This window comes from Streptomyces sp. NPDC003943, from assembly GCF_053605265.1.
On the sequence record NZ_JBSGIW010000061.1, the window covers coordinates 1 to 49,946 of the forward strand.

Consider the following 49,946-nt stretch of genomic DNA (forward strand, 5'->3'; position numbering starts at 1 on the left):
GATCGCCCGAGTCCGGCGCGCCGTCCGGGCCTGCCCGCGGGCCTGAGCCTGAGCGCGGCGCGCCGCCCGGGCCCGGCGGCGGGCCTGGGCCCGGTCGCTCGGACGCCGGCCCGTCGGGGGCCGACGCCGGTGGTGCTCCGCCCGTATCGGAGTCCGGCTCCGGGGCCGGCCGGTCGCCCGAGGCCGGTCCCCCGGACGGGGCCGACGCCGACGGCGTGCCCGTCCTGGCCGACGTGCCGGGGCCGCCCGTGCGCCGGTTCTGGTCGGTGCGCCGCATCCCTGCCGCCGTGCTCGCCGCCGTTCTGCTCGGCGGCGCCGGGCTGTTGCTGTACGACGTCGCCGCCGTACGCGCCGATCACACGGCCATGGCCTGGCGCCGTTCCCTCGCGAACGACCTCGCCAGCCGTCCGATGGACGACGACTGGGTGCTCGCCGGCGCGGCCCTCGCCGTGCTGCTCGGCCTCTGGCTGCTGCTGCTCGCGCTGACCCCGGGGCTGCGCGCCGTGCTTCCCATGCGCCGCCGGCACCCCGACGTGCGCGCCGGGCTCGACCGGGAGGCCGCCGCGCAAGCGCTGCGCGACCGCGCCATGGAGGTGTCCGGCGTGCAGTCCGTACGGGTCAAGGCGGGCCGCGCCAAGGTGGCCGTAAGGGCCGTGGCGCACTTCCGCGAGGTCGAGCAGGTACGCGCCGACCTGGCAGCCGTGCTCGCCACCGGCGTCGAAGAGCTCGCCCTCGCCCATCCGCCTGCCGTGACGCTACGGGTGGCCCGGCCGCCCAGGAAGGGGTGACGCCGTGACCCGCGTACTCCGGCGCGTCAACCGGATCGTGCTCGCCCTCGTCGGACTGATCCTGGTCGTGGGCGGCGGGGCCGCGCTCGTGGCCGGATTCGGCGTGTCCCTGCCCTCCTGGTGGCCCTGGTCGGGCCCCCACGACGTGGTGCTCAGCCGTGCCGAGCGCCAGCACTGGCGTGCCGAGAGCTGGTGGTGGCCGGTGGTCATCGCCGTGCTCGGCCTCGTCGTGCTGCTGGCCCTGTGGTGGCTGATCGCCCAGTTCCGGCGGGCCCGGCTCCGCGAGGTCGTCGTCGACACCGGCGACGGCGAGGGGGCCGTGGTGCACGGCCGGACCCTGCAGGACGTCCTGGAGGCGGACGCGGCGGCCCAGGAGGGCGTCGCCCGGGCCCACGTCGCGCTCACCGGCAGACGCAGCGCCCCGCGCACCCGGGTCGCCCTGCTCCTGGAGCCGTACGCCTCCCCGGCCGCCGCGCTGACCGCGCTCGCCGACAAGGCGCTCGGCGACGCCCGCACGTCGACGGGCCTGCCCGCCCTGCCGACCGAGGCCCGCCTGCGAGCGGTCAAACACCGGGCCCGCCGCGTGGCGTAGAAGCCTGCCCGGCGGCCGGAGACCCGGCGACCGGGCGCCTGGCGACGGGGCGGCTCGGCGACCCGGTGGCCTGGTGACCCGGTGGACCGGCGACCCGGTGGCCTGCCGACCCGGTGGACCGGCGACCCGGTGGCCTGCCGACCCGGCGACCCGGTGGCCCGGCAGCGCGGCGCCCCGGCGGCCGGAGACCCAGCGGCGCGGGAGCGTGGCGGCCCCGCGGCCTGGCGGCCGGAGACCCGGCTGGCGCGGGAGCTTGGCGGCCCAGCCGTCCCGCAGCCCCGGGGCGCGGCGACCCCGCGGCCCCGTGGCCCCGTGGCCCCGCGGCTCGGCGGCCCGGTGGCGCGGGAGCTCGGCGGCCCCGCGGCCCCGCGGCTCGGCGGCCCTGCAGCCCCGCGGCACCGCGACCCCCGGCGCGGCGGCGCGGCGCCCCCGCGGCCGGAGCTCGGCGCCCCGGCGGCCCGGCGAGTCAGTGTCGGGGCCGCGCCGCCGTCCGCCGCGCAGGCCCCACCTGCCGCACCGCCCTCGAACCGTCAGAAGCCGCTGCGCGCCCCGCCGTCCACCGGCAGCATCACGCCCGTGAGGTACGAGGCGGCGGGGGAGAGCAGGAACGCGGCCGTGCGGCCGAACTCCTCCGGTGTGCCGTAGCGGCGCAGCGGGATCGTCGCCTCGCTCGCCGCGCGGGCCGCGTCCGCGTCTCCGGACATCGCGTCGAGCGAGCGGACGCGGTCGGTGTCGATGCGGCTGGGCAGCAGGCCGACCACCCGGATGCCGCGCGGCCCCAGGTCGTTGGCGAGGGACTTGGCGAAGCCGGCCAGGCCCGGGCGCAGGCCGTTGGAGATGGCGAGGCCCGCGATGGGCTCGTGCACCGAGGCGGACAGGACGAAGCCGATGACGCCGCCCTCGGGCAGCGTCTCGGCCGCCGCGCGGGCGAGCCGCACCGCGCCCAGGAAGACGGTGTCGAAGGCGGCCGACCACTGCTCGTCGGTGTTGTCGGCGGCGAAGCCCGGCGCGGGGCCGCCCACGCTGATGAGGATGCCGTCGAACCGGCCGAAGCGGGCCCGCGCCTCCGCGATCAGCCGGGCCGGGGTCTCCGGGTCGGAGTTGTCCGCGGTGATGCCCGCCGCGTCCGGGCCGAGCGCGGCGGCCGCCTCGGCGACCGTCTTCTCCTCGCGCCCGGTGAGCAGCACCTTCGCGCCTTCCGCGAGCAGCGCCTCCGCCGAGGCCCGGCCGAGCCCTCGGGTCGCGCCGGTCACCACGTACACACGGTCCTTCAGCCCAAGATCCATGGCCCGATTCTAGGTTCATGGCCACCGGGTCCGGTGCGGGGCGTCCGGACACCCGTACGGTGTGCGCCATGAGTGACTTCACCGACTACTGGACCTCGCCGGCCGACCGCCCGGTGCACGGAGCGCTCGGCCGCTGCGACCTCACGGTCCTGCAGCCCCCGTTCGCCCGGGAGGCCGGCGACCTGGCGCCGAACGACCCCGCGCGCGCACGGGAGTTCGTGCTCTCCTTCGTTTCCGTGGAGGCGGTCCTCGCGGAGCTGGGGGAGCGGGCCGCGATAGAGACGCCGCACTTTCCGGCCGAGCGGAGGGACCTGGAGGTGGTCCTGGCCGGGGCGTGGGGGAACGTGCTCGGCATCAGCGACCCCTCGCTCGCCGACGACGGCAACGACGAGCCGCTGTGGCACGAGGCCGCGCGGCTGCGCGAGCGGTTCCCGGACGCGCGGATCTTCGGCCGGGTGTCGTTCGACCACGGCGACTCCCACACCGAGGACCTCGTGTGGCTGCCGGACGGCACGATGTTCCACGCCTCCGGCTGGCCCGGCATGGAGCCGTGGGAGCTGGCCGGGGATCCGTACGAGGTGGCCGCCGCTCTGGGGATCACGGACGCGATGCTGGCGGAGGCCGATCTCGACCTGGACGACGAGCCGGAGCAGGTGGAGTGGGCCGACCTCGTCTCGCTGGCGCTGGGCGACGCCGATCCGTGGACCCGGCCGCGGCCCCGGGTGAGCGCCTTCCGGGTCCGGCACAACGAGGCATACACCCTCCGCATGGAGGAGCTGTTCCTTCCGGATGTGTGACACAACTCGCCTGTATCTCCGCTGAATTGACACGCCGATGCGGCATGGACCTGCCATGTCTGACGGTGTGCCGGTCTAGGGTGACTCGGGGCGGCGCTCACGTCACGGGGGCCTCACGCGCCGTCCCCGCACCCCCTCAATGCCCCCACAGCGAGGGAAGGCACGACATTTGAACAGGGCGATGAACAGGGAGATACGCATACCCGGGCGGTGGCGGCTGGTCGCGCGCTTCGCGGCCGCCCTCGGTCTGGCCGGGGCCGTCACCCTCACCGGACTGCCCGGCGTCCCGGTCGAGGACTCCGCCGCCGTTCCCACCTCGGCCAAGCTGCGCCCCGGGACCGGCCAGCGGTGCGACACCAAGCACCTGAACAAGACCTACGGCAGCACCCCGTCGAACTCCGGCTTCCCCACGACCGCCGGCACCAACTTCGACAAGTGGAACGGCGACCCGAAGAACTTCAACTACCCGCTGCCGGGCAAGGCGTTCGACGGACTGAAGGCACCGACGGCGGCCGAGAAGGCGAAGGCGCTCTCCAAGGACCCGGATCCGAGGAAGAACGTCGAGGCGTGGAAGAAGCAGGCCGCGACGAGCGGTGACCCCGCCGACAAGGCGATGGAGATCTACGCCCGCTATCTGGAGAAGCAGCGCTCGCAGAGCTTCGAGCGCTGGTTCGACAAGACGTACATCCGCAACGAGATCAACCTCAACAAGGGCGCCGGCTTCGAGGCGCGCCTGGTCCGGGACTTCCAGCTGGTCGGTCCGGACTGGCTGTGCGAGGTCTACGTCGACATCTTCGACGAGAACGGCAACAAGGTCGCGACGCGCAAGTACGACGCGTACAACCAGCGCACCAAGGAATTCAACGAGTTCAAGTCCAACAGCACGCTGACGAAGAAGCAGCTGGGCAACGACCGGGTCATCGCGAAGTCGATGCCCGACCACACCTTCCGCTACACCGGCGCCAAGAACTTCGACGCCAGGCAGCGCAAGCTGATCGACGACTTCAACCGTGACGTCGAGCAGATGCGGCCCGGCAAGACCAACCAGGTCCGCGGCTTCCAGCGGCAGTACAACGCCATCCCGCAGACCAAGCCCATCCGCGGCTACTCGCGTTACGACACCTGGTTCGCGCCCGGCTGCCAGGGCGGCCCGGCCGGCCGGCCGCAGCTCGCCGCCGCCGGCAACTGCGGCACCCGCGGCCCGCTCAACGACCGGGTCAACGGCTCCGGCCGCACCCTGAACGAGGCCCGGCAGATCCAGGCCGAGGCGCGCCGGCTCGACACCCGCGGCACCCTGCCGCGCGGCGGCCCGGGCGGCGTGGACTTCACCACCCTCGAACTGCGTTACGTCGGCGGCCTCGCCAAGGGCAAGGGCATGCAGTACTCGATGAAGGCCGACATGATGCCCGACCCGGACGAGAATCCGGGCTACGGCGGCCAGGCGAAGATGCAGCTCGCGTCCGACTCGCTGTTCACCTGGCTGGCGCTGACGCCGGACAAGTTCTGGGTCAACCTGAACCCGGACGAGCCCGACCGCGTCATGGACGCCAAGTTCGCCTCCACCGACGCCGGCCGCGTGCTGCTCGAGGCCGACCTCCAGATGAAGCACGACTTCTACGCGGCCATGGACCCCAAGACGGAGCTCGGCAAGCGCTACTGGGCGGCCCTGCCCAAGGCCAACGGCAACCCGTGCATGCCGGGCCTGCGGAACTGGATCGAGCCGAAGCCGGCTGTCGTGCGCGAGCAGGACGGCGGCGTCTACATCCTCGACGCGCCGCTGGCGCTGAAGTCCGTCGCGCAGAAGACCGTCACCCACGGGCCGGGCGCGCCGATCTGCGACCCCGACCCGGCGCAGATCAAGGCCGCGCAGAAGGTCATCGACTCGACGATCGTCCCCGAGGTCGAGAAGATCATCAACACCGCGCCGCAGTACGCCGACCTGCGCCGCGTCTACACCTCCCGCGTCGCCGCCGAGTGGATCCGCCAGCAGGACGCCAAGAAGGAGTCCGACTTCCGGCCGATCATCAACAGCAACGACGTCAAGCGCTGGCCGCTGCGCGCGCCCAACCAGAACTGGGACAAGGACGAGCTCTTCAAGCGCTACCGGAAGATCTTCACCGAGGGCGAGTTCACGTACGACGTCGACACCGACCACGGCGTCACGGTCTACATCGTCGGCGGCGTCGACTTCTCCCGGCAGCCCAAGAAGAACATCAGCAAGACGCGCTTCGACACCGAGAACCGCACCCTCGACACCACCACCCGGACGTCGATGCAGTCGGACGACACCTCGTACCGCGACACCGACACCCTCTACCTCGGCGGCGACTCCTCCGGCGACACCAGCGGCGGCACCCCGTCGCCGTCGCCGAAGCCGACCGAGCCGAAGCCGACCGGGCAGCCCACCCACCCGGGCACCCCGACGGCCCAGCCCTCGCACAGCCAGACCCCGGCGCCCAGCGAGACCCCGAACCGCCCGGGCGGCGACCTCGCCCACACCGGCTCCGACACGCCCGTCGGCGCCATCGCGGGCGTGGCCGCCGCGGTGATCGCCGTCGGCGCGGGCCTGGTGTGGTGGATGCGGAGGCGCAGGAACGCGGCCGGATGACCGAGCGGCCGACCGATCGGCACCTAGTGACCGAGTGACCCCCGGGGCCCGGTCCGCGCGCCACGCGGACCGGGCCCCGACTCCTTCACGAGCCCTCCTCCGCCTCCAGCGCCAGCGCCGCGCCCACCAGGCCGATGTGGCTGAACGCCTGCGGGAAGTTCCCCAGTTGCCGGCCCGCCACCGGGTCGTACTCCTCCGCGAGCAGCCCCACGTCGCTGCACAGCCCGACGAGCCGCTCGAACAGCTCCCGCGCCTCCTTCACCCGCCCGGTGAGCCGCAGTGCGTCCGCCAGCCAGAACGAGCACACCAGGAACGTGCCCTCCTCGCCCGGCAGACCGTCCACCGGCGTCCCAGACCCGGCCCCCGCGTCCGGCGCCGAGTAGCGGCGCACCAGACCGCCCTGCACGAGCTCCGCGCGCACCGCGTCGACCGTGCCCACCACCCGCGGGTCCTCCGGCGGCAGGAAGCCCACCCGGGGGATCAGCAGCGTCGCCGCGTCCAGCTCGCGCGAGCCGTACGCCTGGGTGAAGGTGTTGCGCTCCGGGTCGAAGCCCTTCACGCACACCTCCTCGTGGATCTCGTCCCGCATGGTCCGCCAGCGCGCCGCGTCGCCCGGCAGTGACGGGTCGGCCTCCAGGGTGCGCACCGCGCGGTCGGCCGCCACCCAGGCCATCACCTTGGAGTGCACGAAGTGACGGCGCGGCCCGCGCACCTCCCACAGTCCCTCGTCGGGCTCGCGCCAGGTCGACTCCAGGAAGCCGAGCAGGCTCAGCTGGAGGTTCCAGGCGTGCCGCCGGGGCGGGATGCCGGCCTCCCGCGCCCGGTACAGGGAGTCCATCACCTCCCCGTAGACGTCGATCTGGAGCTGGTCCACGGCGGCGTTCCCGGTCCGCACCGGGGCCGAGTCGGCGTAGCCGCGCAGCCAGGGCAGCACCGTCTCGGGCAGCCTGCGCTCGCCGGCCGGCCCGTACATGATCTGCAGGTCGGCCGGGTCGCCGGCCACCGCCCGCAGCAGCCAGTCGCGCCAGGCCGCCGCCTCGTCGACGTATCCGGTGGAGAGCAGCGCGTCGAGGGTGAAGGCGGAGTCGCGCAGCCAGCAGGCCCGGTAGTCCCAGTTGCGCACGCCGCCGAGATCCTCGGGCAGGGAGGTGGTGGGCGCGGCGACGATGCCGCCGGTGGGGGCGTAGGTGAGCGCCTTGAGGGTGATGAGCGAGCGGACCACGGCGTCCCGGTAGGGCCCCTCGTAGGTGCAGCGGGCGGCCCATTCGCGCCAGTCGGCGAGCGACTGCTCCAGGGACTCGAAGGGGTCGACGAGTTGGGGGCGCGGCTCGTGGGAGGGGTGCCAGGTGAGCACGAACGCCACCTTCTCGCCGGCGGCGACGGTGAAGCTGGAGCAGGTCGCGAACTGCTGCCCCCACGTCTTCACCGGCGGCTCGCTGCGCAGCCATACGGAGTCCGGCCCGGCTACCGCCACCCGGTGGCCGTCGGCGCGGCGCACCCACGGCACGATCGAGCCGTAGTCGAAGCGCAGCCGCAGCGCCGCGCTCATCTCCACGCGGCCGCTGACGCCCTCGACGATGCGGATGACGTCGGGTGCCCGGTCGCGTTGCGGCATGAAGTCGACGACCTTGACCTCGCCGGTACGGGTCTTCCAGGTGGTCTCCAGGACCAGGCTGTCCTCGGCGTAGCGGCGGCTCGTGCAGGTCGTGGCGCCCTTGGGGGCGAGCCGCCAGTGGCCGTTGTTCTCGTCGCCGAGGAGGGCGGCGAAGCAGGCGGCGGAGTCGAAGCGGGGCAGACACAGCCAGTCGATCGACCCGTCGCGGCCGACGAGCGCGGCGGTCTGGAGATCGCCGATGAGGGCGTAGTCGTCGATACGTTGCGTCACGCTTTGGGCTGTTCCCGGAAGCGGCGACGGTCAATCAGGAGGAAACGGGATCCCAGCGGGTCAGGCGCTCGCGGCGGCCGGTTCCGGTGTCCCCGCCGAGGTGTCGGCCTCGCCGGCCGCGGCCTCCCGGTCGCGCCGCTCGCGCCGCGCCAGGATCACCCAGCCCGCCGGCACGCCGGCGGCGAACAGCCACCACTGCACCGCATAGGCCATGTGCGGGCCGATCGAGTCGTGGTCGGGGCCGGGGATCAGCTCGGGGGAGCCGCCGGCCGGCTCGGGCGCGGCCTGCTCGATGTAACCGCCGAGGACCGTACGGCCGAGCAGCGCGGTCTGCTGCGCGCTGTTGATCAGCATGACCTGGCGGTCCGGCAGGCCCTTGAGGTCCTTGATGCCGCTGGCGCCGCTGGTCTCGTCGGCCATCAGGCGTCCGGTGACGGTGATCTCGCCCCTGGGCGCCGGCGGCACCTTCGGGAAGGACCGCTGGTCGTCGGCGGCCGGGATCCAGCCGCGGTTGACCATGACGACCTTGCCGTCCTTCAGGACGAGCGGGGTCAGGACGTGTACGCCGACGCGGTCGTCGGAGGAGGTGCGGCGGCGCACCACGACCTCGTGCGCGGTGTCGAAGGTGCCGGTGGCGGTGACCTGGCGCCAGAAGTCGCCGCGCGGGACGGTGTGCCCGGGAGAGGTCAGCCGCTCGACCGGCACGGGCGGCGCCTTGAGGTTGTCCGCGATCAGGGTGTTCTGGGCGACCCGGCTCTCGTGCCGGTGGAACTGCCAGAAGCCCAGCTTGATCATCACCGGGATGAGCACGAGGGCGATGAGGGTGAGGATCACCCACTGCCGGGACAACAGGAAGCGGTACACCCCACGACGGTACATCCGGCGTCATGGGGCGACCGCAGGGGGGTTCCGGTCGCGGGGCGGCGACCGGAAACAGAGGATCGTTTCGTCGGACCGATCGGACCGTTCGGACCGGTGTCGACGCTCATCCCACCTTGTCGACGATGCCCTCCCTCCCCTCGGCGCGGGCGCAGTGGCCCCCGCAGTACCAGTGGCCCTCCACCTCGACGCCCTGTCCGATGATCTGGACCCGGCAGTGCTCGCAGATGGGCGCCATGCGGTGGATGGCGCAGGAGAAGCAGTCGAAGACGTGCACCGCGCCCTGCGCGTGCACCTCGAACGACATGCCGTAATCGTTTCCGCAGACCTCACAACGTGCCATGCGCCACAGGGTGGCGCCGCGGACGGCGGAAGACCGGGCGGCACGCCCGGTTTCCGCCGGTCCGTCACTCATCCGCAGGCGTCACCCGCCCGTGTCGTCCGCGGGTGTCAGCCCTCGGCCGGGGCCACGTCCCGCAGCAGCTGGGTGTAGGCGGCCTCGTCGACGATCGGCGTGCCGAAGGACTTGGCCTTGACCGTCTTGGAGGTGGCCGCGTCCGGGTCGTTGGTCACGAGCAGACTGGTGAGCCGCGACACACTCGACGCCACGTGCAGCCCCGCCTCGACCGTGCGGTCCTCCAGGAGCTCGCGGTCGATGGAGGTGTCGCCGGAGAACGCCACACGCATGCCCTGTTTGAGTGGTTTGTCCGACTCGTAACGTCCGGGGTTCGGATACGGGCACGCCGGCCGCTTCCGCGAGGGCCGCCAGCCGTTCGTGCGGTACGACGCCTGGTACCCGATCCGCGGCTGCGCGGGCGCCGACGCCCACTCGGTCAGCGGACGGCATTCGAGCAGCGGCAGCCGTACGCCCCGCTCGGCGGCCGCGTGCAGGCTCGGCCGGAACGCCTCGGCGAGCACCCGGGCGTCGTCGAGCGCGTTGTGCGCCCGCTGCTGCACCACGCCGAAGTGCGCGGCCAGCGACTCCAGCTTGTGGTTGGGCAGCGGCAGCGACAGCTCCTTGGACAGCGCGATCGTGCACAGCCGCTGCCGCACCGGCGCGGTGGCCTCGGCGCGCGCGTACTCCCGGGCGATCATCTGCCAGTCGAACATCGCGTTGTGCGCGACGAGCACCCGGCCGTCGAGCCGGGCCGAGAACTCCTCGGCGATCTCCGGGAAGAGCGGCGCGCCGGCCAGCACGTCGCTGGTCAGCCCGTGGATCCACACCGGCCCCGGATCGCGCTCGGGGTTGACCAGGGTGTACCAGTGGTCCTCCACGTTCCCCTGTGCGTCCAGCCGGTAGACGGCAGCCGACACTATCCGGTCGTCGCGGGCGAGGCCGGTGGTCTCCACGTCGACGACCGCGTACCCCTGTGGGTAGGCGGCCGGCCACGTCGCTGCTGTCGTACGGTCGTCGAGCATGGTCACTGAGAATACGGGCCCGCACTGACAGCCCGGCCCCCGGTGTCCCTTTTGTGTCCGGAACCCGTCATCGGCGGCCGCGGCAGGAAGGGGCTCATCCGGCCGGCGGTGCGAGCAGTCCCGCCACCAGCGCCCGTACCGCGGTCGCGAACAGCGCCTCCGTGTCGATCGGCGCGGCGAGCGCGCGCGCCAGGCCGGGGTCGGCTTCCGCCGCTTCGGTGGTGGTCGCGTCGTCCGTCCACAGCTCGGTCTCGGCGGGGGACTGGGCGGGCGCGCGCTCGCGGTTGCGTTCGACGAGGACGTGGCCGACGACCTGGAACTGGACCGCGCGGACGAGTTCGGCGGCGCGCCGGCCGCGCAGACCGGCCGCGTGGGCCTCGTGGACGAGAGCGCGCTGGGCGGGCAGGAACATGCGTTCCGTGAGGCCGCGTTCGTGGACCAGGGCGACCAGGTGCGGGCGGTCGCGCAGGGCGCGGCGGAGCAGCAGGGCGACCGAGACGATCCGCTCGGCCGGACCGGCGCCGCGCGGGCGGAGGGTGCCGAGCTCGGCGACGGTGCGTTCGACGAGGGCGTCGAGGAGCGACTCGCGGTTGCCGACGTGCCAGTAGATCGAGGTGACGGCGGTGCCGAGTTCGGCGGCGAGGCGGCGCATGGTGAGGGCCGCCGGGCCGTGCTCCCTGACCAGGGCGGCGGCCGTGTCCAGCACCTCGTCACGGGTCAACGCGCTGCGTGCCATCCGATCAGCTCCCCCAACTCCCGTGTGTGTCACGCCTCTTTACCCGTCGGGGTGGCCGGTGTAACTGTGTTACAGGGCCGATACCTTCCCGCATTCCCGAAGGGTGGTACGTCATGGCACGAGTACGGTACGGGGCGCGCAGCGCGGCGGAGCTCGCCGCGACGCGCGAGAAGAGCGCCGGGCTCCCCGACATCTGGTCGACCGGGGTCGTCGCCGTCTGGGAGACCGACCCGGACGTGGTGGCGGCCGTCCTGCCGCCGCCGCTCAAGCCCACCGCGCGCCCGCTGGTCCGCGCCAACATCAGCAAGGTCGATCTGCCCGGCTATCCGCTCGGCGCCGGTTCGGTCGCCGTCGCCGCCGCCCACGGTGCCACCGAGGGCTGGTATCCGCTGGTCATGCCGATGACCCACGAGCGCGCCCTGACCGGCGGGCGCGAGGTGTTCGGCGAGCCGAAGAAGCTCGGCGAGGTCGTCGTCGAACGCGACGGACTGGTCGTCCACGCTTCCCTGGCCCGGCACGGCATCGCCTTCGTCGAGGTGCGCGGCGCGGTCTCCGGCGCGCTGCCGCTGCCCGAGCCCACCGAGAAGACCGACTTCTACTTCAAGTTCCTGCCCGCGGTCGACGGCTCGGGCTTCGACGGCGACCCCGTCCTCGTCCACTGCCTGCGCAACGAGAAGGTGCGGAAGCTGGAGCGGGTCACCGGCGACGTCGTCCTGCGCGAGTCCATGTTCGATCCGGTCGCCGACCTGCCGGTGCGCCGGCTCGTCGAGATCACCATCGGTGAGAAGACCACCGACCAGCGGGGCCGGGTCGTCGAACGGGTCAGCGCCGAGGCCCTGTTGCCGTACCTCCACCAGCGGTACGACGACCCGCAGCAGGCCCTGGACGCCCCGCCCGAGGGCTCCGTGCCCCGGGACTCCGTGTCCCAGGGCTCCGCGAGGGGGAGCGCCTGATGGAACTGCGCGAGGGACAGGTCGCCGTCGTCACCGGCGCCGCCAGTGGCATCGGCCTCGCCATGGCCCGCCGCTTCGCCGCCGAGGGCCTCGCGGTCGTCCTCGGCGACGTCGAGGAGGCGCCGCTGGCCAAGGCCGCCGAGGAGCTGATGCAGGGCGGGGCGCAGATCCTCGCCCGCACCGTCGACGTCAGCGACCCCGGCTCCGTACGGGCCTTCGCCGACGCCGCGTACGACACCTTCGGCGCCGTCCATGTGCTGTGCAACAACGCGGGCGTCGGCTCCGGCGCCGAGGGGCGCATGTGGGAGCACGAGCCGAACGACTGGAAGTGGGCCTTCGCGGTCAACGTGTGGGGCGTCTTCCACGGCATCCAGGCCTTCGTGCCGCGGATGCTCGCGGCCGGCGAGCCCGGTCACGTCGTCAACACCTCCTCCGGCGACGGCGGCATCGCCCCGCTGCCCACCGCCTCCGTCTACGCCGTCACCAAGTCCGCCGTCGTCACCATGACCGAGTCGCTCTACGCGCACCTGCGGGCGGAGCGGGCGCTGGTCGGCGCCTCCGTGCTCTTCCCCGGGCCGCACATGCTGCGCACCGGGCTGTGGGAGTCGCACCGCAACCGGCCCGAGCGGTACGCCAAGCAGCGGCCGCGCAGGACCCCGTACCGCAGCCTCGACCAGTGGGAGGCCGCCATGAAGGAGGCCGGGCACGAGGTCGCCTTCACGCCGGTGGAGGAGGTCGCCGGGCACGTCGTCGACGGGATCAGGGCCGACCGGTTCTGGATGCTCCCGGCGAGCGAGCACAGCGACCGGCAGATCAGGGCGCGTTCGCAGTCGATGCTCGACCGCGCCAACCCGTCGTACCTGGAGAGCTTCATCCTCGACTGAGGGGCTTCGCCATGAGCAACGAGCGCCATGAGGACCCGTATCTGATCATCTCGTCCGACTGTCACGCCGGGCTGCCGACCGAGCAGTACCGGCCCTATCTCGACTCCCGCTTCCACCGCGCCTTCGACGACTTCCTCGCCGGGCGGGACGCCCGCCGCGAGGCCATGACCCGGCTCGGGGTGCGCAACGAGGACTTCGCGAACAAGTGGTTCACCGACCACGAGGAGGGGCTGCGCGGCGGCTGGGACGCGGCGCAGCGGATGAAGGAGCTCGACGGCGACGGGGTGGCCGCCGAGGTCGTCTTCCCCGACGCGGACGCCGTCGACAGCCAGACCGCAGCGCCCTTCGGCGTCGGTCTGGGGCTCTCCGGCGACCAGGACCCGGAGCTCGGCATGGCGGGCGCGCAGGCGCACAACCGCTGGCTCGCCGACTTCGTCTCGCAGAACCCGGCCCGGCACTGCGGGGTGGCGCTGCTGCCCGTCACCGCCGAGCCGGCCGCGGTGGTCGCCGAGATCCACCGGGCCAGGGAGTCCGGGCTCGGCGCGCTGATGATCCCTTCCATGTGGGTGGACAAGCCGCCCTACCACGACCGGCGTTACGACCCGGTGTGGGCGGCCGCAGCCGAGACCGGGATGCCCGTGGTCACCCATTCGGGCGCGGCACCGCGCCAGGAGTACGGCGACCATCTCGGGATCTACGTCTCGGAGGTGACGTGGTGGCCGGCCCGGCCGCTGTGGTTCCTGCTCTGGTCCGGGGTGTTCGAGCGGCACCCGGGGCTGCGCTTCGGGATCGCCGAGTCCGGCTGCTGGTGGCTGCCGAACCTGCTGTGGTTCATGGACCGGCTGTATCTGGGCGCGCACGGCGGCAAGAAGCTGTCCCCGTTCGCGGAGCTGAAGCGGCCGCCGAGCGAGTACCTGGACCGGCAGGTGTTCATCTGCGCGACCAACACCAAGCGGCGGGAGCTGGCGCAGCGCTACGAGATCGGCGTCGACAACATCCTGTGGGGCTCGGACTTCCCGCACCCGGAGGGCACCTGGCCGAACACCCGGGCGTGGCTGCGGAACACCTTCCACGACATCCCGGTCGCGGAGACCCGGCGGATGCTGGGGCTCGCCGCCGCCGAGGTCTTCGGATTCGACGTCCCAACACTGGATCCGATAGCCAAGCGGATCGGCCCGACCCCCGCCGACCTCGGCCAGAGCGCCGACCAGGCCGCCGTCGAAGCCTCCTGGGCCCGCTCCCGCGAGGTCGGCCGGCACTGGCTCACCGACCACGACTTCCCGGTCCTGGGGGTGACGCCGTGACCCCCGGCGCCGCGGACCGCTACACCGTCATCTCCGCCGACTGCCACGCCGGCGCCGACCTCCTCGACTACAAGCCGTACCTGGAGAGGAGGCACCACGACGACTTCGACGCCTGGGCGGCGACCTACGTCAACCCGTACGAGGACCTGCTCGCCGACACCGCCGACCGCAACTGGAACTCGAAGCGCCGGCTGACCGAGCTGGAGGCGGACGGCGTCGTCGCCGAGGTCGTCTTTCCCAACACCATCCCGCCGTTCTTCCCCAAGGCCTCGCTGATGGCCCAGCCGCCCACCCGGGCCGAGTACGAGCGGCGCTGGGCCGGCCTCCAGGCGCACAACCGCTGGCTCGCCGACTTCTGCGCGGACGCGCCGGGGCGCCGGGCGGGCGTGGCGCAGATCCTGCTCAACGACGTGGACGCGGCCGTCGCCGAGATCCGCCGCACCCGCGAGGCCGGGCTCACCGGCGGCATCCTGCTGCCCGGCGTCCCGCCCGGCTCGACGGTCCCGGAGCTGTACTCCGAGGCGTACGACCCGATCTGGGCGGTCTGCGCCGAGCTCGGCGTCCCGGTCAACCACCACGGCGGCTCCGCGTCGCCGCCGCTCGGCGACGAACCCGCCGCCCGGGCGGTGTTCATGGTGGAGACCACCTGGTTCTCGCACCGGGCGCTGTGGCACCTGATCTTCGGCGGCGCGTTCCGGCGCCACCCCGGGCTCCGGCTGGTGCTCACCGAGCAGGGCTCGGGCTGGATCCCCGGCGTCCTGCGGATGCTGGACTACTACCACGACCGGCTCGTCGCGGCCGGGGCCACGGCCTCGACCGCGGAGTCCAAGTTCGGCGCCGGGCTCGCCGCGTCCATGGGCAAGGGCCCGAGCGAGGTGTGGCGCGACAACTGCTTCGTCGGCGCGAGCTTCATGCGCCCGCACGAGGTGCCGCTGCGCGAGCAGATCGGCCTCGACAAGATCATGTGGGGCACCGACTACCCGCACGACGAGGGCACCACCCCCTACTCCCGCGAGGGCCTGCGGATCGCCTACGCCGGCCTGCCCCGGGAGGAGGTCGCCGCGATGGTGGGCGGCAACGCGGCCCGCGTCTACGGCTTCGACCTCACGTACCTCGACACCCTCGCCGCCGTCCACGGCCCGACCGTCGAGGAGATCGCCGCACCGCTCACCGAGGTCCCGCCGGACGCCACCAGCCCGGCCTTCGCGAAGGGCGGGTCGGTCCGCGTCTGGTGACCCGCCGGGTGCGACCCTCCAGGGGTGACCGAAGCCCCCGCACCCGTCCCCGTACACGACGAGGCCCACGGCGGCGGCCTCGGCTCCCGGCTCAACTGGCTCCGGGCCGCCGTGCTCGGAGCCAACGACGGAGTCGTCTCCACCGCGGGCCTCGTCGTCGGCGTCGCCGGCGCCACCGGGTCCCGCGACGCCCTGCTCACCGCGGGCCTCGCGGGCCTGCTCGCCGGCTCCATGTCGATGGCGGCGGGGGAGTACGTCTCCGTCTCCACCCAGCGCGACTCCGAGAAGGCCGCCCTCGCCAAGGAGCGCCGCGAACTGCGCGAACAGCCCGAGGCCGAACTCGCCGAACTCACCGACCTGCTCACCCGCCGCGGCCTGACCGCCGACGTGGCCCGCGAGGCCGCCGTCCAGCTCACCGAACGCGACGCCCTGCGCGCGCACGCCCGCGTGGAGCTCGGCATCGATCCCGACGACCTCACCAACCCCTGGCACGCCGCCGGCGCCAGCTTCCTCGCCTTCACCGCCGGCGCCCTGCTCCCGCTCCTCGCGATCGTTCTGCCGCCGCCCGCCCATCGCCTCTGGGTCACGGTCGTCTCCGTCCTCGCCGCCCTCGCCCTCACCGGCTGGTGGTCCGCCCGCCTCGGCGCCGCCCCGACCGGCCGGGCCGTCGTGCGCAACGTCTGCGGCGGCGCGCTGGCGATGGCGGTGACCTACGCGGCGGGGTCACTGCTCGGCGCGGCGGGCGTCTAGCGCGTGCCTCCTCACGGACGGAACCCCGCGCGCGATGTACGGTGAACGTCGTACAACACTGGAAAGCACCACCAGCAGCACCTGAGGCAAGGAACGTCCGTCATGCGCGCCACCACCATCCACGCCCCCTTCGACATGCGCGTGGAGGAGGTGCCCGACCCCGCGATCCAGTACCCGACCGACGTCGTCGTCCGCGTGGTCCGCGCCTGCATCTGCGGCAGCGACCTGTGGGCCTACCGCGGCGAGTCCGCCCGGCAGCCCGGCCAGCGGATCGGCCACGAGTTCCTCGGGATCGTCGAGGAGGCGGGCGCCGACGTCAGGGGCTTCGCCAAGGGCGACCTCGTCGTCGCCCCGTTCGTCTGGTCCGACGGCAGCTGCGACTACTGCGCCGAGGGCCTCCAGACCTCCTGCCCCAACGGCGGCTTCTGGGGCTCGGTCGGCTCCGACGGCGGCCAGGGCGAGGCCGTCCGCGTCCCGCACGCCGACGGCACCCTCGTCAAGCTGCCCGCCGACGCCGCCTCCGACGACCACCTGCTCACCGCGCTCCTCGCGCTCTCCGACGTGCTGGGCACCGGCCACCACGCGGCCCTCGGCGCCGGCGTGCGCAAGGGCGCCACCGTCGCCGTCGTCGGCGACGGCGCGGTCGGCCTGTGCGGCGTGCTCGCCGCCAAGCGGCTCGGCGCCGAGCGGATCATCGCGCTCGGCCGGCACACCGCCCGCACCGACATCGCCCGCGCCTTCGGCGCCACCGACGTCGTCGCCGAGCGCGGCGAGGCCGCCGAGGCCGCCGTGCGCGAGCTCACCGGCGGCCAGGGCGCCCACGCCGTCATCGAGGCCGTCGGCACCGAGCAGTCCATGCGCACCGCCGTGAACATCACCCGCGACGGCGGCGCCGTCGGCTACGTCGGCGTCCCGCACGGCTCCGGCACCGGCCTCGACCTCTCCGTCATGTTCGACCGGAACATCGCCCTGCGCGGCGGCGTCGCCCCGGTCCGCGCCTACATCCCCGAGCTGCTCCCGGACGTCCTCGACGGCACCGTCGACCCGTCCCCGGTCTTCGACCTGACCGTCGACCTCGACGGCGTCCCCGCGGGCTACAAGGCGATGGACGAGCGCACCGCCCTGAAGGTCCTCGTCAAGCCGTAGCCCAGGCCGTGTCTCAGGCCGGCAGCCACACGGGGTCGTCGGCCCCCGCGACGCCAGGCGGGCGCGACCAGCCCGCCGGGCCGCCCTCGTACGAGACGGGCGACAGCGCGTGCCGCAGCCGCCCGAGCGGGCCGTCCGCCTCCGTGAGGTGATCCTCGGGCTCGTAGCGGGGCAGGGCGTGCGTCAGCCAGTGGCCGGTCTGCGCGAGCGCGAGCCGTACGAGCCGGGTGCCGCCCTGCTCGCGCTGCTCCGTCAGCGAGCGCAGCACGGCGGCGGCCAGCAGATAGCCGGTCCCGTGGTCCAGGGCCTGCGCCGGCAGCGTGCCCGGCTGGTCAGGCGAGCCCTCCACGGCGGCGATGCCCGTCGCCACCTGCACCAGGCTGTCGAAGCCGCGCCGTCCGCCCCAGGGCCCGTAGTCGCCCCAGGCGGAGAGCCGGGCCACCACCAGGCCCGGCCGGTGCAGGTCGAAGCGGTCGAGGGCGCCGGGGCGGTAGCCGGTCACCAGCACGTCCGCGGCGTCGAGGAGTTCGTCGAAGGTGCGCCGGTCGGACGGCCGGTCCAGGTCCAGGGCCGCGGTCCGCTTGCCGACGCCCGTGTCGGCGTGCTGGTCCGGCAGTTCGGGGTTGCCCGGCGGGTCGATCCGCAGCACGTCGGCGCCGAGCAGCGCGAGCGTCCGGGTCGCGACCGGGCCCGCGATCACCCGGGTCAGGTCGAGCACCCGCAGCGGGCGCCCGTCGGACCCTCCCGAACGCCGCCGCGGCGCCGCCTCGTCAAGGCGTGACCGGGTGAGCAGCGGGCGCGCGGCCACCTCCCGGCCCTGCTCGTGCGCGGCCCACTCCTCCGGTGTGCGCAGGGCGACCGCGAGGCCCCCGGCCGCGTACACCGCGCTCTCGACCTCGACGGCCTTCCGGGCGCCGATCGCGGCGGCCACATCCTCCACCGAGTCGGATCCTGGATCCAATGCCGTCAGCAACGCCGCCTTGTGATGCGGGTAGTTGGCATGCGTGCGCACCCAGCCGTCGGCCGCCCGCCAGAACCGGGACAGCGGCGCGAAGTTCACCGGCGCCCGCCCGTCCACCCGCAGATGCCGCTCGCTGACGAAGGCCGTGGCCACCGCCCCGTCGTCGACCCGCACCCGCCCCACGGCCCCCGCGTGCTCCACCGCCGCGAGCCCCGCCACCGCGACCGTCGCCCGGGCCAGGTCCATCACCGGCAGCCGGGCCCCGAGCAGCCCCGCGGGACCGCCGTACGCCACCCGGTCGAGCAGGGCGGGATCGCCGCCCAGGGCCGACCACAACAACTCCGTACCCGTGTGCACTGTGTTGTTCATGGACACACACTAGAACCGCCCGTGGCACTCAGTGCCACGGGCGGTTCACGGAAGGGCTAGGACGTCACTTGCGGACCGCGGCGAGCGCGTCCGCGATGCCGGCGCCGTAGAAGCCGTTCTTCTTGTCGGCGCCCACCTTGCACACCGCGTCGACGGTGCCGTTGCCGTCGATGTCGTACGGGTCGGTGCACGCGTGCTCGTCCGCCTGCGCGTACAGCAGCGCCTTCAGGGCCGCCGGGCTGGCGTTCGGGTGCGTCGACTTCAGCAGCGCGAGGACGCCCGCCACGTGCGGCGAGGCCATCGAGGTGCCGGCCTTGTAGTTGTAGCCGCCGTCGACCGTGGTCGACAGGATGCGGCCGTTGACCGCCGGGGCGTCCGGCGTCTGCCACTCGGTCTTGTCGCCGCCCGGCGCCGCCACGTCGATGACGTCGTAACCGTAGTTGGAGTAGGACGCCTTCAGGCCCTTGGCGCCGGTCGCGGAGACCGTCACCACACCCGGCAGCATCGACGGGTAGTCGAAGCACTCCTTCGGGTCGACGGTCCGGGTGGCCGCGGTGGTGTCGTTCGGGCTGGTGGTGTCGGTGATCGCGTCGGCCGCCAGGTCGAACTTCGAGTTGCCGGCCGCCGCCACGCTGACCGTGCCCCTGCGCTCCGCGTAACGGGTCGCGCGGGTGACCGCCTCGATGAGGGCCTTCTGGTCCTCGTCGTTCTTGCAGGCGAACATCCACGGGTCGGTGTAGTAGCTGTTGTTGGTGACGTCGATGCCGTGCTCGGCCGCCCACACGAAGCCGCAGACCACGGCCTCGGTGTAGAAGAAGCCGTCCGGCGTCGACACCTTGATGCCGGCGAGCTTCACGCCCGGCGCGACACCGGTGATGCCGATGCCGTTCTTGGCGGCGCCGATGGTGCCCGCCACGTGCGTGCCGTGGTCGCTCTCGCCCTTCCGGGGGCGCCACGAGCCGGGCGTCGTGTCGGCCTTGCCGCTCACGCAGTTGGCGGAGGCGGCGGCGTCGAAGTTCGGCGCCAGGTCCGGGTGGGTGTCGTCCACGCCGGTGTCGATGATGCCGACCGTCACGTCCCGGCTGCCGAGGGAGATCTGGTGGGCCTTGTCCGCCTTCATGGCCGGCATGTCCCACTGCAGCGGCTCGAACGGGTCCTGGCCGTCCGTGGCGGCGGCCTCGGCGGCCTTCATCTCGGCCGGGGTCAGCGCCTGGTCGGCCTCGTCGAGGGAGTCGTCGGCCGCGGCCTTCAGCGGGGCCGTACGGGTCGCGCCCGCCGACACCACGCCACGCACCTGGCGGATGGTCTTCGCGAACTCGGGGTTCTGCGAGTGGACGACTATGACGCCTATCTGGTCGTAGGACACGACCACCTCACCGCCGGCGGCGGCGATGGCCTTGCGCACCGAATCGGCCGACCAGTGGGCGTTGTCGACGTTCACGACGTACGACAGCATCGGGCCGTCCGTGGCCACGGCGGCCGTCGGCACGTCGCTCAGCTCCGCGGCGGAGGCGGCTCCGGAGGGCAGGAAGCCGAGCGAGGCCGTGAGCGCGAGACCGACCGGCAGAGCGAGTACTCGGCCGCGCCGCGATCCCAGATGAGCCATGGGTTCTCCACATCATCCGTATGTACTGCCCGGACGCCGATTGCGCGCGGGCAGGTGCATGACGAGTGAAGCTATCGCCGATCTTCCCCGGCCATCAATGAGTTGAGAAGACTTCATGAAGATCCGACGAAAGAAATCCACTCGCCTGAACCACTTCGCACCGCGCCCCGTGCCGTTGTGCAGGGGAGGGGTCCCGACCGGAACCCCCGTCTCCGCACCCCTGGTGAGGCCCCCTTGACCCAGCCGTCCGCCCCCGCGTCACGAGGAGAGTCCGTGGCTACCGAAGCACCGCCGCCGCCGAGTAACGGAACCGGGACCGACAGCGGTCCCGCCCAGCCCACCACGGAACAGTTCGTCGAGGTCCAGGAGAGCCAGGAGTTCGGCGAACTCCGCCGCACCTACCGATCCTTCGCCTTCCCCCTGACGATCGCCTTCATCGCCTGGTACCTGCTCTACGTGCTGCTCTCCAACTACGCGGGCGGCTTCATGGGCACCAAGCTCTTCGGCAACGTCAACGTGGCCCTGGTCCTCGGCCTCGGCCAGTTCGCCACCACGTTCCTCATCGCCTGGCTCTACTCGCGGCACGCCGCCGCCAAGCTCGACCCGAAGGCCGAGGCCATCAAGTCCCGCCTGGAATCGGGCCTGGAATCCCGTACGGAGGCCGACGCATGAGCCACCCGGCACCCGCTTCGCACGCCGTGCTCGCCGCCGCCTCCACCGAGCACCGGCCCCTGATCATCACCCTGTTCGCGGTGTTCGTCGCCGCGACCCTCGGCATCACCGTGTGGGCCGGCCGGCAGACCAGGAGCGCCTCCGACTTCTACGCGGGCGGACGGCAGTTCACCGCCTTCCAGAACGGCCTCGCCGTCTCCGGCGACTACATGTCCGCCGCCTCCTTCCTCGGCATCGCGGGCGCCATCGCCCTCTTCGGCTACGACGGCTTCCTGTACTCGATCGGCTTCCTCGTCGCCTGGCTGGTCGCACTGCTGCTCGTCGCCGAGCCGCTGCGCAACTCCGGCCGCTACACGATGGGAGACGTCCTCGCGTACCGGATGCGGCAGCGCCCCGTCCGCACCGCCGCCGGCACCTCCACCATCGTCGTGTCGATCTTCTACCTGCTCGCCCAGATGGCCGGCGCCGGCGTCCTGGTCTCGCTGCTCCTCGGCATCACCAGCGACGCCGGCAAGATCCTCATCGTGGCCCTGGTCGGCGTGCTCATGATCGTGTACGTGACCATCGGCGGCATGAAGGGCACCACCTGGGTCCAGATGGTCAAGGCGGTGCTCCTCATCGCGGGCGCGCTGCTCATGACCTTCCTGGTGCTGCTCAAGTTCCACTTCGACGTCTCCGACCTGCTCGGCACCGCGGCGGAGCAGAGCGGCAAGGGCTCGGCGTTCCTGGAGCCCGGCCTCAAGTACGGTGCCAGCGGCACCTCCAAGCTGGACTTCATCTCGCTCGGCATCGCGCTGGTGCTCGGCACGGCGGGCCTGCCGCACATCCTGATCCGCTTCTACACGGTGCCGACCGCCAAGGCCGCCCGGAAGTCGGTGAACTGGGCGATCGGCATCATCGGCGCCTTCTACCTGATGACGATCGCGCTCGGCTTCGGCGCCGCCGCCCTGGTCGGCCCGGCCGCGATCAAGGCCCAGAACCCGGCGGGCAACACCGCCGCCCCGCAGCTCGCCGAGTACCTCGGCGGCGGAGTCGGCACCACCGGCGGCGCGGTCCTGCTCGCCGTCATCTCGGCGGTCGCCTTCGCCACCATCCTCGCCGTCGTCGCGGGCCTGACCCTCGCCTCGTCGTCCTCCTTCGCGCACGACATCTACGCCAACGTCATCCGCAAGGGGAAGGCGACGGAGCAGGAGGAGATGCGGGCCGCCCGCTGGGCCACCGTGCTCATCGGCGCCGTCGCGATCGTCCTCGGAGCCTTCGCCCGCGACATGAACGTGGCCGGACTCGTCGCGCTCGCCTTCGCGGTCGCCGCCTCCGCCAACCTCCCGACGATCCTCTACAGCCTCTTCTGGAAGCGCTTCACGACCACCGGCGCCCTGTGGTCGATCTACGGCGGCCTGGCGAGCTCCGTGATCCTCGTGCTGTTCTCGCCGGTCGTCTCCGGCAACCCGAAGACGTCGATGTTCAAGGGCGTCGACTTCCACTGGTTCCCGCTGGAGAACCCCGGCCTGATCTCCATCCCGCTCGGCTTCCTGCTCGGCTGGCTCGGCACCGTGCTCTCCAAGGAGGAACCGGACCGCGGCAAGTACGCGGAACTCGAGGTCAAGTCCCTCACGGGCACCGGAGCGCACTGAGCCGTACACGCTCCGCTGCGCACCACCGGCCGCGTCGTAGGGTCCTACGACGCGGCCGGCCCTGTCCTTATGGCAAACAGCCCCTGCCCGATGTCCGAGCGGTCACGTAGGCTCGGGATCAAGCGAACCGGAAGAACCCGGACCGGAAGAGTCCGGGCCGGAGACCGGCGGACCGGAAGAAGGGGAGGGGCCCAGTGCTCATCGACACGTTCGGACGCGTCGCCACCGACCTGCGCGTCTCCCTGACCGACCGGTGCAACCTGCGCTGCACCTACTGCATGCCGGAAGAGGGCCTGCAGTGGCTGGCCAAGCCCGATCTGCTCACCGACGACGAGATCGTCCGGCTCGTCCGCATCGCCGTCACCGACCTCGGCGTCACCGAGGTCCGCTTCACCGGCGGCGAGCCGCTGCTCCGCCCCGGCCTCGTCGGCATCGTCGAGCGCTGCGCCGCCCTGGAGCCCCGCCCCAAGCTGTCCCTGACCACCAACGGCATCGGGCTGAAGCGCACCGCGACCGCCCTCAAGGCCGCCGGCCTCGACCGGGTCAACGTCTCGCTCGACACCCTGCGGCCCGAGGTCTTCAAGACCCTCACCCGCCGCGACCGCCACCACGACGTCCTCGACGGCATGGCCGCGGCCCGCGAGGCGGGCCTCACCCCGGTCAAGGTCAACGCCGTGCTGATGCCCGGGCTCAACGAGGACGAGGCCCCCGAGCTGCTCGCCTGGGCCGTGGAGCACGAGTACGAGCTCCGGTTCATCGAGCAGATGCCGCTGGACGCCCAGCACGGCTGGAAGCGCGACGGCATGATCACCGCCGGGGACATCCTGGAGTCGCTGCGCACCCGCTTCACGCTCACCCCCGAGGGCGCCGACGAGCGCGGCTCCGCCCCCGCCGAGCGCTGGGTCGTCGACGGCGGCCCGCACACCGTCGGCGTCATCGCCTCCGTCACCCGCCCCTTCTGCCGGGCCTGCGACCGCACCCGGCTCACCGCCGACGGCCAGGTGCGGACCTGTCTGTTCGCCACGGAGGAGACGGACCTGCGCGCCGCGCTGCGCTCGGACGCGCCGGACGCGGTCATCGCGGAGATCTGGCGCAAGGCGATGTGGGGCAAGAAGGCCGGTTCCGGCCTGGACGACCCGGGCTTCGCGCAGCCCGAGCGTCCGATGTCAGCGATCGGCGGCTGAGTCCCACTCGGCGAGCGGGACGACGTCCTTCAGGAAGCCCCGTACCCCGAGGAACTGGGAGAGGTGCTCGCGGTGCTCCTCGCACGCGAGCCACGTCTTGCGCCGCTCCGGCGTGTGCAGCTTGGGGTTGTTCCAGGCGAGAACCCAGACGGCGTCGGCCCGGCATCCCTTCGCGGAACAGATCGGCTTGTCTTCACTCACTGGACCCAGGATCACCTGATCATTGTCCAGCAAGGGCGATGCCGAGCAGCCACGGGGGGAGCTGCCCGGCATCGGTCCGTCGCTCCGACGGGGGATGCGGAGCGCGTAGGCAGTATGTCACGGCGCATGGGGTGCGGTGCACCGGAACTTCATGATTGATCTGAGCTTTTCTTGAGCTGTGCGCTCATCGGGTGTCACTGAGCGTGAGGGCTCTGGCCGTCCCGCCGTTCCGCTCCGGCTTCCGCCCGCGCCCGTACGAAGGACTCGCCCGGTTCCAGCGCCTCGCGCACCGGCCCGGCGACGAAGGTAGAGGGGAGCGACGGCGTGTTCTCCCGGCCCGCGTTGGCGATCACCACGGCAATGTAGGGGAGCACCGCGCCGAGCACCAGGGCCACGATGGCCACCGGCCGTTCCACGTTCCACAGCGCGGCGGCGAGGATCACGGACACCGTCCGGATCGACATCGACACGACGTAGCGGCGCTGCCGGCCGCGGACGTCCTCGGCGAGGCCCTGCCGGGCGCCGGTGATCCGGAAGACCTCGGTCCCGCCATGCTTCCGCATCACATTCCACCGCCCGAGTGCCGTGCCGGACCCTCCCCGGTCCGGACCTGCTTCCACGGTACGCCCGCCACGTCGGCCGGACGAGACCGGGGCACGCGCGGCGGAACACAGGGCGGCACGCGTGGTGGCACGTATGGCGTCGTCCGGCATGCGCCGTCCGGCCGACCGGCCGAGACTGGGCACACATGCGCACGCGAGGGCGCGCGAGGAGGCGATGATGGGCTGGTTGTGGGCGATCATTGTGGGCCTGGTCCTGGGCCTGATCGCGAAGGCGATCCTGCCGGGCAAACAGCAGATCCCGATCTGGCTGACGATCATCTTCGGCATGCTGGGCAGCGTGCTCGGCAACGCCGTCGCGACCTGGATCGGGGTCAACGACACCAAGGGCATCGACTGGACCCGCCATCTGCTGCAGCTCATCGGCGCGGTCGCCGTGGTCGGTCTCGGGGACATGCTGTGGGTCTCGGTCAAGGGCAACAGACAGCGCGCCTGACGCCGGCAGGAACGGGAGGAGGCCCGGGACATCGGTCCCGGGCCTCCTCGTGCACCCGTACGGTACGGGCTCAGCCCTGCGGTACGTACTCGATCGCCGCCAGGTTCTTCTTGCCCCGGCGCAGCACCAGCCAGCGCCCGTCAAGGAGATCGTCCGCCGACACCTCGGCGTCCTCGGCCGTCACCTTCGCGTTGTTGACGTAGGCGCCGCCCTCCTTCACCGTGCGGCGGGCCGCCGACTTGCTCGGCACCAGACCGACCTCGGCGAACAGGTCCACGACCAGGCCGAGCTCCGAGACCCGCGCGTGCGGCAGCTCGGAGAGCGCCGCGGCCAGCGTCGCCCCGTCGAGCTCGGTCAGCTCGCCCTGACCGAACAGCGCCTTGGAGGCGTCGATCACGGCCTGGCACTGGTCGGCGCCGTGCACCAGGGTGGTGAGCTCCTCGGCGAGCGCGCGCTGGGCCGCGCGGGCCTGCGGCCGCTCGGCGGTGAGCGCCTCCAGCTCCTCCAGCTCCTCGCGGGACTTGAAAGAGAGGATCCGCATGTACGTGGAGATGTCGCGGTCGTCCACGTTCAGCCAGAACTGGTAGAACGCGTACGGCGTGGTCATCTCCGGGTCCAGCCAGACGGCGCCGCTCTCGGTCTTGCCGAACTTGGTGCCGTCGGCCTTCACCATCAGCGGGGTCGCGAGCGCGTGGACCTCGGCGCCCGGCTCCAGCTTGTGGATCAGGTCGAGGCCGGCCACCAGGTTGCCCCACTGGTCGGAGCCGCCCTGCTGCAGCGTGCAGCCGTAGCGCCGGTACAGCTCCAGGAAGTCCATGCCCTGGAGCAGCTGGTAGCTGAACTCGGTGTAGCTGATGCCCTGCTCGGACTCCAGGCGCCGGGCGACGGAGTCCTTGGTCAGCATCTTGTTGACCCGGAAGTGCTTGCCGATGTCCCGCAGGAACTCGATCGCCGACAGGCCGGCGGTCCAGTCCAGGTTGTTCACCATGACCGCGGCGTTCTCGCCCTCGAAGGACAGGAACGGCTCGATCTGCGAACGCAGCCGGTTCACCCAGTTCGCGACCGTCTCGGGGTCGTTCAGGGTGCGCTCGGCCGTCGGCCGCGGGTCGCCGATCTGGCCGGTGGCCCCGCCGACCAGCGCCAGCGGCCGGTGCCCGGCCTGCTGGAGCCGGCGGACGGTGAGCACCTGGACCAGGTGGCCGACGTGGAGACTGGCCGCGGTCGGGTCGAAACCGCAATAGAACGTGACGGGACCGTCCGCGAGCGCCTTGCGCAGGGCGTCTTCGTCGGTGGACTGGGCGAAGAGCCCGCGCCACTTCAGCTCGTCGACGATGTCGGTCACGTCGTCCGTCTCCTCGGGGTGGTCATCGTGATGGTCACGGATGTAACCCGGCCAGTCTAGGTGGTGTCCGGGTCGGGTCCGGGCCGTTACCGGCCCGGTCTCACGGCTCGGAACGGCTCAGACGCCCTTGCTGACCGAGCTCATGTTGAAGTCCGGCACCCGCAGGGCGGGCATCGCGGCCCGGGTGAACCAGTCGCTCCACTCGCGCGGCAGCGTCTTCTCCGTCCGGCCCGCCTCGGTGGCCCGCGACAGCAGGTCGACCGGCGACTCGTTGAACCGGAAGTTGTTCACCTCGCCGACCACCTCGCCGTTCTCCACCAGGTAGACGCCGTCCCGGGTGAGGCCGGTGAGCAGCAGCGTCGCCGGGTCGACCTCGCGGATGTACCAGAGGCAGGTCAGCAGCAGACCGCGCTCGGTGGCGGCCACCATCTCCTCCAGGGACTTCTCGCCACCGCCGTCCAGGACCAGGTTCCCGGCCCCCGGCGCCACGGGCAGGTGAGTGAGTCCCGCGGTGTGCCGGGTGGTGATCAGGTGGGCGAGCTTGCCGTCCCGCACCCAGTCCACCGGCGCGATCGGCAGGCCGTTGTCGAAGACGGAGGAGTCGTCGCCGGAGGCGTGCGCGAGCACGAAGGGCGCGGACTCCAGGCCCGGCTCGTTCGGGTCGCTGCGCAGGGTCAGCGGCAGCGGCGAGAGCGTCTCGCCGACGCGGGTGCCGCCGCCCGGCTTGGAGAAGACCGTGCGGCCCTCCGCCGCGTCCCGGGCCGCCGAGGACCACAGCTGGTAGATCATCAGGTCGGCCACGGCGGTCGGCGGCAGCAGCGTCTCGTACCGCCCGGCCGGCAGCTCGATCCTCCGCTCCGCCCAGCCGAGCCGGGTGGCGAGCTCGGCGTCGAGCGCCGCCGGGTCGACGTCCTTGAAGTCCCGCGTGGAGCGCCCGGCCCACGCCGAGCGGGTGCGGTCCGGCGACTTGGCGTTGAGCTCCAGGGTGCCGTTCGGCTGGTCGTGCCGCAGCCGCAGCCCGGTCGACGTGCCGAGGTAGCTGGAGGTCAGCTCGTGGTTGGCGAAGCCGTACAGCTCGCGGCCGCCCGCCCGGGCCCGGGCGAAGGCCTCGCCGAGCGCCGGAGCGAAGGCGTCGAAGACGGCGGAGGAGGTCTCGGCCGGGGCGTCGGTGAAGTCGGGCGACGCGGCCACCCCCTCGACCAGCGGCTGGGCGTCCTCGGCCGGACCCGCCGTCCGCGCCGCCTCCTCGGCGGCCCGCACCAGCGGCTCCAGGTCCTCGGCGGTGACCGCCGAGCGCGACACGACCCCGGAGGCGGTGCCCTGGGCGCCGTCGACGGTGGCGATGACGGTGAGGGTACGGCCCCGGGTGACGCCGTTGGTGGTCAGCGCGTTGCCGGCCCAGCGCAGATTGGCGGAGGACTGCTCGTCGGCGATGACGACGCACCCGTCGGCGCGGGACAGCTCCAGGGCTCGCTCGACGATCTCGTACGGCTTGCTGACGCGGCTCATCGACCGGCCTCCTGCGTGGTGTTAAGGATGTTGACACCCCGGAACAGGGCGGACGGGCAGCCGTGCGACACCGCGGCGACCTGGCCCGGCTGGGCCTTGCCGCAGTTGAACGCGCCGCCGAGGACGTACGTCTGCGGGCCGCCGACCTGCTCCATGGAGCCCCAGAAGTCGGTGGTCGTCGCCTGGTACGCGACGTCCCGCAGCTGGCCGGCGAGCCGGCCGTTCTCGATGCGGAAGAAGCGCTGGCCGGTGAACTGGAAGTTGTAGCGCTGCATGTCGATCGACCAGGACCGGTCGCCGACCACGTAGATGCCCCGCTCCACGCCGCCGATCAGGTCCTCCGTGGACAGCCCGCCCGGGTCCGGCTGCAGCGACACGTTCGCCATCCGCTGCACCGGCACATGGGCGGGGGAGTCGGCGTAGGCGCAGCCGTTGGAGCGGCCGAGGCCGGTCAGCTTCGCGATCCGGCGGTCCAGCTGGTAGCCGACGAGCGTGCCGTCCTTCACCAGGTCCCAGCTCTGCCCCTCGACGCCCTCGTCGTCGTACCCGATGGTCGCGAGGCCGTGCTCGGCGGTCCGGTCACCCGTCACGTTCATGATCGAGGAGCCGTACGCCAGCTTGCCCAGCTGGTCGAAGGTGGCGAAGGAGGTACCCGCGTACGCCGCCTCGTAGCCGAGCGCCCGGTCCAGCTCGGTGGCGTGGCCGATCGACTCGTGGATGGTCAGCCACAGGTTGGACGGGTCGACCACCAGGTCGTAGCGGCCGGCCTCGACACTCGGCGCCCGCATCTTCTCGGCGAGCAGCGCCGGGATCTCGTCGAGCTCCTTGTCCCAGTCCCAGCCGGTCCCGGTCAGGTACTCCCAGCCCCGCCCGACCGGCGGCGCGAGCGTCCGCATCGAGTCGAACTCGCCGGTCGTCTCGTCCACGGCCACCGCGGTGAGCTGCGGGTGCAGCCGGACCCGCTGCTGGGTGGTGACGGTGCCGGCCGTGTCCGCGTAGAACTTGTTCTCGAAGACGGTCATCAGCGAGGCGTCGACGTGCGCCACGCCGTCCGCCCGCAGCAGCCGCGCGCTCCAGTCGGCGAGCAGCCCGCTCTTCTCCTCACCCGAGACCGTGAACGGATCGATCTCGTACGAGGACACCCACACCTTGTCGGCGTGCACCGGCTCGTCGGCCAGCTCCACGCGCTCGTCCGAGCCCGCCGCGGCGATCACCTTCGCCGACAGCCTGGCCATGGCCACCGCCTGCGAGGCCACCCGCGCGGCCCCGTCCATGGTCAGGTCCACCCCGGACGCGAACCCCCAGGCCCCGCCGTGCACGACCCGCACCGCGTAGCCCAGGTCCGTGGTGTCCGAGGAGCCCGCGGGCTTGGCGTCCCGCAGCCGCCAGGTGGCACTGCGCACCCGCTCCAGGCGGAAGTCGGCATGATCGGCGCCGAGCGCCCGCGCCCGCGCGAGGGCGGCGTCGGCGAGCGCCCGCAACGGAAGCTGGGTGAAGGCTTCGTCGAGGGAGTGCGTCCCAGATTGCACAGCTGTCTCCTGTCGTGTGAGACCGGTCGCCCCCGATCATGTCGCGCTTTCGGCTGGGATGCCCAGAGGTTTCTGTAGGGATCCGACAGTGCCGTCCGTACGCCACTGTCAGGCCCCGATTCTCCGTATCGCGGAAGGGACCGATAGGTTTTCGGCATACCAGACCGCTATCGAAAGGGTGATCCGTTGAGCCGCTCGGTTCTCGTCACCGGAGGCAACCGGGGCATCGGCCTCGCCATCGCCCGCGCGTTCGCCGAGGCCGGCGACAAGGTCGCGATCACGTACCGCTCGGGCGACCCGGCGGAGCTCGAGAAGGCCGGGTTCCTGGCCGTCAAGTGCGACATCACCGACTCCGAGCAGGTGGAGCAGGCGTACAAGGAGATCGAGGAGAAGCACGGTCCGGTCGAGGTCCTCGTGGCCAACGCCGGCGTGACGAAGGACCAGCTCCTCATGCGCATGTCCGAGGACGACTTCACGTCCGTCCTCGACACCAACCTCACCGGCACCTTCCGGGTCGTGAAGCGCGCCAACCGCGGCATGCTGCGCGCCAAGAAGGGCCGTGTCGTGCTGATCTCCTCGGTCGTCGGTCTGCTCGGCTCGGCGGGTCAGGCGAACTACGCCGCCTCGAAGGCCGGACTGGTCGGTTTCGCGCGCTCGCTGGCCCGGGAGCTCGGCTCGCGCAACATCACCTTCAACGTCGTCGCGCCCGGTTTCGTCGACACCGACATGACCGCCGTCCTCACGGACGAGCAGCGCGCCGGCATCGTGTCCCAGGTTCCGCTGGGCCGCTACGCGCAGCCCGAGGAGATCGCCGCCACCGTGCGCTTCCTCGCCTCGGACGACGCGTCGTACATCACTGGAGCCGTCATCCCGGTTGACGGCGGATTGGGCATGGGTCACTGATCACATGAGCGGAATTCTCGAGGGCAAGCGCATCCTGATCACGGGTGTGCTGATGGAGTCCTCCATCGCCTTCCACGCCGCGAAGCTGGCCCAGGAGCAGGGCGCGGAGATCATCCTCACCGCCTGGCCGCGGCCGACGCTGACCGAGCGCATCGCCAAGAAGCTGCCCCACCCGGACAAGGTCAAGGTCCTGGAGCTCGACGTCTCCAACGACGAGCACCTCGCCCGCCTGGAGGGCCAGGTCCGCGAGCACCTGGGCGACCGCCTCGACGGCGTCGTCCACTCCATCGGCTTCGCGCCGCAGGACGCGCTCGGCGGCAACTTCCTGAACACGCCGTTCGAGTCGGTCGCCACCGCCATGCACGTCTCGGCCTTCTCCCTGAAGTCCCTGACGATGGCGCTGCTGCCGCTGATGACCGAGGGCGGCTCCGTCGTCGGCCTCACCTTCGACGCGCAGTTCGCGTGGCCGCAGTACGACTGGATGGGCCCGGCCAAGGCCGCTCTGGAGGCCACCAGCCGCTACATGGCGCGTGACCTGGGCAAGCAGAACATCCGCTGCAACCTGGTCTCGGCCGGCCCGCTCGGCTCCATGGCCGCGAAGTCCATCCCGGGCTTCTCCGAGCTGGCGAGCGTCTGGGACACCCGCTCCCCGCTGGCCTGGGACCTGACCGACCCGGAGCCGGCCGGCCGCGGCATCGTCGCGCTGCTGTCCGACTGGTTCCCGAAGACGACGGGCGAGATCGTCCACGTCGACGGCGGTCTGCACGCGATCGGCGCCTGACCTCAGGCGATACGAGGGGCCGGGTGCCCGCCGGGAAGGCGGGCGCCCGGCCCCTCGTCGTCTCCCGAGTCGAAAAGTCGGGCGAGTCCCCGCAGACTGGACCAGAGCGTGACGTTCCGGCTACTGCGTGGGGAGGAGGTGCGGACATGCGTGCGCTGCATCGCGGGGCCGCCGCACTCGCCACGGCCGCCGCCCTCGTCACCGGGATCGCCGTCGCGGCCGAGGTGCGCGCCGCGCCCGCTCCGGTGGCCCCCGCGGACCGGACCCCCGCCGCCGCACGGCAGGACTCCGAGGACTTCGGCGCCTCCTGCCGCACCCTGGTCCAGGGCTCCGTCGTCACCGCCCACTGCCGCAACCCCTTCCCCCGCACCGACCACGTCCGCCTCCATGTGGAGTGCGCCCGCTGGTGGGACGTGGACACCGACAGCGCCCCCGTCGCCGTCGACCCCGCCGACTACGCCCAGGTCACCGGCCGCTGCTGGAAAGAGGTCCGTTCGGCCTGGATCACCCACGAACCGCCGGCCCAGGGCTCCTGAGGGGCGGGAGCCGGGGTTCCGGGCTCCAGGGGGCTCAGGACTCCCGGGGCTCCGCGCTGCGCAGGCACATGAAGGGGTAGCCGGCCGCCTCCGTGGCCGCCCGCTCGGCGTCGCCCTCGCGGATCGCCTCGACCAGCCGCGCGTGGTCCATGTGGTTCTCCGGCCGCAGCTCCCGGCCCACGTCCTCGCGCAGCCAGGCGCGCAGTACGTGCCCGAGGTCGGCGTAGAGCTCGGTCAGCACGTCGTTGTGCGAGGCGACCACCACCGCGTGGTGGAAGGCCGCGTCCGCCGTCACGAACTCCTCCGCGTCGCCCGACCGCCACGCCTCCTCGCGCCGGGCGAGCAGCGCGTCGATCTGCTTCAGGTCCCGGTCGGTGCGCCGCCGGGCGGCGAGGCGGGCGGCCGAGGACTCCAGGGTGGCGCGCAGTTCCGCCACGTGGCGCGGGTCGGAGTCCGCGAACCGGCGGTGCATCACCCCGGCCAGCTCGCTCGTCGCGACGACGTACGTGCCGGAGCCCTGCCGGATGTCGAGCAGCCCGTTGTGGGCGAGCGCCCGGACCGCCTCACGGACGGTGTTACGGGCCACCCCGAGCTGCTCGACCAGCTCGGGCTCCGTCGGGATGCGCGTGCCCACCGGCCACTCGCCCGAGGTGATCTGGTTCCGCAGCTGGGTGATCACCTGGTCGGAGAGACCGCTGCGACGGGGCTGGCCGAGCGCCATGGCCGCACCTTCCATTTTTGTTCGAGATTGGACAACCAATCATCCCATGATTCTATGATGACCCACATGCCTGACGAGCCCCAGACACTCGACCCCACCACCAGGAAGCAGACCGGAAGCAAGCAGACCGGAGCCGCCACGGGCGCCGATTCTCGCGCACCCGCCGCACCCGGAACCGCGCCCGCCCGCTGGGTCGGCCGGCTCGTCGTCGTCGGACTCGTCCTCGCCGCGCTCAACCTGCGCCCGGCGATCACCAGCCTCGGCGCCCTCCTCGAAGAGGTCAGCGACGACCTCCACATGAGCGGCAGCGTCGCCGGCGTCCTCACCTCCGTACCGCCGCTCTGCTTCGCCGTCTTCGGCATCGCCGCCCCGCGCCTCGCCCGCCGCTTCGGCCCCGCCGCCGTCGTCTGCGCCGGCATGGCCGCGATCCTCGCCGGCCTGGCCCTGCGCCCCTTCGCGGGCGGCACCGCGACCTTCCTCGCCGCGAGCGCCCTCGCCCTCATGGGCATCGCGCTCAGCAACGTCCTGATGCCGGTCATCGTCAAGACGTACTTCCCGGACCGCATCGGCAGCATGACCGGCCTCTACTCCATGGCCCTCGCCCTGGGCACCTCCCTGGCCGCCGCCGCGACCGTGCCCATGACCGAGGCCCTCGGCGGCGGTTGGCGGCTCGGCCTCGGCGTCTGGGCGGTCGTCGCCGCCCTCGCCGTCCTCCCGTGGCTCCCGCTGGTCCGCGGCCGCGCCGCCACCGTCCCGGCCGCAGCCGACGGGGGAGCGGCGCCGGCCTCCCGGGCGCCGTCCGCCACGGCCGCCGCCGAGGCCCCGGCCGCGCCGCGCATCACCCGCAGCCGCACCGCCTGGACGCTCGCCGTCTACTTCGGCCTCCAGGCCACCGGCGCGTACATCACCATGGGCTGGATGCCGCAGATCTTCCGTGACGCCGGCGTCCCCGCCTCCACCGCGGGCGTGCTCCTCGCCGTCACCATGGTCATGGGCGTGCCGCTCGCCTTCGTCATCCCCGGCCTCGCGACCCGGATGCGCCACCAGGGCCCCATCGTCGTGGGCCTCGGCCTGTGCGGCCTCGCCGGCTACACCGGCCTCTACCTGGCCCCGGCCGGCGGTGCCTGGGTCTGGGCCCTGCTCCTCGGCATATCCAACTGCTCCTTCCCGCTCGCCCTCACCATGATCGGCATGCGCTCGCGCACCGGCGCCGGCGTCGTGAAGCTCTCCGCCTTCGCCCAGAGCGTCGGCTACCTCATCTCCATCCCCGGCCCGCTCCTCGTCGGCGTCCTCTACCAGCACAGCGGCGGCTGGGGCCTGCCCGTCATGCTGATGGGCGGCCTGATGATCCCGCAGATGATCGTCGGCACTCTCGCCGGGCGGGACCGGACGGTCGAGGACGAATGCTGAGATGCGAGACTGGCCCCATGCCCGTACTTGAACCGAATCCCCCCAACGGTCAGAAGAAGCTGCTCGTCGTGCTCGGCGCGATGCTCGTCATCACGGCCGTGATCGCCGTCATCGCCTCCTTCGCCTCGCCGTCCTAGCCGGGGTGGGGGTAACCCCCCATCCCCTAGGGGGCGGGTCTCAGGGTCAAGTGGGTGGAACACCTGATGGGCCGGAGCCCCGGCGCTCCGTAGGTTGGAGACATCGCACAGATCCCGACCACGGAGGCGGCCATGACGGCGCGAACCCACACCGGAGTCCGGCCCGTTCGGAGCCTGCCGGGCAGCGTCGACACCCGGCTGCCCTGGTGGACGCTCGCCCTGTCCGCGGTCGCGTTCGTCGGCCTGTTCCTGCTGATAGCGGGGCCGGGCGAGGCGCCGGGGACGGCGGGCGACCCCGGGGTGGGGCGCATTCTGGAACAGATCCAGCAAACCCTGTCTCTCTGAGTCGAGCCGGTCCGATTCGTGCGAAGCTGAGGACCATGAGCGTCGACACACCCCGCAGGATCGTGCTGCTCCGCCACGCCAAGGCCGACTGGCCCCAGGTCCCCGACCACGATCGCCCGCTCGCCGACCGCGGCCGCAAGGACGCCCCCGTCGCCGGCCGCAAGCTCGCCGACACCGGCATCGAATTCGACCTGGCCCTCTGCTCCACCGCGGTGCGCACCCGCGAGACCTGGAAGCTCGCCGTCCAGGAGATGCCCCACCGCCCCAGGACCGTGTACGAGGAGCGGATCTACGAGGCGTCGCTCGGCGAGCTCATCGCCGTGATCAACGAGACGCCCGACGACGTCACCGACCTCCTGCTCGTCGGCCACAATCCCGGGATGCACGCGCTCGCCGACGCCCTCTCGGGCACCTCCGAGGGCGACGCCATGGCCCGGATGAACCGCAGCGGCTTCCCGACCGCCGCCTTCGCGGTGGTGGCCTTCGACGGCTCCTGGAAGAACGTCGAGCACGGCATGGACGGCACCCTGGTCGACTACTGGGCCCCGCACGACTGAGCGGTGGCGGTACTCCCGTGCGGGAAGGGGCCCGGCCGTCGCACGACAGCCGGGCCCCTTCCCGCACCGGCACGTACCGCCGGGTTCACGTGCCGGGTTCCCGTACGGACACGTCCCCTCGGGTCACTGGCGCGCACCGCACGTAGCGGAGCGCGTACGGCACTCAGTGCAGCAGCTCGCCCGTGCCGCCGTCGGCCGCCTCGACCTCCTCGCGGGTGATGCCGAGCAGATAGAGCACCGTGTCCAGGAACGGCACGTTCACCGCCGTGTCCGCCGCCCGGCGCACCACCGGCTTGGCGTTGAACGCCACGCCGAGGCCCGCCGCGTTCAGCATGTCCAGGTCGTTGGCGCCGTCGCCGATCGCGACCGTCTGCGCCAGCGGCACCCCGGCCTCCTCGGCGAAGCGGCGCAGCAGTCGCGCCTTGCCCGCCCGGTCCACGATCATCCCGGTGACCCGGCCGGTCAGCTTCCCGTCCTCGATCTCCAGGGTGTTGGCCTGGGCGAAGTCGAGCCCCAGCTTCTCCTTGAGGTCGTCGGTGACCTGCGTGAAGCCGCCGGAGACCACACCCACCTGGTAGCCGAGCCGCTTGAGCGTACGGATCAGGGTCCGCGCCCCGGGCGTGAGCCGCACCTCGGCGCGGACCTTGTCCACCACCGACGCGTCCAGGCCCGCGAGCAGCGCCACCCGCGCGTGCAGCGACTGCTCGAAGTCCAGCTCGCCGCGCATCGCCGCCGCCGTCACCTCGGCGACCTTGTCCTCGCAGCCGGCGTGGGCCGCGAACAGCTCGATGACCTCGTCCTGGATGAGCGTCGAGTCGACGTCCATCACGACGAGCCGCTGGGCCCGGCGGTGCAGCCCGGCGGAGACCACGGCGACGTCGACGCCGACCGCGTGCGCCTCGGTGGCGAGCGCGGTGCGCAGCGGCTCCGTCTCGCAGCCGGAGACGGCGAACTCGACGGCCGTCACCGGGTACTTGGCGAGCCGGAAGATGCGGTCGATGTTGCCGCCGGCCTCGGCGATCCTGGCCGCTATGGCCGCCGTCTGCTCGGCGGTCAGCGGGTGCCCGAGCACGGTGACGTGCGAGCGGCCCTCGCCGCGCGGCCGGTTGTCGCCGGTGCCCGAGATGATCTCGGCCTGCAGCTTCATGGACTCGGCCCAGCTGTGCACGGTCGCCCGCAGCTCGCCCTGGGTGGCGACGGTCGGCTCGGTGACGAGCGCGCACAGGACGAGCCGGCCGCGGGAGACGACCTGCTCGATGTCCACGACGTCGACGGAGTAGGCGGCGAGGGTGTCGAAGAGGCCGGCGGTGATCCCGGGACGGTCCTTCCCGAAGATCTTGACCAGGAGAGTGGGGACGTCCGCGTCGGGGACGCCGGGGACGTCGGGAACGTCTGAGGTCTGCGATGCGCTCATGGTGCTTCCACCGTATCGGGCACCGGGTGCCACCCGACCTCCCGTCCCGCCTGACGGACACCCGCGCGGCCGCAGAGTTGCCGTCGGACCGCACCCCGTGTTCGCCCCGGGACCGCCCGCCGCGCGCCCCGATCCGGGCCCCGCGCCCGCGTACGCAAGCTCTTCACGCTGCCCGACTTTCGGATCGGGGCCACGGCCTGAAATAGTTCCCACCGGATGTTCACCATCCCTGGGCTCCCGATGACGGGGGTGCATCGGGGGACAAGTAGTGGGGCATGGAGTGCCAGAACTCGTACTGGAATTGAATGGAAGGACCTGGACCCTCGATCCGTCCAGGTCGTACACCCTGGGCCGGGATCCTCAGGGTGACCTGGTGATCGACGACGCCAGGGTCTCGTGGCGACACGCCACCATCAGCTGGGGCGGCCGGAGTTGGGTCATCGAGGACCACGGCTCCACCAACGGCACGTTCGTGCAGGGCCAGCGGATCCACCAGGTGGAGATCGGCCCCGGCTCGGCCGTCCACCTCGGCAACGCCACCGACGGCCCGCGGCTCAACCTCGCCGCCGTCGGCGCACCGGCCCAGCCGCAGGCCCAGCAGGCCGCGCCGCAGGCCGTACCGCAGCAGCAGGCGCCGCACGCCGTGCAGCAGCCCGCGCACCTGCCCCACGGCCTGCACCAGGAGGTCACCCACCAGGGGCCGCCGCAGCAGCCCGGCTGGCAGCAGCAGGCCCCGCAGGCGGGCGGCCACCAGGTCCCGCCGCAGGTCCCGCACCAGCAGGCCGGTCACGGCGGGCCCCAGGGCGCGGCCCCGGTCCACGGCGACCGCAGCCCCACGACCTTCTACGAGATGACGCTCGGCCGCGTCATGCGCATCGGTCGTGCCCTCGAGAACGAGCTGGTCGTCTCCGACCTCCAGGTCTCGCGCAACCACGCCGAGTTCCACGCGACGCCCGACGGGCGCTTCGAGATCCGCGACCTCGGCTCGCACAACGGCACGTACGTCAACGGTCAGCCGATCCCGAAGGGCGGCACCGCCCTCCTCGGCCCGAACGACATCGTCGGCGTCGGCCACTCGACCTTCCGGATCGTCGGCAACCAGCTCGAGGAGTTCGTCGACACCGGTGACGTCTCCTTCTCGGCCCGTCACCTCACGGTGACCGTCGACGGCGGCAAGCAGATCCTCAAGGACGTCACCTTCGGCGTCCCGGAGAAGTCGCTCATCGGCGTCATCGGCCCCTCCGGCTCCGGCAAGTCGACCCTCCTCAAGGCGCTCACCGGCTACCGGCCCGCCGACCAGGGCGACGTCCTCTACGACAACCGCAGCCTCTACAAGCAGTTCGCCGAGCTGCGCCAGCGCATCGGTCTGGTCCCGCAGGACGACATCCTGCACAAGGAGCTGACCGTCCAGAAGGCGCTCAAGTACGCCGCCAAGCTCCGCTTCCCCGCGGACACCAGCGAGCAGGAGCGCGCCGAGCGCGTCGGCGAGGTGCTGCGCGAGCTCAAGCTCGACATCCACAAGGAGAAGAAGGTCACCTCCCTCTCCGGCGGCCAGCGCAAGCGCGTCTCGGTCGCCCTGGAGCTGCTGACCAAGCCCTCCCTGATCTTCCTGGACGAGCCGACCTCCGGTCTCGACCCGGGCATGGACCGCGATGTCATGCAGCTGCTGCGCGGCCTCGCCGACGACGGCCGCACGGTCCTCGTCGTCACCCACTCGGTGGCCGAGCTCGCCCTGTGCGACAAGCTGCTCGTGATGGCGCCCGGCGGCTCGGTGGCGTACTTCGGCCCGCCGGAGGAGGCGCTGAACTTCTTCGGCTACTCCACCTGGGCCGACGTCTTCTCCGCCTTCGAGAACTACCGCGACTACGACTGGGCGGGCCGCTGGAAGGGCTCGCAGCACTACCAGATGTACGCCGCGGAGATCGACGCCGTCGCCGCGCAGCCGGTGCAGATGCCGCACCAGGCCCAGCAGGCGATGACGAAGCCGCCCAAGCCGCAGGGCTGGGGCTCGCAGCTGTGGACCCTGATCCGCCGCTACGTGTCGGTGATCGCCTCCGACCGGGGCTTCCTGGCCCTGATGGTGATCCTGCCGGCCGTGCTCGGCGGCGTGTCCGTGGTCATCCCCGCCAAGTTCGGCCTGGCCCCGCCCGAGCTGCCGTCCCGGTTCAACGGAGCCGCCGGCACGATCATGCTGATCCTCACGGTCGGCATGTGCTTCTCCGGCGCCGCCAACTCGGTCCGTGAGCTGATCAAGGAACGGGTCATCTACGAACGGGAACGCGCCACCGGCCTGTCCCGCTCGGCGTACCTGATGTCCAAGGTGATCGTCCTCGGCCTGATCACCGCCTTCCAGGGCGTGATCATCTGCGGCATCGGCTTCACGCCGCGCAAGATGCCCACCGAGGGCCTGGTCCTGCCGCCGGCCGTCGAGATGTGCCTGGTGATCATCGCGCTCGGCCTCACCTCGATGATGGTGGGCCTGGTCATCTCCGCGCTGGTGAAGACCGCCGAGAAGACCATGCCGCTGCTGGTCATGTTCGCGATCGTCCAGGTCGTGTTCACCGGCGTCCTGTTCCAGGTGTACAGCTCGCCGGGCCTGGAGCAGTTCGCCTGGCTCATGCCGTCCCGATGGGGCATCGCCGGCGCCGCCACCACCCTGGACATGACGCACCTGATGGCGCCCTGGGACCCGAAGGACCCGACCAACCTGGACCCGCTGTGGGAGCACAGCGCCGGCCAGTGGGGCTTCAACATCACGGTGCTGCTGGTCATGACCGCCGTCCTCGGCGTCCTCGTGGCGCGGCTGCTGCGCCGCCACGAGCCCGAGGTCATGCGCAAGTGACGCCGCTGTAGAGACGCCCCGAAGGGCGGCACCCCGCACGGGGTGCCGCCCTTCGGCGTACGGAGAGAGGCTCAGTACGCGCTGTTGACGTTGTCGATCGAGCCGTAGCGGTCGGCCGCGTAGTTGCAGGCGGCGACGATGTTGGCGACCGGGTCGTACTGGTCGAACTTGGTACCGGCGATGTGGTACGTCTTGAAGGTCGGGTAGATGACCTGCAGCAGACCCTTGGACGGGACGCCGTTGATGGCGTTGATGTCCCAGTTGTTGATCGCGTACGGGTTGCCGCTGGACTCGCGCATCACGTTCCGGTAGATGCCGTTGTACGTGCCCGGAATGTTGTGCTTGTCCATGATGTACAGGGACTCGCGGATCCAGCCGTCGAGGTTGTTCGCGAAGACCGGCTTGCGGACCGTGGAACGGTTCGCGGCGGCCTTCTGCGCGGCGCGCTTCTTGGCGTCGGCCTCGGCCTTCTTCCTGGCCTCCGCCTTCCTCTTCGCCTCGGCGGCCTTGGCGGCGGCCTCGGCCTTGGCCTTGGCGGCCTTCGCCTTGGCGGCGGCAGCGGCCTTGGCGTCGGCCTCCTGCTTCGCCTTGAGGGCGAAGGTGGAGCTCTGCTGGTCGAGGCTGGCAGCGAGCGCCTTGGCCTGCGGGCTGTTGGCGTCGTAGGACCAGGCGACCTGCTGGGTGTTCGCGAGGGCCTGGGGCTCGGTCTCGATGGAGCCGTGGTTGCCCGGGACGAGGGTGAAGCCGAGCGCTGCGGCGCTCAGAGCGGCGACGCCGGCGATGGTGGCCTTGTGGGTCTTCTTCAGACCACGACTGTGGCCAGGGGTGTTCGCAGACATGCAGGAATACCTCTTCGAATCGCAGGGGGTCGCTCAGGCCGGGGGCGGCGCTGCGCCTCGCATCGGCGGCGACGGACGCAATTCTTAGCGGCAGCAAAATGCTGTGGCAAAGGTGTGACGTACGATCCCGGGTAGTGGATCAGGGGCCCCGCAGGAGTGCCCCCGGGCCGCTTCATGACCGGTTGGGGTGGCTTTAATCCGGCTTTTACGCGTCCACTAGGGGCATTCGTAAGTGACGTGCGTCCTATGCGCGGGCTCACATCGGCCACGTAACAGCCTTACCGGGCGTTGCGTGAGCAATGCGCACGGTGAGGTGTCGCCCCGGCCCCGGACCTAGGTCTCCGGACCCGGTCCGCCGCCGTCCGCGGACGGATACGGACTGTCACACCCCGCCGGTACGGTGAATCCCATGACCCACCGACCGAGCTCGGGCCTGGCCGCCGTGAGCAGCGCGCTCCTCGCGATGAACCGCCAGATGGAGGTCCGCGACGTCCTCAAGACGATCGTGGCCTCGGCCCGCGAGCTCCTCGACGCCGAGTACGCGGCGCTCGGCGTCCCCGACGACCACGGCGGTTTCGCCCAGTTCGTCGTCGACGGCATCAGTGACGACGTGTGGCGCGCCATCGGCCCGCTGCCCCGCCAGCACGGCATCCTCGCCGCCATGCTCCACAAGGCCGAGCCCGAGCGGCTCGCCGACGTCCGCAAGGACCCGCGCTTCGAGGGCTGGCCGACCGCCCACCCCGAGATGTCCGACTTCCTGGGCCTGCCCGTCCGCGACGGCGACGAGATCCTCGCCGCCCTCTTCCTCGCCAACAAGCGCTGCCCCAAGCCCGAGGGCAGCTGCGGCTTCACCGCCGAGGACGAGGAGCTGCTCACCCTCCTCGCCCAGCACGCCGCCATCGCCCTCACCAACGCGCGGCTGTACGAGCGCAGCCGCGAGCTGACCATCGCCGAGGAGCGCTCCCGCCTCGCACACGAGCTGCACGACGCCGTCAGCCAGAAGCTGTTCTCCCTGCGGCTCACCGCCCAGGCCGCCGCCGCCCTCGTCGACCGCGACCCCGCCCGCGCCAAGGGCGAGCTCCAGCAGGTCGCCGAGCTCGCCGCCGAGGCCGCCGACGAGCTGCGCGCCGCCGTCGTCGAGCTGCGCCCCGCCGCGCTCGACGAGGACGGCCTCGTCCATACCCTGCGCACCCAGATCCAGGTCCTCGACCGCGCCCACACCGCGCGTGTCACCTTCGAAGCCGCCGGGATACGGGCCCTGCCCGCCGCGCAGGAGGAGGCCCTGCTCCGCGTCGCCCAGGAGGCCCTGCACAACGCGCTGCGGCACTCCGGTGCCGGCCTGGTCACCGTCACCCTCGCCCGCAGCGGCCAGGGCGCGAGGCTCACCGTCACCGACGACGGCAAGGGCTTCGACCCCGCGACCGTCCGCAGCGCCGGCCGTCACCTCGGCCTGGTCTCCATGCGCGACCGGGCCGCCGGCGTCGGCGGCGGACTCAGCGTGACCTCGGCCCCGGGGCGCGGCACCACGATCGAGATGGAGGTCCCCGGTGGCTGACAAGACAATCCGCGTCCTTCTGGTCGACGACCACCAGGTCGTCCGCCGCGGCCTGCGCACCTTCCTGGAGGTACAGGACGACATAGAGGTGGTGGGGGAGGCGTCCGACGGCGCCGAGGGCGTCGCCCGCGCCGAGGAGCTGCGGCCGGACGTCGTCCTCATGGACGTCAAGATGCCCGGCACCGGCGGCATCGAGGCCCTGAAGCAGCTGCGCGAGCTCGGCAACCCGGCCCGGGTCCTCATCGTCACCAGCTTCACCGAGCAGCGCACGGTCGTCCCCGCGCTGCGCGCCGGAGCGAGCGGGTACGTCTACAAGGACATCGACCCCGACGCGCTCGCCGGCGCCATCCGCTCCGTCCACGCCGGGCACGTCCTGCTCCAGCCCGAGGTCGCCGACGCGCTCCTCAGCCAGGACGAGCAAGGCCAGGGCGGTGGCACGGGGCGCGGCTCCACGCTGACGGAGCGGGAGCGGGAGGTCCTGGGCCTGATCGCGGACGGGCGCTCCAACCGGGAGATCGCCCGCGCGCTCGTCCTCTCCGAGAAGACGGTCAAGACGCACGTCTCGAACATCCTCATGAAGCTGGACCTCGCCGACCGCACCCAGGCCGCGCTCTGGGCCGTACGGCACGGCCTGACCTCGTAACCGCGTTCCCCTCTTCATACTGTCGGGCGTATGTCCCCCACATGGCGCAACCGAACGGGGGCGGCGGCGTTCTTCAAGGCGTGCCGCGGCGGACCGGCCGCGGCGATGACCAGGAGGAACCTCTCGTGAACAACCTCAAGAAGGCCGCTGCCCTCACCATGGTCGCCGGCGGCATCCTCGCCGCCGGTGCCGGCGTCGCCTCCGCCCACAGCGGCGCCGACGCCCAGGGCCAGGCCCTCCACTCGCCGGGCGTCGCCTCCGGCAACCTGGTGCAGGTCCCGGTCCACGTCCCCGTGAACGTCTCCGGCAACACGATCAACGTGATCGGCCTGCTCAACCCGGCCTTCGGCAACACCGCCGCCAACTCCTGACGGCTGCCCCCGAAAACTCCCGGCCCCTGGACGATCCCCCAGGGGCCGGGCCCCGTTCCGGACCCGACGGCTTGACGCGCTCCGTGCGCCGCGGCCGTGGCCCAGACGCTGCCGGACAGGCCCTAGAAGCCCCGGTCCCGCTCCCTCTCCTCCACATACGAGTTGTACGCGGCGACCTGCGCCCGCCGCGCCACCCGCTCCACCGGCCGCAGCGCCGCACCCCGCGCCGCCATCTCCGACGCGCTCACCGCTCCGCCGTGGCCGTGGTCGTACGCCAGGTCGACGAGGAGGCCGATGCGCTGGGCCAGCTCAAGCACCCGGACCGCGCGGGGCGGGTAGCCGGGGGCGAGGATCTCGCGGCCTGCCTCGGCGCGGGCGCGGTAGGCGTCGCGGGCCGCGTCCGCGGCGGGGCCTGAGGCGGCGACGTCGAGGCGGGTGAGGACCGTCGTCGCCTCGCGCAGCGCCTCCGCCAGCTCCCGCTCGGCCTCGCCGAGCGAGGGGACGTCCGCCGGCGGCGCCTCCCGCACGGGCAGGCAGTGCCAGACGACCTCCACGTGCAGATCGCCCGCCGGCCCCGCCTCCGAGACCTGCGGCACCAGGCCGTACGGCGCGCCGAAGCCGACCACCGCCTCCTCCGCGTCCAGCGCCCGCGCGTTGAACTCCGGCGGACCGCTCAGCCCCAGCGGATGCCCCGGCGCCGGCAGCGCGACCCGCCACCCGGTCACCCCGAGCCGCCGCAGCCGCCCGAGCGCCAGCGTCAGGCCCACCGGCCCCGCCTCACCCGGCAGCCCCTCGACGCGGTGCACCGCGTCCTCCCCGACAATGGCGAGCGCCGCGTCGTCCGGCGACACCGCACCGGCCAGCAGGGCATTGCCCCAGGCGGCCAGACGTCCTGAGCGTGGTTCCGAAAGCATGCCCCCAGAGTAGGGACTACCGACGACCCCCAAAGCGCAAACCGGGCCACGACGGAGCCCCCAGGGCCAGCCGCGGCCCGCCAGTGGCGTAGGTTTTCCCTGGACGCCGCGCCCACCGGCGCAAGGCGACGACCGAACTCGACCACAAGGGGAGACAACGCGCTCATGAGCGATGTACTGGAGCTGGTGGACGTATCCGTGGTCCGCGACGGACGGGCTCTGGTGGACGAGGTCTCCTGGTCGGTCAAGGAGGGCGAGCGCTGGGTCATCCTCGGCCCCAACGGCGCCGGCAAGACGACCCTCCTCAACATCGCCTCCAGCTACCTCTTCCCCACCAAGGGCAACGCCACCATCCTCGGCGAGCGCCTCGGCGGCGTCGGCACCGACGTCTTCGACCTGCGCCCCCGCATCGGCGTGGCCGGCATCGCCATGGCGGAGAAGCTCCCCAAGCGCCAGACCGTCCTCCAGACCGTCCTCACCGCCGCGTACGGCATGACCGCCACCTGGCACGAGGACTACGACCCGGTCGACGAGCAGCGCGCCAAGGCCTTCCTCGACCGCCTCGGCATGAGCGACTACCTGGACCGCCGCTTCGGCACCCTCTCCGAGGGCGAGCGCAAGCGCACCCTCATCGCCCGCGCGATGATGACCGACCCCGAGCTGCTGCTCCTCGACGAGCCCGCCGCCGGTCTCGACCTCGGCGGCCGCGAGGACCTGGTCCGCCGCCTCGGCCGGCTCGCCCGCGACCCCATGGCCCCCTCGATGATCATGGTGACCCACCACGTCGAGGAGATCGCCCCCGGCTTCACCCACGTCCTGATGATCCGCCAGGGCAAGGTCCTCGCCGCGGGCCCCATGGAGACCGAGCTGACCTCCCGCAACCTCTCCCACTGCTTCGGCCTGCCGCTCGTCGTCGAGCGCAACGGCGACCGCTACACCGCCACGGGCCTGCCGCTCGCGTAGCCGTCGGGCAGACGTCAGGCAGTCGTCGCACAGTCGTCCAGGCGCCGGGTCCGCACAGCTGCGGCGCCCTGTCACGTACGACCCCACCGCCCTACCATGACCATGTGGACATCGACGCATGGATCTGGTGGCTGATCGGCGCGGTGGGGCTCGGCATCCCTCTCGTCCTCACCGCGATGCCGGAGTTCGGCATGCTCGCCGTCGGCGCGGTGGCCGGAGCGGTGACCGCCGCCCTCGGCTTCGGCGTCGTCTCCCAAGTGGTCGTCTTCGCCGTGGTCTCCGTCGCACTCATCGCCGTGGTCCGCCCCGTCGCGGCCCGCCACCGCGACGGCCGGCCCCAACTCGCCACCGGCATCGACGCCCTGAAAGGCCGTCAGGCCGTCGTCCTGGAACGGGTCGACGGCAGCGGAGGCCGCATCAAGCTGGCCGGCGAGGTCTGGTCCGCCCGCGCCCTCGACTCCGGGCAGAGCTTCGAACCCGGCGAACACGTCGACGTCGTCGACATCGACGGCGCGACCGCCGTCGTCATGTGACCCATGTGACCGAACATCACCCATGACCCCCCGCGGTCTGGGAAACTCGATCATCGAGATCATCATCTGGTCATCTACCCGGCAGCGAAGGGCACAGGGAACACGATGTCAGCCATCATCATCGTCCTGATCATTCTGGTGGTGCTTGTCTTCATCGCCCTGATCAAGACGATCCAGGTCATCCCACAGGCCAGCGCCGCCATCGTCGAGCGCTTCGGCCGCTACACCCGCACCCTCAACGCCGGCCTCAACATCGTCGTCCCGTTCATCGACCGCATCCGCAACCGGATCGACCTGCGCGAACAGGTCGTCCCGTTCCCGCCCCAGCCGGTGATCACCCAGGACAACCTGGTCGTCAACATCGACACCGTCATCTACTACCAGGTGACCGACGCCCGCGCCGCCACCTACGAGGTCGCCAGCTACATCCAGGCCATCGAGCAGCTCACCGTCACCACCCTCCGCAACATCATCGGCGGCATGGACCTGGAGCGGACCCTCACCTCCCGCGAGGAGATCAACGCGGCCCTGCGCGGCGTCCTCGACGAGGCCACCGGCAAGTGGGGCATCCGCGTCAACCGCGTCGAGCTCAAGGCCATCGAGCCGCCCACCTCCATCCAGGACTCGATGGAGAAGCAGATGCGCGCCGACCGTGACAAGCGCGCCGCCATCCTCACCGCCGAGGGCATCCGGCAGTCCCAGATCCTCACCGCCGAGGGCGAGAAGCAGTCCGCGATCCTGCGCGCCGAGGGCGAGGCCAAGGCCGCCGCGCTCAAGGCCGAGGGCGAGGCCCAGGCCGTACGCACGGTCTTCGAAGCCATCCACGCGGGCGACCCGGACCAGAAGCTGCTCTCCTACCAGTACCTCCAGATGCTCCCGAAGATCGCCGAAGGCGACGCCAACAAGCTCTGGATCGTGCCCAGCGAGATCGGCGACGCACTCAAGGGCCTGTCCGGCGCCTTCGGCAACGTCGCCCCCGGCGTCCCCGGCTTCAACACCAAGGGCGGAACGCCGAACGACGGCGGCGAGCGCCGCGAAGAGCCCACCGTCGACTGACGGTTCGGGTGTTGGCTGACACGTACACGTAATCCGCTTCCTGGTGCATGATCAGTGCGAGCCCCTCGACTCCGCCACAACGGAGCGGGGAGGCGACTCACTGACCCCGTAAGGAGATGGCGTTGTCCATCTGGGAAGCACTGGCAGTATTCGGCGCCGGCACCGCCGCCGGCGCCATCAACACGATCGTCGGATCGGGAACGCTCATCACGTTCCCCGTCCTGCTCGCCACCGGCCTGCCGCCGGTCACCGCGAACGTCTCCAACACCCTCGGCCTCGTCTCCGGCTCCATCAGCGGAGCCATCGGCTACCGCAGCGAACTCAAGGGCCAGACCGCCCGGGTCCTCCGCCTCGGCGGCGTGACCCTCGTCGGCGGACTCGTCGGCGCGATCCTGCTCCTCGCCCTGCCGTCCGACGCCTTCGACGCGATCGTCCCCGTCCTCATCGGACTCGCCCTGGTCCTCGTCATCCTCCAGCCCCGCATCGCCGCCGCCGTCCAGCGCCGCCGCGAGGCCAGCGGCACCGAGGCCCACCCGCACGGCGGCCCGGTCCTCCTCGTCGGACTCTTCTTCGCCAGCATGTACGGCGGCTACTTCGGCGCCGCCCAAGGCGTCCTCTACCTCTCCCTGATGGGCCTGCTGCTCCACGACAGCCTGCAGCGCATCAACGCCGTCAAGAACATCCTCGGCGCCGTCGTCAACGGCGTCGCCGCCGTCTTCTTCCTCTTCGTCGCCGACTTCGACTGGACCGCCGTCCTCCTCATCGCCGTCGGCTCCACCATCGGCGGCCAGATCGGCGCCAAGGTCGGCAAGCGGCTCTCGCCCACCGTCCTGCGCGGCGTCATCATCGCGGTCGGCATCGTCGCCATCCTCCAGCTCACCCTGAAGTAGCCCGCACCGAAGCAACCCGCACACGGCAGCGGGCCCGCCCCGGAAAGGGACGGGCCCGCACGTCGTACGGAAGCCGAAGGAGTTACGCCGCCGCCTGACCCGCCAGCCAGCCCGGCAGCTCCGACCGCTCCGCCGCCTTCAGCGCGAGCAGCATCGCGTCCTGGGGAGTCGGCACGAACGGCTGGTGCAGCAGCGGCATCCCCGCCTGCTCCGGCGTCCGGTCCGCCTTGCGGTGGTTGTCCTCCGCGCACGAGGCGACCGTGTTCAGCCAGTGATCCCCACCGCCCTGCGCCCGCGGCACCACATGGTCCACCGTCGTGGCCCGCTTCCCGCAGTACGCGCACCGGTGCTGGTCCCGGACCAGCACACCCCGCCGCGACCACGCGGCCTGTCTTCGGAACGGCACCCGCACGTACCGGCAGAGCCTGATCACCCGCGGCACCGGCATGTCCACGGCCGCGGCACGCACGCGCAGACCGGGGTGCTCCTGCTCCACGACGGCCTTGTCCTGCAGGACAAGCACCACCGCACGGTTGAGTGTGACCGTCGAAAGCGGCTCGAAGCTCGCGTTCAGTACCAGCGTGTCCCGCATTGTGCCCACCTCCCGTGTGCCGGCCCAGCCCCCCTTGTGGGCTCCGGGCTTGGATCAACTCTGGCCGGGCGCGCCGGGTAGGACAACGCAATATCCGCGCAAAGAAAGATGCCCGCTTCTGATCTCTCCAAGACCAGAAGCGGGCAAACAACAAACGAATCTTCAGCTGAGCGGATTCCTACGCGGGGTTCTCGTACTCACCCACGAGCTGCGCACGCCCGAGCGTGTGGAAGCGCAGATTGAACCCGACCGCGGCCGGCGAGGCGTCGGCGTCCGGACCCAGCTTCTCCTGGTCCACCGCGTACACCGTGAACACGTACCGGTGCGGCCCGTCCCCCTTCGGCGGGGCGGCCCCGCCGAAGTCCTTCGACCCGTAGTCGTTACGGGCGTGCACGGCACCCGCCGGCAGCCCCTCGAACGACCCCGAACCCGCACCCACGGGCAGCTCCGTCACCGACGCCGGGATGTCGAACAGCACCCAGTGCCAGAACCCGCTGCCGGTCGGCGCGTCCGGATCGAAGCACGTCACGGCGAAGCTCTTCGTCTCCGCCGGGAACCCCTCCCAGCGCAGCTGCGGCGAGGTGTTCCCCGCCGCGTACACCTGAGCGTCCTTCAGCACCCCACCTTCGACGACGTCGTCGCTCACCACGGTGAACGACGCCACCGGCGGGTGGAAGTCATGGGGAAGCGGTGCCCTCTTGCCCTCGGCCACGTCTGAACCTCCGTATCGCTGACCGGCCTTGCGAAGGCGAGCCTAGAACCAGTTGCGGCGCCCGCCGACCTCGGCGAGCCACTGGTTCAGGTACGCCGCCCAGTCGGTCGTGTGGAAATCGTGCAGCCCCACCTGGAAGGAGCGGTACGAGTCGCTGCCCTCGGTGAACAGACCCGGCTTCTTGTCCATCTCCAGAACGACGTCCATCGCCTGGTGGTCCGCGACGAAGCTGACCTCGACCTGGTTCAGACCCCGGTACTGCGACGGCGCGAAGAACTCGATCTCCTGGTAGAAGGGCAGCCGCTGCCGCGTACCCCGGATGTGGCCGCGCTCCATGTCCGCGTTCTTGAAGCGGAAGCCCAGCTGGATGAAGGCGTCCAGGATCGCCTGCTGCGCCGGCAGCGGGTGCACGTTGATCGGGTCCAGGTCACCGGAGTCCACCGCACGGGCGATCTCCAGCTCCGTCGTCACCCCGATGTGCATCCCGCGCAGCTGCTGCCCGGCGATCGCGGTGACCGGCGTCTCCCACGGGATCTCCAGACCGAACGGCACCACGTGCACCGCCCCGGCCTGCACCTCGAAGGCCCCGCCGAGCCGCACCTTCACGAACTCGATGTCCTGCTTGTACTCCGAGTCGCCGCTCTCGACCTCGACCCGCGCCTGCAGACCGACGGACAGCCCCTCGATCTGCTGGGCCACCGAACCGCCCTGGATCCGCACCTCACCCTGGACGACGCCACCCGGGACGACGTTCTCCTCGGTGAGCACCGTCTCCACCGAAGCCCCGCCGGCCCCCAGGCTCGCGAGCAGCTTCTTGAACCCCATGAACGACTCCTAGTCTCTTTACGTCTGTCAGCCCTGCGCTGTCCTGACCCCTACATACGCCCGACGACCGTAGCCGGTTCCCCACCGCTCCCCATTACGCTCGGACGCCATGAGCGAGAGCCCCGACCGTACGCCGCTCCCGCGGAGCTTCTTCGACCGCCCGGTCCTGGAGGTCGCCCCCGACCTCCTCGGCCGCACGCTCGTACGGAACTCCCCGGACGGCCGCATCGAGCTGCGCCTCACCGAGGTGGAGGCGTACGCCGGCGCGATCGACCCCGGCTCGCACGCCTTCCGCGGCCGCACCGCACGCAACGCCGTCATGTTCGGCCCGCCCGGACACGCCTACGTCTACTTCACCTACGGCATGTGGCACTGCCTCAACCTGGTCTGCGGCCCCGAGGGCGAGGCGAGCGGAGTGCTGCTGCGAGCGGGGGAGATCAGCACGGGCGCGGAACAGGCACGGAAGCGCCGGCTCTCCGCGCGGTACGACTCCGAGCTCGCGAAGGGCCCGGCCCGCCTCGCCACCGCCCTCGACGTCGGCCGCACCCTGAACGGCACCGACGCCTGCGCCGGCCCGGACGCCCCCCTCGCCGTGCTCCACGGCACCCCGCCCGCGCCCGACCTCATCCGCACCGGCCCCCGCACCGGCGTGGGCGGCGAAGGCGCCCCGCACCCCTGGCGCTTCTGGATCGACGGCGACCACACCGTGAGTCCCTACCGGGCCCACGCGCCACGAAAGCGCACGGCAGGAGCTCGGCTTGACTCGGCCCCGAGGGATGCGTAATGTAGCCCGAGCCGCTGGAGACGGGCAGTGCTTACTCAAGCCTCCCGGAGCGGCCACTCACTCACTTACAACGGATCCCGACGGGGCCTGTTTCGGCATACCGAAATTTGTTCCAATCGGCTCGATTATGAGTCGCCAGGGAAACCCGCTAAAGTAGTGGACACGCCGGAAGGCCCCGAAAGAACGACGAAAGTCAGGAAAGCGGGACCGGAAAGCACCGAGGAAATCGGATCGGAAAGATCTGATAGAGTCGGAAACGAAGGAAGCGCCCGGAGGAAAGCCCGCGAGGGTGAGTACA

Annotated in this window: 50 protein-coding genes; 30 read left to right on the forward strand and 20 right to left on the reverse strand. The window is 71.9% G+C overall.

Annotation, left to right across the window (positions count from 1 at the left end; genetic code table 11):
• Positions 1 to 215 precede the first annotated feature (215 nt).
• Positions 216 to 788 (forward strand): DUF6286 domain-containing protein, encoded by a 573-nt coding sequence (locus ACWEV0_RS23635; protein WP_453151400.1) that lies wholly within the window; start codon positions 216 to 218, stop codon positions 786 to 788.
• Positions 789 to 792: 4 nt separating this feature from the next.
• On the forward strand, positions 793 to 1,380 hold the full coding sequence (amaP, locus tag ACWEV0_RS23640; protein ID WP_453151401.1) for an alkaline shock response membrane anchor protein AmaP: 588 nt from the start codon (positions 793 to 795) through the stop codon (positions 1,378 to 1,380).
• A 530-nt stretch (positions 1,381 to 1,910) separates the two neighbouring features.
• Here the strand turns inward: amaP and ACWEV0_RS23645 are convergent.
• Positions 1,911 to 2,666 carry an SDR family oxidoreductase gene (locus tag ACWEV0_RS23645; protein ID WP_453151402.1) on the reverse strand — a complete coding sequence of 252 codons (756 nt, stop codon included), beginning with the start codon at positions 2,664 to 2,666 and terminating at the stop codon, positions 1,911 to 1,913.
• Positions 2,667 to 2,734: 68 nt separating this feature from the next.
• Between ACWEV0_RS23645 and ACWEV0_RS23650 the strand changes: the two genes are divergently transcribed.
• Both ACWEV0_RS23650 and ACWEV0_RS23655 read left to right on the forward strand, forming a co-directional pair.
• Complete coding sequence (locus ACWEV0_RS23650; protein WP_453151403.1) at positions 2,735 to 3,463, forward strand: DUF6333 family protein; 729 nt, start codon at positions 2,735 to 2,737, stop codon at positions 3,461 to 3,463.
• A 181-nt stretch (positions 3,464 to 3,644) separates the two neighbouring features.
• Positions 3,645 to 6,071, forward strand: coding sequence for an LAETG motif-containing sortase-dependent surface protein (locus tag ACWEV0_RS23655; RefSeq protein WP_453151404.1), 2,427 nt, complete (start codon positions 3,645 to 3,647; stop codon positions 6,069 to 6,071).
• A gap of 85 nt (positions 6,072 to 6,156) precedes the next feature.
• Here ACWEV0_RS23655 and ACWEV0_RS23660 read toward each other — a convergent pair whose 3' ends face one another.
• The 5 genes from ACWEV0_RS23660 to ACWEV0_RS23680 all read right to left on the reverse strand — a co-directional run bounded on the left by ACWEV0_RS23660 (position 6,157) and on the right by ACWEV0_RS23680 (position 10,990).
• Complete coding sequence (locus ACWEV0_RS23660) at positions 6,157 to 7,956, reverse strand: glycoside hydrolase family 15 protein (protein ID WP_453151405.1); 1,800 nt, start codon at positions 7,954 to 7,956, stop codon at positions 6,157 to 6,159.
• A 60-nt stretch (positions 7,957 to 8,016) separates the two neighbouring features.
• Positions 8,017 to 8,820 (reverse strand): SURF1 family cytochrome oxidase biogenesis protein, encoded by an 804-nt coding sequence (locus ACWEV0_RS23665; protein WP_453151407.1) that lies wholly within the window; start codon positions 8,818 to 8,820, stop codon positions 8,017 to 8,019.
• A 121-nt stretch (positions 8,821 to 8,941) separates the two neighbouring features.
• Positions 8,942 to 9,178, reverse strand: coding sequence for a hypothetical protein (locus ACWEV0_RS23670; protein WP_453151408.1), 237 nt, complete (start codon positions 9,176 to 9,178; stop codon positions 8,942 to 8,944).
• A gap of 107 nt (positions 9,179 to 9,285) precedes the next feature.
• Positions 9,286 to 10,260: a DEDDh family exonuclease gene (locus tag ACWEV0_RS23675; protein WP_453151409.1), complete on the reverse strand. Its 975-nt coding sequence runs from the start codon at positions 10,258 to 10,260 to the stop codon at positions 9,286 to 9,288.
• 88 nt (positions 10,261 to 10,348) lie between these two features.
• Positions 10,349 to 10,990 (reverse strand): TetR/AcrR family transcriptional regulator, encoded by a 642-nt coding sequence (locus tag ACWEV0_RS23680; RefSeq protein WP_453151410.1) that lies wholly within the window; start codon positions 10,988 to 10,990, stop codon positions 10,349 to 10,351.
• 113 nt (positions 10,991 to 11,103) lie between these two features.
• Here ACWEV0_RS23680 and ACWEV0_RS23685 point away from each other — a divergent pair, with 113 nt between their 5' ends.
• From ACWEV0_RS23685 to ACWEV0_RS23710, 6 genes are all read left to right on the forward strand, one after another.
• A complete protein-coding gene (locus ACWEV0_RS23685; RefSeq protein ID WP_453151411.1) occupies positions 11,104 to 11,943 on the forward strand; it encodes an acetoacetate decarboxylase family protein in 840 nt (279 codons plus the stop codon).
• Entirely contained in the window at positions 11,943 to 12,827 is an 885-nt protein-coding gene (locus ACWEV0_RS23690) for an SDR family NAD(P)-dependent oxidoreductase (RefSeq protein WP_453151412.1), read from the forward strand. The genes ACWEV0_RS23685 and ACWEV0_RS23690 overlap by 1 nt, the downstream gene beginning before the upstream one ends.
• Before the next feature lie 11 nt (positions 12,828 to 12,838).
• Positions 12,839 to 14,131, forward strand: a complete 1,293-nt coding sequence (locus ACWEV0_RS23695) for an amidohydrolase family protein (protein WP_453151413.1) — start codon at positions 12,839 to 12,841, stop codon at positions 14,129 to 14,131.
• Positions 14,128 to 15,366, forward strand: coding sequence for an amidohydrolase family protein (locus ACWEV0_RS23700; RefSeq protein ID WP_453151414.1), 1,239 nt, complete (start codon positions 14,128 to 14,130; stop codon positions 15,364 to 15,366). Before ACWEV0_RS23695 ends, ACWEV0_RS23700 begins: the two co-directional genes overlap by 4 nt.
• A gap of 24 nt (positions 15,367 to 15,390) precedes the next feature.
• Positions 15,391 to 16,116: a VIT1/CCC1 transporter family protein gene (locus tag ACWEV0_RS23705; RefSeq protein ID WP_453151416.1), complete on the forward strand. Its 726-nt coding sequence runs from the start codon at positions 15,391 to 15,393 to the stop codon at positions 16,114 to 16,116.
• 102 nt (positions 16,117 to 16,218) lie between these two features.
• Positions 16,219 to 17,262, forward strand: a complete 1,044-nt coding sequence (locus ACWEV0_RS23710; protein WP_453151417.1) for a zinc-dependent alcohol dehydrogenase family protein — start codon at positions 16,219 to 16,221, stop codon at positions 17,260 to 17,262.
• Positions 17,263 to 17,275: 13 nt separating this feature from the next.
• Here ACWEV0_RS23710 and ACWEV0_RS23715 read toward each other — a convergent pair whose 3' ends face one another.
• Positions 17,276 to 18,592, reverse strand: a complete 1,317-nt coding sequence (locus ACWEV0_RS23715) for a CoA transferase (RefSeq protein ID WP_453151418.1) — start codon at positions 18,590 to 18,592, stop codon at positions 17,276 to 17,278.
• Between the two features lie 64 nt (positions 18,593 to 18,656).
• Positions 18,657 to 20,198, reverse strand: a complete 1,542-nt coding sequence (locus tag ACWEV0_RS23720) for a S8 family peptidase (RefSeq protein WP_453151419.1) — start codon at positions 20,196 to 20,198, stop codon at positions 18,657 to 18,659.
• Positions 20,199 to 20,471: 273 nt separating this feature from the next.
• On the opposite strand from ACWEV0_RS23720, the gene ACWEV0_RS23725 reads away from it, so the two are divergent.
• The 3 genes from ACWEV0_RS23725 (at position 20,472) to moaA (ending at position 23,688) form a co-directional block, all read left to right on the forward strand.
• Positions 20,472 to 20,870, forward strand: coding sequence for a DUF485 domain-containing protein (locus tag ACWEV0_RS23725; RefSeq protein WP_453151421.1), 399 nt, complete (start codon positions 20,472 to 20,474; stop codon positions 20,868 to 20,870).
• Positions 20,867 to 22,504 (forward strand): solute symporter family protein, encoded by a 1,638-nt coding sequence (locus ACWEV0_RS23730; RefSeq protein ID WP_453151422.1) that lies wholly within the window; start codon positions 20,867 to 20,869, stop codon positions 22,502 to 22,504. The genes ACWEV0_RS23725 and ACWEV0_RS23730 overlap by 4 nt, the downstream gene beginning before the upstream one ends.
• Positions 22,505 to 22,698: 194 nt before the next feature.
• Positions 22,699 to 23,688 carry a GTP 3',8-cyclase MoaA gene (gene moaA / locus ACWEV0_RS23735; RefSeq protein ID WP_453151423.1) on the forward strand — a complete coding sequence of 330 codons (990 nt, stop codon included), beginning with the start codon at positions 22,699 to 22,701 and terminating at the stop codon, positions 23,686 to 23,688.
• On the opposite strand, the gene ACWEV0_RS23740 is transcribed toward moaA, so the two are convergent.
• Together ACWEV0_RS23740 and ACWEV0_RS23745 are read right to left on the reverse strand one after the other, a co-directional pair.
• Positions 23,671 to 23,889, reverse strand: a complete 219-nt coding sequence (locus tag ACWEV0_RS23740) for a hypothetical protein (protein ID WP_451609839.1) — start codon at positions 23,887 to 23,889, stop codon at positions 23,671 to 23,673. The two genes, moaA and ACWEV0_RS23740, sit on opposite strands and share 18 nt — an antisense overlap.
• Positions 23,890 to 24,083: 194 nt before the next feature.
• A complete protein-coding gene (locus ACWEV0_RS23745) occupies positions 24,084 to 24,452 on the reverse strand; it encodes a DUF3099 domain-containing protein (RefSeq protein WP_453151425.1) in 369 nt (122 codons plus the stop codon).
• A 217-nt stretch (positions 24,453 to 24,669) separates the two neighbouring features.
• Here ACWEV0_RS23745 and ACWEV0_RS23750 point away from each other — a divergent pair, with 217 nt between their 5' ends.
• A complete protein-coding gene (locus tag ACWEV0_RS23750) occupies positions 24,670 to 24,945 on the forward strand; it encodes a GlsB/YeaQ/YmgE family stress response membrane protein (protein ID WP_453151451.1) in 276 nt (91 codons plus the stop codon).
• Between the two features lie 70 nt (positions 24,946 to 25,015).
• Here ACWEV0_RS23750 and tyrS read toward each other — a convergent pair whose 3' ends face one another.
• The 3 genes from tyrS to ACWEV0_RS23765 all read right to left on the reverse strand — a co-directional run bounded on the left by tyrS (position 25,016) and on the right by ACWEV0_RS23765 (position 29,325).
• On the reverse strand, positions 25,016 to 26,287 hold the full coding sequence (tyrS, locus tag ACWEV0_RS23755; RefSeq protein ID WP_453151426.1) for a tyrosine--tRNA ligase: 1,272 nt from the start codon (positions 26,285 to 26,287) through the stop codon (positions 25,016 to 25,018).
• 117 nt (positions 26,288 to 26,404) lie between these two features.
• Positions 26,405 to 27,796 (reverse strand): metallopeptidase TldD-related protein, encoded by a 1,392-nt coding sequence (locus ACWEV0_RS23760; RefSeq protein WP_453151427.1) that lies wholly within the window; start codon positions 27,794 to 27,796, stop codon positions 26,405 to 26,407.
• The gene (locus ACWEV0_RS23765) at positions 27,793 to 29,325 is read right to left on the reverse strand and encodes a TldD/PmbA family protein (RefSeq protein WP_453151428.1); all 1,533 of its coding nucleotides are present in this window, start codon (positions 29,323 to 29,325) and stop codon (positions 27,793 to 27,795) included. Before ACWEV0_RS23765 ends, ACWEV0_RS23760 begins: the two co-directional genes overlap by 4 nt.
• A gap of 186 nt (positions 29,326 to 29,511) precedes the next feature.
• Here ACWEV0_RS23765 and fabG point away from each other — a divergent pair, with 186 nt between their 5' ends.
• From fabG to ACWEV0_RS23780, 3 genes are all read left to right on the forward strand, one after another.
• A complete protein-coding gene (gene fabG / locus ACWEV0_RS23770; protein ID WP_403797604.1) occupies positions 29,512 to 30,228 on the forward strand; it encodes a 3-oxoacyl-[acyl-carrier-protein] reductase in 717 nt (238 codons plus the stop codon).
• Between the two features lie 4 nt (positions 30,229 to 30,232).
• On the forward strand, positions 30,233 to 31,009 hold the full coding sequence (gene fabI, locus ACWEV0_RS23775) for an enoyl-ACP reductase FabI (protein WP_453151429.1): 777 nt from the start codon (positions 30,233 to 30,235) through the stop codon (positions 31,007 to 31,009).
• 146 nt (positions 31,010 to 31,155) lie between these two features.
• The gene (locus ACWEV0_RS23780; RefSeq protein ID WP_453151430.1) at positions 31,156 to 31,545 is read left to right on the forward strand and encodes a hypothetical protein; all 390 of its coding nucleotides are present in this window, start codon (positions 31,156 to 31,158) and stop codon (positions 31,543 to 31,545) included.
• Between the two features lie 34 nt (positions 31,546 to 31,579).
• On the opposite strand, the gene ACWEV0_RS23785 is transcribed toward ACWEV0_RS23780, so the two are convergent.
• The gene (locus ACWEV0_RS23785) at positions 31,580 to 32,266 is read right to left on the reverse strand and encodes a FadR/GntR family transcriptional regulator (RefSeq protein ID WP_453151431.1); all 687 of its coding nucleotides are present in this window, start codon (positions 32,264 to 32,266) and stop codon (positions 31,580 to 31,582) included.
• 66 nt (positions 32,267 to 32,332) lie between these two features.
• Here ACWEV0_RS23785 and ACWEV0_RS23790 point away from each other — a divergent pair, with 66 nt between their 5' ends.
• The 4 genes from ACWEV0_RS23790 to ACWEV0_RS23805 all read left to right on the forward strand — a co-directional run bounded on the left by ACWEV0_RS23790 (position 32,333) and on the right by ACWEV0_RS23805 (position 34,715).
• Positions 32,333 to 33,676: a CynX/NimT family MFS transporter gene (locus ACWEV0_RS23790; RefSeq protein ID WP_453151432.1), complete on the forward strand. Its 1,344-nt coding sequence runs from the start codon at positions 32,333 to 32,335 to the stop codon at positions 33,674 to 33,676.
• Between the two features lie 17 nt (positions 33,677 to 33,693).
• Complete coding sequence (locus tag ACWEV0_RS23795) at positions 33,694 to 33,813, forward strand: SGM_5486 family transporter-associated protein (RefSeq protein ID WP_403797589.1); 120 nt, start codon at positions 33,694 to 33,696, stop codon at positions 33,811 to 33,813.
• Positions 33,814 to 33,945: 132 nt separating this feature from the next.
• Complete coding sequence (locus tag ACWEV0_RS23800) at positions 33,946 to 34,158, forward strand: hypothetical protein (RefSeq protein ID WP_453151433.1); 213 nt, start codon at positions 33,946 to 33,948, stop codon at positions 34,156 to 34,158.
• A 35-nt stretch (positions 34,159 to 34,193) separates the two neighbouring features.
• A complete protein-coding gene (locus tag ACWEV0_RS23805; RefSeq protein ID WP_453151434.1) occupies positions 34,194 to 34,715 on the forward strand; it encodes a SixA phosphatase family protein in 522 nt (173 codons plus the stop codon).
• Between the two features lie 163 nt (positions 34,716 to 34,878).
• Here the strand turns inward: ACWEV0_RS23805 and serB are convergent, their stop codons facing one another.
• Positions 34,879 to 36,129 carry a phosphoserine phosphatase SerB gene (serB, locus tag ACWEV0_RS23810; RefSeq protein WP_453151435.1) on the reverse strand — a complete coding sequence of 417 codons (1,251 nt, stop codon included), beginning with the start codon at positions 36,127 to 36,129 and terminating at the stop codon, positions 34,879 to 34,881.
• A gap of 268 nt (positions 36,130 to 36,397) precedes the next feature.
• On the opposite strand from serB, the gene ACWEV0_RS23815 reads away from it, so the two are divergent.
• A complete protein-coding gene (locus tag ACWEV0_RS23815) occupies positions 36,398 to 38,971 on the forward strand; it encodes an FHA domain-containing protein (protein WP_453151436.1) in 2,574 nt (857 codons plus the stop codon).
• Positions 38,972 to 39,042: 71 nt separating this feature from the next.
• Here the strand turns inward: ACWEV0_RS23815 and ACWEV0_RS23820 are convergent, their stop codons facing one another.
• On the reverse strand, positions 39,043 to 39,810 hold the full coding sequence (locus ACWEV0_RS23820) for a transglycosylase SLT domain-containing protein (protein ID WP_453151437.1): 768 nt from the start codon (positions 39,808 to 39,810) through the stop codon (positions 39,043 to 39,045).
• Positions 39,811 to 40,219: 409 nt separating this feature from the next.
• Here ACWEV0_RS23820 and ACWEV0_RS23825 point away from each other — a divergent pair, with 409 nt between their 5' ends.
• The 3 genes from ACWEV0_RS23825 to ACWEV0_RS23835 all read left to right on the forward strand — a co-directional run bounded on the left by ACWEV0_RS23825 (position 40,220) and on the right by ACWEV0_RS23835 (position 42,379).
• Entirely contained in the window at positions 40,220 to 41,365 is a 1,146-nt protein-coding gene (locus ACWEV0_RS23825; protein ID WP_453151438.1) for a GAF domain-containing sensor histidine kinase, read from the forward strand.
• Positions 41,358 to 42,008, forward strand: a complete 651-nt coding sequence (locus tag ACWEV0_RS23830) for a response regulator (RefSeq protein ID WP_453151439.1) — start codon at positions 41,358 to 41,360, stop codon at positions 42,006 to 42,008. Before ACWEV0_RS23825 ends, ACWEV0_RS23830 begins: the two co-directional genes overlap by 8 nt.
• 125 nt (positions 42,009 to 42,133) lie before the next feature.
• Positions 42,134 to 42,379 carry a chaplin gene (locus ACWEV0_RS23835; RefSeq protein ID WP_453151440.1) on the forward strand — a complete coding sequence of 82 codons (246 nt, stop codon included), beginning with the start codon at positions 42,134 to 42,136 and terminating at the stop codon, positions 42,377 to 42,379.
• 122 nt (positions 42,380 to 42,501) lie between these two features.
• On the opposite strand, the gene ACWEV0_RS23840 is transcribed toward ACWEV0_RS23835, so the two are convergent.
• Positions 42,502 to 43,293, reverse strand: a complete 792-nt coding sequence (locus ACWEV0_RS23840; RefSeq protein ID WP_453151442.1) for a hypothetical protein — start codon at positions 43,291 to 43,293, stop codon at positions 42,502 to 42,504.
• A gap of 165 nt (positions 43,294 to 43,458) precedes the next feature.
• On the opposite strand from ACWEV0_RS23840, the gene ACWEV0_RS23845 reads away from it, so the two are divergent.
• The 4 genes from ACWEV0_RS23845 to ACWEV0_RS23860 all read left to right on the forward strand — a co-directional run bounded on the left by ACWEV0_RS23845 (position 43,459) and on the right by ACWEV0_RS23860 (position 46,735).
• Entirely contained in the window at positions 43,459 to 44,256 is a 798-nt protein-coding gene (locus tag ACWEV0_RS23845) for an ABC transporter ATP-binding protein (RefSeq protein ID WP_453151444.1), read from the forward strand.
• 104 nt (positions 44,257 to 44,360) lie between these two features.
• A complete protein-coding gene (locus ACWEV0_RS23850) occupies positions 44,361 to 44,789 on the forward strand; it encodes an NfeD family protein (protein ID WP_453151445.1) in 429 nt (142 codons plus the stop codon).
• 105 nt (positions 44,790 to 44,894) lie between these two features.
• Positions 44,895 to 45,845, forward strand: a complete 951-nt coding sequence (locus ACWEV0_RS23855; RefSeq protein ID WP_451609858.1) for an SPFH domain-containing protein — start codon at positions 44,895 to 44,897, stop codon at positions 45,843 to 45,845.
• 116 nt (positions 45,846 to 45,961) lie between these two features.
• Positions 45,962 to 46,735: a sulfite exporter TauE/SafE family protein gene (locus ACWEV0_RS23860; RefSeq protein WP_453151446.1), complete on the forward strand. Its 774-nt coding sequence runs from the start codon at positions 45,962 to 45,964 to the stop codon at positions 46,733 to 46,735.
• Between the two features lie 82 nt (positions 46,736 to 46,817).
• On the opposite strand, the gene ACWEV0_RS23865 is transcribed toward ACWEV0_RS23860, so the two are convergent.
• The 3 genes from ACWEV0_RS23865 to ACWEV0_RS23875 form a co-directional block, all read right to left on the reverse strand.
• Complete coding sequence (locus ACWEV0_RS23865; RefSeq protein ID WP_403797557.1) at positions 46,818 to 47,327, reverse strand: HNH endonuclease; 510 nt, start codon at positions 47,325 to 47,327, stop codon at positions 46,818 to 46,820.
• Positions 47,328 to 47,505: 178 nt separating this feature from the next.
• Positions 47,506 to 48,039 carry a YbhB/YbcL family Raf kinase inhibitor-like protein gene (locus tag ACWEV0_RS23870; protein WP_453151448.1) on the reverse strand — a complete coding sequence of 178 codons (534 nt, stop codon included), beginning with the start codon at positions 48,037 to 48,039 and terminating at the stop codon, positions 47,506 to 47,508.
• A gap of 42 nt (positions 48,040 to 48,081) precedes the next feature.
• On the reverse strand, positions 48,082 to 48,864 hold the full coding sequence (locus tag ACWEV0_RS23875; RefSeq protein ID WP_453151449.1) for a sporulation protein: 783 nt from the start codon (positions 48,862 to 48,864) through the stop codon (positions 48,082 to 48,084).
• Positions 48,865 to 48,973: 109 nt separating this feature from the next.
• Here ACWEV0_RS23875 and ACWEV0_RS23880 point away from each other — a divergent pair, with 109 nt between their 5' ends.
• The gene (locus ACWEV0_RS23880; RefSeq protein WP_453151450.1) at positions 48,974 to 49,648 is read left to right on the forward strand and encodes a DNA-3-methyladenine glycosylase; all 675 of its coding nucleotides are present in this window, start codon (positions 48,974 to 48,976) and stop codon (positions 49,646 to 49,648) included.
• Positions 49,649 to 49,946 lie beyond the last annotated feature (298 nt).

Excerpts from the sequence above, each read along its gene's own strand:
- ACWEV0_RS23745 (WP_453151425.1), bottom strand. The coding sequence starts at position 24,452 with ATGCGGAAGCATGGCGGGACCGAGGTCTTCCGGATCACCGGCGCCCGG.
- ACWEV0_RS23820 (WP_453151437.1), bottom strand. The coding sequence starts at position 39,810 with ATGTCTGCGAACACCCCTGGCCACAGTCGTGGTCTGAAGAAGACCCAC.
- ACWEV0_RS23845 (WP_453151444.1), top strand. The coding sequence starts at position 43,459 with ATGAGCGATGTACTGGAGCTGGTGGACGTATCCGTGGTCCGCGACGGA.
- ACWEV0_RS23690 (WP_453151412.1), top strand. The coding sequence starts at position 11,943 with ATGGAACTGCGCGAGGGACAGGTCGCCGTCGTCACCGGCGCCGCCAGT.
- ACWEV0_RS23760 (WP_453151427.1), bottom strand. The coding sequence starts at position 27,796 with ATGAGCCGCGTCAGCAAGCCGTACGAGATCGTCGAGCGAGCCCTGGAG.
- ACWEV0_RS23880 (WP_453151450.1), top strand. The coding sequence starts at position 48,974 with ATGAGCGAGAGCCCCGACCGTACGCCGCTCCCGCGGAGCTTCTTCGAC.
- ACWEV0_RS23650 (WP_453151403.1), top strand. The coding sequence starts at position 2,735 with ATGAGTGACTTCACCGACTACTGGACCTCGCCGGCCGACCGCCCGGTG.
- ACWEV0_RS23670 (WP_453151408.1), bottom strand. The coding sequence starts at position 9,178 with ATGGCACGTTGTGAGGTCTGCGGAAACGATTACGGCATGTCGTTCGAG.
- ACWEV0_RS23785 (WP_453151431.1), bottom strand. The coding sequence starts at position 32,266 with ATGGCGCTCGGCCAGCCCCGTCGCAGCGGTCTCTCCGACCAGGTGATC.
- ACWEV0_RS23645 (WP_453151402.1), bottom strand. The coding sequence starts at position 2,666 with ATGGATCTTGGGCTGAAGGACCGTGTGTACGTGGTGACCGGCGCGACC.
- ACWEV0_RS23840 (WP_453151442.1), bottom strand. The coding sequence starts at position 43,293 with ATGCTTTCGGAACCACGCTCAGGACGTCTGGCCGCCTGGGGCAATGCC.
- ACWEV0_RS23825 (WP_453151438.1), top strand. The coding sequence starts at position 40,220 with ATGACCCACCGACCGAGCTCGGGCCTGGCCGCCGTGAGCAGCGCGCTC.
- ACWEV0_RS23655 (WP_453151404.1), top strand. The coding sequence starts at position 3,645 with ATGAACAGGGAGATACGCATACCCGGGCGGTGGCGGCTGGTCGCGCGC.
- ACWEV0_RS23730 (WP_453151422.1), top strand. The coding sequence starts at position 20,867 with ATGAGCCACCCGGCACCCGCTTCGCACGCCGTGCTCGCCGCCGCCTCC.
- ACWEV0_RS23795 (WP_403797589.1), top strand. The coding sequence starts at position 33,694 with ATGCCCGTACTTGAACCGAATCCCCCCAACGGTCAGAAGAAGCTGCTC.
- fabI (WP_453151429.1), top strand. The coding sequence starts at position 30,233 with ATGAGCGGAATTCTCGAGGGCAAGCGCATCCTGATCACGGGTGTGCTG.
- ACWEV0_RS23860 (WP_453151446.1), top strand. The coding sequence starts at position 45,962 with ATGGCGTTGTCCATCTGGGAAGCACTGGCAGTATTCGGCGCCGGCACC.
- ACWEV0_RS23800 (WP_453151433.1), top strand. The coding sequence starts at position 33,946 with ATGACGGCGCGAACCCACACCGGAGTCCGGCCCGTTCGGAGCCTGCCG.
- ACWEV0_RS23780 (WP_453151430.1), top strand. The coding sequence starts at position 31,156 with ATGCGTGCGCTGCATCGCGGGGCCGCCGCACTCGCCACGGCCGCCGCC.
- ACWEV0_RS23680 (WP_453151410.1), bottom strand. The coding sequence starts at position 10,990 with ATGGCACGCAGCGCGTTGACCCGTGACGAGGTGCTGGACACGGCCGCC.
- ACWEV0_RS23875 (WP_453151449.1), bottom strand. The coding sequence starts at position 48,864 with ATGGGGTTCAAGAAGCTGCTCGCGAGCCTGGGGGCCGGCGGGGCTTCG.
- ACWEV0_RS23750 (WP_453151451.1), top strand. The coding sequence starts at position 24,670 with ATGGGCTGGTTGTGGGCGATCATTGTGGGCCTGGTCCTGGGCCTGATC.
- ACWEV0_RS23720 (WP_453151419.1), bottom strand. The coding sequence starts at position 20,198 with ATGGCTCATCTGGGATCGCGGCGCGGCCGAGTACTCGCTCTGCCGGTC.
- ACWEV0_RS23695 (WP_453151413.1), top strand. The coding sequence starts at position 12,839 with ATGAGCAACGAGCGCCATGAGGACCCGTATCTGATCATCTCGTCCGAC.
- ACWEV0_RS23685 (WP_453151411.1), top strand. The coding sequence starts at position 11,104 with ATGGCACGAGTACGGTACGGGGCGCGCAGCGCGGCGGAGCTCGCCGCG.
- ACWEV0_RS23805 (WP_453151434.1), top strand. The coding sequence starts at position 34,194 with ATGAGCGTCGACACACCCCGCAGGATCGTGCTGCTCCGCCACGCCAAG.
- ACWEV0_RS23855 (WP_451609858.1), top strand. The coding sequence starts at position 44,895 with ATGTCAGCCATCATCATCGTCCTGATCATTCTGGTGGTGCTTGTCTTC.
- ACWEV0_RS23710 (WP_453151417.1), top strand. The coding sequence starts at position 16,219 with ATGCGCGCCACCACCATCCACGCCCCCTTCGACATGCGCGTGGAGGAG.
- ACWEV0_RS23790 (WP_453151432.1), top strand. The coding sequence starts at position 32,333 with ATGCCTGACGAGCCCCAGACACTCGACCCCACCACCAGGAAGCAGACC.
- ACWEV0_RS23865 (WP_403797557.1), bottom strand. The coding sequence starts at position 47,327 with ATGCGGGACACGCTGGTACTGAACGCGAGCTTCGAGCCGCTTTCGACG.
- ACWEV0_RS23715 (WP_453151418.1), bottom strand. The coding sequence starts at position 18,592 with ATGAACAACACAGTGCACACGGGTACGGAGTTGTTGTGGTCGGCCCTG.
- serB (WP_453151435.1), bottom strand. The coding sequence starts at position 36,129 with ATGAGCGCATCGCAGACCTCAGACGTTCCCGACGTCCCCGGCGTCCCC.